Origin of the sequence: Pseudomonas sp. 21 (assembly GCF_000955805.1) — a bacterium.
Classification (GTDB): domain Bacteria; phylum Pseudomonadota; class Gammaproteobacteria; order Pseudomonadales; family Pseudomonadaceae; genus Pseudomonas.
In genome coordinates this window covers 412,301-468,591 of the sequence record NZ_JYOA01000001.1, presented here as the reverse complement: position 1 = coordinate 468,591, position 56,291 = coordinate 412,301, and the positions used below count along the sequence as shown (strand labels likewise).

General features: G+C 66.5%; 52 protein-coding genes (1 of these 52 cut by a window edge). 28 read left to right on the top strand and 24 right to left on the bottom strand.

Translation table 11 applies throughout. From position 1 onward, the window contains the following. The 4 genes from ssuD to ubiM all read left to right on the top strand — a co-directional run. Positions 1–473: the final stretch of an FMNH2-dependent alkanesulfonate monooxygenase gene (ssuD, locus tag UB43_RS02020; protein ID WP_045207887.1), read on the top strand. The gene continues 673 nt to the left of window position 1, outside the view; 473 of the gene's 1,146 nt are visible here — the last part of the coding sequence; its start codon lies off the left edge, out of view; its stop codon occupies positions 471–473. Positions 474–538: 65 nt separating this feature from the next. After that, positions 539–1,723: an acyl-CoA dehydrogenase family protein gene (locus UB43_RS02015; protein WP_045207885.1), complete on the top strand. Its 1,185-nt coding sequence runs from the start codon at positions 539–541 to the stop codon at positions 1,721–1,723. Next, positions 1,720–2,838 (top strand): sigma-54-dependent Fis family transcriptional regulator, encoded by a 1,119-nt coding sequence (locus UB43_RS02010; protein ID WP_045207883.1) that lies wholly within the window; start codon positions 1,720–1,722, stop codon positions 2,836–2,838. The genes UB43_RS02015 and UB43_RS02010 overlap by 4 nt, the downstream gene beginning before the upstream one ends. A 110-nt stretch (positions 2,839–2,948) precedes the next feature. Next, the gene (gene ubiM / locus UB43_RS02005; protein WP_045207880.1) at positions 2,949–4,121 is read left to right on the top strand and encodes a 5-demethoxyubiquinol-8 5-hydroxylase UbiM; all 1,173 of its coding nucleotides are present in this window, start codon (positions 2,949–2,951) and stop codon (positions 4,119–4,121) included. A 217-nt stretch (positions 4,122–4,338) separates the two neighbouring features. On the opposite strand, the gene sfnG is transcribed toward ubiM, so the two are convergent. Next, entirely contained in the window at positions 4,339–5,433 is a 1,095-nt protein-coding gene (gene sfnG / locus UB43_RS02000; RefSeq protein WP_045207878.1) for a dimethylsulfone monooxygenase SfnG, read from the bottom strand. Between the two features lie 296 nt (positions 5,434–5,729). On the opposite strand from sfnG, the gene UB43_RS01995 reads away from it, so the two are divergent. After that, positions 5,730–6,050 (top strand): DUF2025 family protein, encoded by a 321-nt coding sequence (locus UB43_RS01995; RefSeq protein WP_045207876.1) that lies wholly within the window; start codon positions 5,730–5,732, stop codon positions 6,048–6,050. Between the two features lie 185 nt (positions 6,051–6,235). Here UB43_RS01995 and UB43_RS01990 read toward each other — a convergent pair whose 3' ends face one another. Next, entirely contained in the window at positions 6,236–6,994 is a 759-nt protein-coding gene (locus UB43_RS01990; protein ID WP_045207875.1) for an SDR family NAD(P)-dependent oxidoreductase, read from the bottom strand. Positions 6,995–7,141: 147 nt separating this feature from the next. On the opposite strand from UB43_RS01990, the gene UB43_RS01985 reads away from it, so the two are divergent. Beyond that, positions 7,142–8,065 (top strand): LysR family transcriptional regulator, encoded by a 924-nt coding sequence (locus tag UB43_RS01985; protein ID WP_045207872.1) that lies wholly within the window; start codon positions 7,142–7,144, stop codon positions 8,063–8,065. 10 nt (positions 8,066–8,075) lie between these two features. Here UB43_RS01985 and UB43_RS01980 read toward each other — a convergent pair whose 3' ends face one another. Beyond that, positions 8,076–8,717 carry an HD domain-containing protein gene (locus UB43_RS01980; RefSeq protein ID WP_045207869.1) on the bottom strand — a complete coding sequence of 214 codons (642 nt, stop codon included), beginning with the start codon at positions 8,715–8,717 and terminating at the stop codon, positions 8,076–8,078. Between the two features lie 384 nt (positions 8,718–9,101). Then, on the bottom strand, positions 9,102–10,334 hold the full coding sequence (locus UB43_RS01975) for an NAD(P)/FAD-dependent oxidoreductase (protein ID WP_045207866.1): 1,233 nt from the start codon (positions 10,332–10,334) through the stop codon (positions 9,102–9,104). 173 nt (positions 10,335–10,507) lie between these two features. On the opposite strand from UB43_RS01975, the gene UB43_RS01970 reads away from it, so the two are divergent. The 10 genes from UB43_RS01970 (at position 10,508) to UB43_RS01925 (ending at position 25,126) form a co-directional block, all read left to right on the top strand. Next, positions 10,508–12,706 carry an OsmC domain/YcaO domain-containing protein gene (locus UB43_RS01970; RefSeq protein ID WP_045207864.1) on the top strand — a complete coding sequence of 733 codons (2,199 nt, stop codon included), beginning with the start codon at positions 10,508–10,510 and terminating at the stop codon, positions 12,704–12,706. Positions 12,707–13,191: 485 nt separating this feature from the next. Beyond that, positions 13,192–13,692, top strand: a complete 501-nt coding sequence (locus UB43_RS01965) for a VOC family protein (RefSeq protein ID WP_045207861.1) — start codon at positions 13,192–13,194, stop codon at positions 13,690–13,692. 24 nt (positions 13,693–13,716) lie between these two features. Continuing rightward, positions 13,717–14,106, top strand: coding sequence for a VOC family protein (locus tag UB43_RS01960; RefSeq protein WP_045207859.1), 390 nt, complete (start codon positions 13,717–13,719; stop codon positions 14,104–14,106). A gap of 56 nt (positions 14,107–14,162) precedes the next feature. Continuing rightward, entirely contained in the window at positions 14,163–14,798 is a 636-nt protein-coding gene (locus tag UB43_RS01955; RefSeq protein ID WP_045207856.1) for a LysE family transporter, read from the top strand. A gap of 147 nt (positions 14,799–14,945) precedes the next feature. Beyond that, entirely contained in the window at positions 14,946–15,266 is a 321-nt protein-coding gene (locus tag UB43_RS01950; protein ID WP_045207854.1) for a hypothetical protein, read from the top strand. Between the two features lie 144 nt (positions 15,267–15,410). After that, positions 15,411–15,911 (top strand): thiol peroxidase, encoded by a 501-nt coding sequence (gene tpx / locus UB43_RS01945; protein WP_024762304.1) that lies wholly within the window; start codon positions 15,411–15,413, stop codon positions 15,909–15,911. A 209-nt stretch (positions 15,912–16,120) separates the two neighbouring features. Next, positions 16,121–17,419: an MdtA/MuxA family multidrug efflux RND transporter periplasmic adaptor subunit gene (locus tag UB43_RS01940; RefSeq protein ID WP_045207853.1), complete on the top strand. Its 1,299-nt coding sequence runs from the start codon at positions 16,121–16,123 to the stop codon at positions 17,417–17,419. Beyond that, positions 17,416–20,538 carry an MdtB/MuxB family multidrug efflux RND transporter permease subunit gene (locus UB43_RS01935; RefSeq protein ID WP_045207852.1) on the top strand — a complete coding sequence of 1,041 codons (3,123 nt, stop codon included), beginning with the start codon at positions 17,416–17,418 and terminating at the stop codon, positions 20,536–20,538. Before UB43_RS01940 ends, UB43_RS01935 begins: the two co-directional genes overlap by 4 nt. Beyond that, a complete protein-coding gene (locus UB43_RS01930) occupies positions 20,538–23,654 on the top strand; it encodes a multidrug efflux RND transporter permease subunit (RefSeq protein WP_045207851.1) in 3,117 nt (1,038 codons plus the stop codon). The genes UB43_RS01935 and UB43_RS01930 overlap by 1 nt, the downstream gene beginning before the upstream one ends. Continuing rightward, positions 23,651–25,126, top strand: coding sequence for an efflux transporter outer membrane subunit (locus UB43_RS01925; protein ID WP_045207850.1), 1,476 nt, complete (start codon positions 23,651–23,653; stop codon positions 25,124–25,126). Before UB43_RS01930 ends, UB43_RS01925 begins: the two co-directional genes overlap by 4 nt. Before the next feature lie 7 nt (positions 25,127–25,133). Here the strand turns inward: UB43_RS01925 and UB43_RS01920 are convergent, their stop codons facing one another. From UB43_RS01920 to UB43_RS01890, 7 genes are all read right to left on the bottom strand, one after another. Continuing rightward, a complete protein-coding gene (locus tag UB43_RS01920) occupies positions 25,134–25,427 on the bottom strand; it encodes a hypothetical protein (RefSeq protein WP_156160317.1) in 294 nt (97 codons plus the stop codon). A 29-nt stretch (positions 25,428–25,456) separates the two neighbouring features. Next, positions 25,457–26,050 (bottom strand): C40 family peptidase, encoded by a 594-nt coding sequence (locus tag UB43_RS01915; protein ID WP_052969484.1) that lies wholly within the window; start codon positions 26,048–26,050, stop codon positions 25,457–25,459. 146 nt (positions 26,051–26,196) lie between these two features. Beyond that, positions 26,197–26,676: a C40 family peptidase gene (locus UB43_RS01910; RefSeq protein WP_082085773.1), complete on the bottom strand. Its 480-nt coding sequence runs from the start codon at positions 26,674–26,676 to the stop codon at positions 26,197–26,199. A 296-nt stretch (positions 26,677–26,972) separates the two neighbouring features. Continuing rightward, a complete protein-coding gene (locus UB43_RS01905) occupies positions 26,973–27,398 on the bottom strand; it encodes a VOC family protein (RefSeq protein WP_045207844.1) in 426 nt (141 codons plus the stop codon). A gap of 20 nt (positions 27,399–27,418) precedes the next feature. Continuing rightward, a complete protein-coding gene (locus tag UB43_RS01900; protein ID WP_045207841.1) occupies positions 27,419–27,880 on the bottom strand; it encodes a hypothetical protein in 462 nt (153 codons plus the stop codon). A gap of 93 nt (positions 27,881–27,973) precedes the next feature. Continuing rightward, positions 27,974–28,297, bottom strand: coding sequence for an antibiotic biosynthesis monooxygenase (locus tag UB43_RS01895; RefSeq protein ID WP_045207839.1), 324 nt, complete (start codon positions 28,295–28,297; stop codon positions 27,974–27,976). Beyond that, positions 28,294–29,028: a hypothetical protein gene (locus UB43_RS01890; protein ID WP_045207837.1), complete on the bottom strand. Its 735-nt coding sequence runs from the start codon at positions 29,026–29,028 to the stop codon at positions 28,294–28,296. The genes UB43_RS01895 and UB43_RS01890 overlap by 4 nt, the downstream gene beginning before the upstream one ends. A 108-nt stretch (positions 29,029–29,136) precedes the next feature. On the opposite strand from UB43_RS01890, the gene UB43_RS01885 reads away from it, so the two are divergent. Further along, positions 29,137–30,009, top strand: a complete 873-nt coding sequence (locus UB43_RS01885; RefSeq protein ID WP_045207834.1) for a LysR family transcriptional regulator — start codon at positions 29,137–29,139, stop codon at positions 30,007–30,009. A 46-nt stretch (positions 30,010–30,055) separates the two neighbouring features. On the opposite strand, the gene UB43_RS01880 is transcribed toward UB43_RS01885, so the two are convergent. Beyond that, on the bottom strand, positions 30,056–30,442 hold the full coding sequence (locus UB43_RS01880; protein ID WP_045207832.1) for a hypothetical protein: 387 nt from the start codon (positions 30,440–30,442) through the stop codon (positions 30,056–30,058). A 226-nt stretch (positions 30,443–30,668) separates the two neighbouring features. Between UB43_RS01880 and UB43_RS01875 the strand changes: the two genes are divergently transcribed. Continuing rightward, on the top strand, positions 30,669–30,995 hold the full coding sequence (locus UB43_RS01875; protein WP_045207831.1) for an I78 family peptidase inhibitor: 327 nt from the start codon (positions 30,669–30,671) through the stop codon (positions 30,993–30,995). 67 nt (positions 30,996–31,062) lie between these two features. On the opposite strand, the gene UB43_RS01870 is transcribed toward UB43_RS01875, so the two are convergent. Continuing rightward, positions 31,063–31,320 carry a hypothetical protein gene (locus tag UB43_RS01870; protein ID WP_045207829.1) on the bottom strand — a complete coding sequence of 86 codons (258 nt, stop codon included), beginning with the start codon at positions 31,318–31,320 and terminating at the stop codon, positions 31,063–31,065. A gap of 142 nt (positions 31,321–31,462) precedes the next feature. After that, complete coding sequence (locus UB43_RS01865) at positions 31,463–32,386, bottom strand: LysR family transcriptional regulator (RefSeq protein WP_045207828.1); 924 nt, start codon at positions 32,384–32,386, stop codon at positions 31,463–31,465. Positions 32,387–32,513: 127 nt separating this feature from the next. Between UB43_RS01865 and UB43_RS01860 the strand changes: the two genes are divergently transcribed. Next, on the top strand, positions 32,514–33,263 hold the full coding sequence (locus UB43_RS01860; RefSeq protein WP_045207826.1) for a 3-oxoacyl-ACP reductase family protein: 750 nt from the start codon (positions 32,514–32,516) through the stop codon (positions 33,261–33,263). Between the two features lie 31 nt (positions 33,264–33,294). Here UB43_RS01860 and UB43_RS01855 read toward each other — a convergent pair whose 3' ends face one another. Continuing rightward, a complete protein-coding gene (locus UB43_RS01855) occupies positions 33,295–34,383 on the bottom strand; it encodes an FUSC family protein (RefSeq protein WP_045207823.1) in 1,089 nt (362 codons plus the stop codon). A gap of 74 nt (positions 34,384–34,457) precedes the next feature. Beyond that, positions 34,458–35,900: a glycosyltransferase family 39 protein gene (locus tag UB43_RS01850; protein ID WP_045207818.1), complete on the bottom strand. Its 1,443-nt coding sequence runs from the start codon at positions 35,898–35,900 to the stop codon at positions 34,458–34,460. 116 nt (positions 35,901–36,016) lie between these two features. On the opposite strand from UB43_RS01850, the gene UB43_RS01845 reads away from it, so the two are divergent. Together UB43_RS01845 and UB43_RS01840 are read left to right on the top strand one after the other, a co-directional pair. Next, on the top strand, positions 36,017–37,081 hold the full coding sequence (locus tag UB43_RS01845) for a metallophosphoesterase (protein ID WP_045207816.1): 1,065 nt from the start codon (positions 36,017–36,019) through the stop codon (positions 37,079–37,081). A 91-nt stretch (positions 37,082–37,172) separates the two neighbouring features. Further along, a complete protein-coding gene (locus UB43_RS01840; RefSeq protein ID WP_045207814.1) occupies positions 37,173–39,236 on the top strand; it encodes a bifunctional diguanylate cyclase/phosphodiesterase in 2,064 nt (687 codons plus the stop codon). A gap of 5 nt (positions 39,237–39,241) precedes the next feature. On the opposite strand, the gene UB43_RS01835 is transcribed toward UB43_RS01840, so the two are convergent. Then, entirely contained in the window at positions 39,242–40,108 is an 867-nt protein-coding gene (locus tag UB43_RS01835) for a LysR substrate-binding domain-containing protein (protein ID WP_045208865.1), read from the bottom strand. Positions 40,109–40,231: 123 nt separating this feature from the next. Here UB43_RS01835 and UB43_RS01830 point away from each other — a divergent pair, with 123 nt between their 5' ends. From UB43_RS01830 to UB43_RS01820, 3 genes are read left to right on the top strand one after another with little or no spacing between them, the layout of a single operon-like run. Beyond that, on the top strand, positions 40,232–40,867 hold the full coding sequence (locus UB43_RS01830; protein WP_045207812.1) for an ankyrin repeat domain-containing protein: 636 nt from the start codon (positions 40,232–40,234) through the stop codon (positions 40,865–40,867). 25 nt (positions 40,868–40,892) lie between these two features. Next, on the top strand, positions 40,893–41,348 hold the full coding sequence (locus UB43_RS01825) for a nucleoside deaminase (RefSeq protein ID WP_045207811.1): 456 nt from the start codon (positions 40,893–40,895) through the stop codon (positions 41,346–41,348). Between the two features lie 8 nt (positions 41,349–41,356). Then, the gene (locus UB43_RS01820) at positions 41,357–42,565 is read left to right on the top strand and encodes a CynX/NimT family MFS transporter (protein WP_045208864.1); all 1,209 of its coding nucleotides are present in this window, start codon (positions 41,357–41,359) and stop codon (positions 42,563–42,565) included. 113 nt (positions 42,566–42,678) lie between these two features. Here the strand turns inward: UB43_RS01820 and UB43_RS01815 are convergent, their stop codons facing one another. The 6 genes from UB43_RS01815 to UB43_RS01790 all read right to left on the bottom strand — a co-directional run bounded on the left by UB43_RS01815 (position 42,679) and on the right by UB43_RS01790 (position 50,922). After that, positions 42,679–42,879 (bottom strand): hypothetical protein, encoded by a 201-nt coding sequence (locus UB43_RS01815; protein WP_045207810.1) that lies wholly within the window; start codon positions 42,877–42,879, stop codon positions 42,679–42,681. A gap of 117 nt (positions 42,880–42,996) precedes the next feature. Further along, on the bottom strand, positions 42,997–43,191 hold the full coding sequence (locus UB43_RS01810) for a hypothetical protein (protein ID WP_045207809.1): 195 nt from the start codon (positions 43,189–43,191) through the stop codon (positions 42,997–42,999). A 267-nt stretch (positions 43,192–43,458) separates the two neighbouring features. Next, entirely contained in the window at positions 43,459–44,886 is a 1,428-nt protein-coding gene (locus UB43_RS01805; protein ID WP_045208861.1) for an efflux transporter outer membrane subunit, read from the bottom strand. 5 nt (positions 44,887–44,891) lie between these two features. Further along, positions 44,892–48,095 carry an efflux RND transporter permease subunit gene (locus tag UB43_RS01800; RefSeq protein ID WP_045207808.1) on the bottom strand — a complete coding sequence of 1,068 codons (3,204 nt, stop codon included), beginning with the start codon at positions 48,093–48,095 and terminating at the stop codon, positions 44,892–44,894. A 110-nt stretch (positions 48,096–48,205) separates the two neighbouring features. Then, a complete protein-coding gene (gene mexE / locus UB43_RS01795) occupies positions 48,206–49,441 on the bottom strand; it encodes a multidrug efflux RND transporter periplasmic adaptor subunit MexE (RefSeq protein ID WP_045207807.1) in 1,236 nt (411 codons plus the stop codon). Positions 49,442–50,007: 566 nt separating this feature from the next. Then, the gene (locus UB43_RS01790) at positions 50,008–50,922 is read right to left on the bottom strand and encodes a LysR family transcriptional regulator (RefSeq protein WP_017517481.1); all 915 of its coding nucleotides are present in this window, start codon (positions 50,920–50,922) and stop codon (positions 50,008–50,010) included. 313 nt (positions 50,923–51,235) lie between these two features. Here UB43_RS01790 and UB43_RS01785 point away from each other — a divergent pair, with 313 nt between their 5' ends. The 3 genes from UB43_RS01785 (at position 51,236) to UB43_RS01775 (ending at position 55,385) form a co-directional block, all read left to right on the top strand. Next, positions 51,236–52,255, top strand: a complete 1,020-nt coding sequence (locus UB43_RS01785; protein WP_045207806.1) for a zinc-dependent alcohol dehydrogenase family protein — start codon at positions 51,236–51,238, stop codon at positions 52,253–52,255. Between the two features lie 416 nt (positions 52,256–52,671). Continuing rightward, positions 52,672–53,130 carry a (2Fe-2S)-binding protein gene (locus UB43_RS01780; RefSeq protein ID WP_045207805.1) on the top strand — a complete coding sequence of 153 codons (459 nt, stop codon included), beginning with the start codon at positions 52,672–52,674 and terminating at the stop codon, positions 53,128–53,130. Between the two features lie 11 nt (positions 53,131–53,141). Beyond that, positions 53,142–55,385 (top strand): xanthine dehydrogenase family protein molybdopterin-binding subunit, encoded by a 2,244-nt coding sequence (locus UB43_RS01775; RefSeq protein ID WP_045207803.1) that lies wholly within the window; start codon positions 53,142–53,144, stop codon positions 55,383–55,385. Positions 55,386–55,456: 71 nt separating this feature from the next. Here the strand turns inward: UB43_RS01775 and ptrC are convergent, their stop codons facing one another. Beyond that, the gene (gene ptrC, locus UB43_RS01770; protein WP_045207800.1) at positions 55,457–55,654 is read right to left on the bottom strand and encodes a type III secretion system co-regulatory protein PtrC; all 198 of its coding nucleotides are present in this window, start codon (positions 55,652–55,654) and stop codon (positions 55,457–55,459) included. Positions 55,655–55,860: 206 nt separating this feature from the next. Here ptrC and UB43_RS01765 point away from each other — a divergent pair, with 206 nt between their 5' ends. Continuing rightward, the gene (locus UB43_RS01765; RefSeq protein WP_024762270.1) at positions 55,861–56,196 is read left to right on the top strand and encodes a ribonuclease E inhibitor RraB; all 336 of its coding nucleotides are present in this window, start codon (positions 55,861–55,863) and stop codon (positions 56,194–56,196) included. Positions 56,197–56,291: the final 95 nt, after the last annotated feature.

Here is a 56,291-nt window from a genome sequence, read left to right as displayed (position 1 = left end):
GCCTGCACGTGATCGTCCGCGAGACGGCCGAGGAAGCCTGGCAGGCCGCCGACAAGCTGATCGCCAACATCTCCGACGAGACCATCGCCAACGCGCAGAAGTCCTTCGCCCGTTTCGACTCCGAAGGCCAGCGGCGCATGGCTGCGCTGCACGGCGGGCGCCGTGACCAGCTGGAAATCTACCCCAACCTCTGGGCCGGCGTCGGCCTGGTGCGCGGTGGCGCCGGTACCGCGCTGGTGGGCAACCCGCAGCAGGTCGCCGAGCGCATCAAGGAATACGCGGACCTGGGGATCGACAGCTTCATCTTCTCCGGCTACCCGCACCTGGAAGAGGCCTACCGCTTCGCCGAGCTGGTCTTCCCGTTGCTGCCCGAGCCCTATGCGAGCCTCGCCGGGCGCGGCGTGACCAATCTCACCGGGCCCTTCGGCGAAATGATCGCCAATGATGTGCTGCCCGGACGCAAGGCCGGCTGAGCTCCGCCCATGACGTGCCGGGCAGGAGCCCGGCACGCATTCAATCGAACAAAGAGGAAGCGAGCGTGAACGCCAATACGCGGCTCGACGCACAGACACCCGGGCAAATAGCCCAACGCCTGGCCGCCGGTTTCGCCGAAACCGCCGCCGAGCGCGACATCCGTGGCGGTACGCCGAAGGCCGAGCGCGATGCGCTGCGCCAGAGTGGCCTGCTGTCGCTGATCATCCCCAGCGAGTACGGCGGACTGGGCGCCGACTGGAGCACCACGCTGGACATCGTCCGGCAGTTCGCCGTGGTCGACAGTTCCATCGCCCACGTATTCGGTTTCCAGCACCTGATGCTGGCCACCGTGCGCCTGTTCTCGCGGCCCGAACAGTGGCAGCCGTGGTTCGAACTGACCGCGCGTAGTCAATGGTTCTGGGGCAACGCGCTGAACCCGCTGGACACCCGCACCGTGTCGCGCAGCTTCGCCGGCTGGCGCGAGTTTTCCGGGCGCAAGAGCTTCTGCTCCGGCGCGCTGGACTCGGAAATGCTCATTGCCTCGGCACTCGACGGCGAGGGTGGCAAGCTGCTGATCGCTGCCATCCCCACCGCGCGCAGCGGCATCAGCCTGGCCCACGACTGGGACAACATGGGCCAGCGCCAGACCGACAGCGGCAGCGCCACCTTCGAGCGTGTGCGGGTGGAGGAGAGCGAGCTGTTGCTCGATCCGGGCCCGCTGAGCACGCCCTTCGCCTGCCTGCGCCCGCTGATCGCCCAGCTGATCTTCACCCATGTCTTCCTTGGCATCGCCGAAGGCGCGTTCGAGGAAGCGCGGCAGTACACGCTCAAGGAAGCCCGCCCGTGGTTCCGCTCCACTGCCGCCACGGTCAGTGAAGACCCCTACGTGCTCGCACACTACGGTGAGTTCTGGGTCGGCCTGGAAAGTACCCGACTGCTGGTGCGCCGCGCTGCGCAACTGCTCGATGAAGCCTGGAACAAGGGCGCTGCGCTGGACGCCGAGGAGCGCGGGCGGCTGGCCGTGGCCATCGCCACCGCCAAGGTCGCGGCCACCCGCAACGGCCTGGAAATCTGCAATCGCCTGTTCGAAGTCACCGGCGCGCGCTCCACCCACGCCGCGCTGCGCATCGACCGCTACTGGCGCAACCTGCGCACCCAGACCCTGCACGACCCGGTGGACTACAAGGTCCGCGAGCTGGGCGACTGGGCGCTGAACCAGCAACTGCCGCAACCGACTTTCTACTCATGAACGCGACCACACCCGAGGGGCTGCTGACCCTGCCTAAATCCCCCGCGCTGGCGACTTCCATCCGCGCCACGGCGCAGGTGTTCGAGGACCCGAAATCCCAGGCGCTGCTCGACCACCTGCAACAGGTCGCGCCCAGCGAAGCCAGCGTGCTGATCATTGGCGAGACCGGAACCGGCAAGGAACTGGTGGCGCGGCACATCCACAACCTCAGCGCGCGACGTGGCGGGCCGTTCGTGGCAGTGAACTGCGGGGCCTTCTCCGAATCCCTGGTGGAGGCCGAGCTGTTCGGCCACGAGAAGGGCGCCTTCACCGGCGCGCTGGCGGCCAAGGCCGGCTGGTTCGAGGAGGCCAACGGCGGCACCCTGTTCCTCGACGAGATCGGCGATCTGCCGATGCCGATCCAGGTCAAGCTGCTGCGCGTGCTGCAGGAGCGCGAAGTGGTTCGCCTGGGCTCGCGCAAGAGCATCCCGATCAACGTGCGGGTGCTGGCAGCGACCAACGTGCAGTTGGAAAAGGCGATCAATGCCGGACATTTTCGCGAGGACCTGTACTACCGACTCAATGTCGTCAGCCTGGAGCTTTCACCGTTGCGCGAGCGCCCCGGCGACATCCTCCCTCTGACTCGCCACTTCATCGCCGAGTACAGCCGGCGCCTGGGCTATGGGCAGAGCCAGCTCAGCGCCGAGGCGGCGCAGAAACTGCGCAGCTATTCCTGGCCGGGGAACATTCGCGAGCTGGAAAACGTCATCCATCACACGCTGCTGATCTGTCGCGATGGCGTGGTGCGTGCGGAGGACCTGCACCTGTCCAACCTGCGTATCGAACGCAGTGAAGAACCGCGCCTGGAATCCCTGGGGGCCGAGCAGATTCTCCAGCAGGCCTTCCAGCGCCTGTTCGAAGAGCAGGGCGGCAACCTGCACGCGCGGGTGGAGGATGCGCTACTGCGCGCGGCTTATCGTTTCTGCCACTGCAACCAGGTACATACGGCGAATCTGCTGGGCCTGAGCCGCAACGTCACGCGCACCCGGCTGATCGAGATCGGCGAACTGGTGGTGAACAAGCGCCGGGGCGCGGCGGTGATCGACCCGCAGCGGGGCGTGCGGCTGTCGATCTAGGCCCGTCTATTTGGAGGTATTCGCCGCGGGCCACTGATCCACGGCAACGAAACCGGCCACTGGCCAGCCTAGACTCCGGGACCGCCCATCCCTCGCGAAAGGAGTCTCCCATGCACGTGGACATCGCCATCGTCGGTGCCGGCCCCGCCGGGCTTTGCCTGGCTCGCTCGCTGTCGGGCAGTGGCCTGTCGATCCTGCTGATCGACCGCCAGCCGCTGGCCGCCGTGGCCGAGCCCGCCGAGGACGGCCGCGAGATCGCCCTGACCCACGCCTCCCGCGCCGAACTGCAGCGCCTGGGGATGTGGTCGCGGATCGACCCGCAGGAAGTCTCGCCGCTGCGTGATGCCCAGGTGCTCAATGGCCCCTCGCTGTTCACCCTGCGCATCGAGGCCGAGCACGCCGGCGCCGAGCAGTTGGGCTACTTCGTGTCCAACCAGATGATTCGCCGTGCCGCCTTCGACGCAGTGCACGAGTGCGCCGACGTCTCGCTGGTCTGCGGCCGCGCGCTGCGCACGCTGCAGGTGCAGCAGGATGGGGTGTCGCTGACTCTGGACGATGACAGTCGCGTCCACGCGCGTCTGCTGGTGGCGGCCGACAGCCGCTTCTCCGAGACCCGCCGCATGCTCGGCATCGGCGCGCACATGGAGGACTTCGGCAAGACCATGATGGTCTGCCGCATGGCCCACGAAAAACCGCACCACAACGTCGCCTGGGAATGGTTCGGCTACGGCCAGACCCTGGCGCTGCTGCCGATCAATGGCGACCGCTCCTCGGTAGTGCTGACCCTGCCGCAGCGCGAGATGGCGCCGCTGCTGGAGCTGGACGAGAAAGCCTTTGCCCTCGAAATGGAGCGTCGCTTCGACCGTCGCCTGGGCGGGATGGAGCTGCTCGGCCCGCGCCACAGCTACCCGCTGGTGGGCGTCTACTCCGACCGCTTCGTCGGCCCGCGCAGCGCGCTGATCGGCGATGCCGCCGTCGGCATGCACCCGGTGACGGCGCACGGCTTCAACTTCGGCCTGCAGAGCCAGCGCCGGCTGGCCAATGAAATCCTCGCGACCCATCGCCGTGGCGGCGATATCGGCGGTACCTGGCCGCTGCGTCGCTACGCCATGGCCCACCGTCTGGCGACCTGGCCGCTTTACCAGGCGACCCGATTGATCGTCGGCATGTACACCGACCCGCGTCCGCCGGTACGCCTGCTGCGCAACGCCGGCCTGCGCCTGGCGCAGAACCTGCCGCCGTTGCGCACGGCCATCGCCAGGCACCTGACGCAGGGCGCGTAAAGCGTTCGCGAGCAAGCTCGCTCCTACGGTCATCGTGCCCCTGCGCGGCTCTTCGTAGGAGCGAGCTTGCTCGCGAACCCATGCCTGCTTGTGATGCGGGCTGGAAATGATCGCGGACGGAGTCCGCTCCCACGCGCGCCCTTGAACCGGGCTTACCGGTGAGGTGGGAGCGGACTCCGTCCGCGATTGCTTTCCCCCCACGCCAAACCGCCGAGGATCACGCCGCCTCGGTCTGCCGCGCCTGCTTCCGCTCTAGCTCCCGCACCAGCGGCAGCACCTTCTCGCCGAAGTAGCGCACTTCTTCCTGGAAATGCAGGAAGCCCGTCAGCACCAGGTCCACGCCCACCGCCTTGAGCGCGACGATGCGTTCGGCAATCTGCTGAGGCGTGCCGATCAGGTTGGTCTTGAAGCCGTCGTTGTATTGCACCAGGTCCTCGAAGCTGGACTTGGCCCAGTTGCCTTCGCCTTCCGGTGACGCCGCCCCGGCCTGCTTCGCCGCGTGGCCGAAGGCGTTCACCGCTTCCGGGTCGGCCTGGTCGATGATCTCGGCGAGCACTGCGCGGGCTTCCTCCTCGGTATCGCGGGCGATGACGAAGGCATTCACGCCGATCTTCACCGAGTGACCGTTGGCCGCGGCTTTTTCGCGGATGTCGTCCACCTGGGCCTTGATGCCTTCCACGCTGTTGCCGTTGGTGAAGTACCAGTCGGAGACGCGCGAGGCCATGTCGCGCGCGGCCCGCGAGCTGCCGCCCTGGAAGATTTCCGGGTGCGGGCGCTGGATCGGCTTGGGTTTCAGGTTGTAGTCGTGGAAGCGATAGAAATCGCCCTTGAAGGTGAAGTTGTCCTGGGTCCAGATGCCCTTCAGGGCGCGGATGAACTCCTCCGAGCGGCGGTAGCGCTCGTCGTGCTCCAGCCAGGGTTCGCCGATGGCCTGGAACTCGCCCTTGAACCAGCCGCTGACGATGTTCACCGCGATGCGCCCGCCGGTGAGCTGGTCGATGGTCGCCAGTTGCTTGGCCGCCAGCGCGGGCGTCCACGGGCCGGGGAGGATGGCGGCGATCACCTTGAGCTTGTCCGTGGCGCCCAGCAGGGCGTGGCTGAAGGCGACCGATTCGTGCTGGTACTCGGCGCCGTAGCCGGCGGTGAAGCGAATCTGCGTCAGCGCGTAGTCGAACCCCGCGTCCTCGGCGATGCGCGCCAGCTGGCGGTTGTAGTCGATGTCCCAGTGGGTGCGCTGCTCGATCTTGCTGACCACCAGGCCGCCACTGACGTTGGGGACCCAGTAGGCGAAGCGGATTGGTTGTTGGCTCATGGCTCGGGCTCCTCGGGGCTGCACAGCGGCGAAGGTGCCGCAGGGTGTGCAGAGCGAAAGCCGTGCCACGGGAGGAAATTCCCAGCGGATCAGACACTTGGTGATTGGCCGGGACAACGGCCGGTGTTCCGTCTGGCGCAACACTGCTGGCCAACTGTTGCCCAGGCAACAGCGAGGGTGCGACAACCGGCCCCTGAGCAGGCGCCGGCAAGGCTGTCAGAATTCGATGTCCACCCGCTCACAGAAGCGGGACCTCCTGCGTGCCAATCCATAACAGAAAAAATCCAGGGGGCAGCATGGCCATCACTTCCAGCGATATCTGCAACGCCGCCGACGGGCTGTCCGGCTTCGTCGGCTTCAACCTCAAGACCGGCAAGTACATCGTGCGTTTCAGCGAGGATTCCTTCGGCATGGACGTGGCCGAGGACAGCATCCGTCCCGCCAGCGAGTTCGTCTGGGCGCAGAAGAACGGCGTGGTGATGACCCTGAGCCGCGAGTGCCTGGAGATACTCGCCGAGCAGAACATCCATGACCGCCTGAACCTTAACGAGGCACTGCTCACCTACCTGCGTCGCACCGACCTGCCGGAGATCGCCGCCGAGCGTCATCTGAAGTAACTGCCACGCCCAGGCGCCGGGCGTTTGCAGGGGCGGGGCGCGCCGGGTTGCGCGAAGCCGGGGAGGGGTTCGCGGGCCCGCTCCTGCGGGGAGCGTCGGTGTCGGGATTCCTGTAGGAGCGAGCTTGCTCGCGAATCGCCCCGCTGCGAGGCGTGTTCGCGAGCAAGCCCGCTCCTGCAAAAAGCTCAGAGGAACATGCCGCCCGAGGCTTCTACGCGCTGGCCGTTGATCCAGCGGCCGCCGTCGGAGAGCAGGGTGGCGATCACCGCGCCAATGTCGTCCGGCAGGCCGACGCGACCCAGGGCGGTGTTGCTGGCGATCTGCTTGTTCAGCTCGGCGTTGTCGCGCACCTGGCCGCCGCCGAAGTCGGTCTCGATGGCGCCGGGGGCGAGGATGTTCACGGCGATGCCGCGCGCTCCCAGCTCCTTCGCCTGGTACTTGGTCAGGGTTTCCATCGCGCCCTTCATGGTTGCGTAGGCGGCGTAGCCGGGCAGCGAGAAGCGCGTCAGGCCGCTGGAGACGTTGAGGATGCGGCCGCCGTCGGCGATCAGCGGCAGCAGCTTCTGGGTCAGGAAGAACGGGCCCTTGAGCTGGATGTTCATCAACTGGTCGAACATCTCTTCGCTGGTCTCGGCGAAGCTGGCGTAGAGGCCGATGCCCGCGTTGTTCACCAGGAATTCGAAGTCCTGCCGGCCGAAGGTGTCGTTCAGGGTGGCGCGGATCTGCTCGGCGAAGGCGGCGAAGCGGGTGCTGTCCGCCACGTCCAGTTGCAGCATCACCGCGCGGCCGCCGTGTTGCTCGATCTCGGCGGCGACGGCGTGGGCCTCGTCAGCCTGGCTGCGGTAGGTGCCGATGATGTCGACTCCGGCAGCGGCGAGGTGCAGGGCGGCGTTGCGGCCAAGGCCACGGCTGGCGCCGGTGATGAGAGCGATCTTGCGGGTCATGGCGAAGTTCCTGTTTTTGAGGCGAGTGGGTGCGGTGGGGTTGAGGGAAAGCTTATTGTTCGATTGATGGGTGATAAACAGGATGAAATCGGAAATACTGGTCGGTATTCACGAACAATAAGCGACGCATCGTTCAGAGACCCGCCCATGATCCGCCCTGACCTCCTGCGCACCTTCGTCCGTGTCACTGAGCTGGCCAGCTTCACCCAGGCGGGCGAGCAGCTCGGCTTGCCGCGCTCCACCGTGTCCGAGCACATCCAGGCGCTGGAGGAACTGCTCGGCACGCGCCTGCTGCAACGCACGACAAGGCGCGTCACCGCAACCCAGGACGGCCTGGTGCTCTATGAGCGCAGCAAGGACATGCTGGCCCAGTTGGACGAGTTGCAGGGCCTGTTCCGACAGGACGATGAAGCCCTCGGCGGTCGCCTGCGGGTGGACATGCCGACGGTGATGGCGCGCAAGCTGGTGATGCCGCGCCTGGGCGAATTCCTCGTGCGACACCCGGCGCTGGAGCTGGAGGTGAGCTGCACGGACCGCCGCGTCGACCTGGTGCGCGAGGGTTTCGACTGCGTGGTGCGGGTTGGTTCGGTGAACGATCCGTCGGTGGTGGCGCGCAGCCTCGGGCAGTTCCCGCAGGTGACCTGTGCCAGCCCGTCCTATCTCGCCGAGCACGGCGTACCGCAGTCGCTGGACGACCTTGCCGGGCACCAGCTGATCCACTACGTGACGGTGCTGGGCGCGCGGCCGCCGGGCTTCGAGTACCTGCACCAGGGCGAGGTGCGTTACGTGCCGATGGGCGGGGCGCTGTCGGTGAACAACGCCGAGGCCTACGAAAGCGCGGCCATGGGCGGGCTGGGGATCATCCAGGTGCCAATCCATGGTGTGCTGGATGACCTGGAAGCCGGGCGGCTGGTGGCGGTGCTGGAGCACATCGCGCTGCCGCCCATGGAAATCTCCCTGCTCTACGCCCACCGCCGCCTGCCGCAGCGGGTGCGGGTGTTCATGCAATGGCTGACGCAGTTGCTGGGCGAGCCCGGTGTGCTGGGCACGCTCATGATTCCCAGGTCTTGATCGCCCGGCCCTAGCTGGCCCAGTCGGAATGCAGGATCACCTCGCAGAAGTTGCCGCGCACGAAGTCGGCATCCTTCATCGCCAGCACGTCGGCTTTCACATTGCCGAAGGTGGTTTCCGGCTTGCCTTTGATGCCGTCGTAGAAAGCTTGCAGGATGTCCTGCTTGAACTGCCCGCCGCGTGGATGGGCGGCGACCACGGCGTCACGCTGGGCGTCGGTGAACTGCGGGTAGGCGATGCCCAGCACATCCATTTCCACCCCGGCGGTGACCAGGGCGATTTCCGGCTTCATGTGCTGCGGGATGCCGGGCGTGGTGTGCAGCGCGATGGCCGTCCACACCGTGTCGATATCGCTCTCGGCGATGCCGTGGCTGCGCAGGAACTCCGCAGCACAGTCGGCGCCGTCCACTTCGAAACGCTCGCACTGACTGCAGTAGCGTGGCATAAGCCCCATGTCGTGGAACATCGCGCCGGCGTAGAGCAGCTCGGCGTCGAACTTCAGTTCCTTGCGCGCGCCGGTCAGTGCGCCCCAGTAGTAGACGCGTGAGGAATGGTGGAATAGCAGCGCGGTGGCATTGTCGCGGACCATCTCGGTGATGGCCTTGGCAAGGGCGCTGTCGGGGACTTTGACGCCGTTCAGGGCGAGGCTCATGGCGGGCTCCAGGGCTGGATTTCCAAGGCGCGACGCGGAGTGCGTCGCGCTCCATGTCATTGGAAATCCGCGGCCCCCGAGAGACAACGAGGGCGAGGGAGCGAATCCGGACAGCCGTGCATCCTTTGCTGCCAGCAGCCTGTAAACCTCTGAAATCGAGCTCACCTGTAGGTGCGCGCTGTGCGCGCGATCGCGGGCATGGCCCGCTCCTACAGGGGGCGCCGATGCAGGGCGAAGATCGTAGGGCGCATAGCGCGCCAGCGTTATCCGCCGCGAGGCCATCGGCGGATAACCCGTTCCGGGTTATGCGCCCTACGGTCCTGAATTGGGTGCTGGGCGGTTCGCGAGCGAGCTCGCTCCTGCAGGGGCGTTCCGGAGCTGGCCCTAGACGAACTGCGCCGCGGCGAAACCCGAGGCCCAGGCCCACTGGAAGTTGAAGCCGCCCAGGTGGCCGGTGACGTCCAGCACTTCGCCGACGAAGTACAGACCGGGGGACTTCAGCGACTCCAGGGTCTTGGACGACACCTCGTGGGTGTCGACGCCGCCCAGGGTGACTTCCGCCGTGCGGTAGCCCTCGGTGCCGGCGGGCACCAGTTGCCAGTCGCCCAGGCGCTCGGCGATCGCCTTCAGTTCGGCCGGCGTGTACTGCTTCATGGGCTTGGAGACGAACCACTGCTCGGCCAGCAGGCCGGCCATCTTCTTGGTGAACAGCTCGCCCAGCAGCGTTTTCAGTTCGCTGTTGGGGCGCTCGCGCTGCTGCTCGACGAGCCAGACGGGCAGGTCGATGCGCGGCAGCAGGTCGATGCTGATGGTGTCGCCAGGCTGCCAGTAGGAGGAAATCTGCAGGATCGCCGGGCCGCTGAGGCCGCGGTGGGTGAACAGGATGTTCTCGACGAAGCTCTGGCCGTTGCAGCTGACGCGGCAGTCCTCCACCGAGGTGCCGGACAGCTCGGTGCACAGCGCCTTGAGCTGCGGATCGGTAATAGTGAAAGGCACCAGGCCGGCGCGGGTCGGCAGCACGCTGTGGCCGAACTGGCGGGCGATCTGGTAGCCGAAGCCGGTGGCGCCGAGGGTCGGGATGGACAGGCCGCCGGTAGCGATCACCAGGGATTCGCAACGCACCAGGCCCAGGCTGGTCTGCAACTGGTAGCCGCCCTCGTCGAGACGGGCGATCTCGCTCACCGAGGTGTCCAGGCGCAGGTCGACGCCGGCCTGCTCGCATTCATCGAGCAGCAGGCCGAGGATGTCGCTGGACTTGTTATCGCAGAACAGCTGGCCGAGCTTCTTCTCGTGGTAGGGCACGCTGTGCTTGGCCACCAGGGCGATGAAGTCCCACTGGGTGAAACGTGCCAGTGCGGATTTGCAGAAGTGCGGGTTGTGCGAGAGGAAGTTGGCCGGCTCGCAGTACAGGTTGGTGAAGTTGCAGCGCCCGCCACCGGACATGAGGATCTTCTTGCCCGCCTTGTTGGCGTGGTCGATCAGCAATACCTGGCGACCGCGCGCGGCGGCGCTCATGGCGCACATCAGTCCCGCGGCGCCGGCGCCGATGATGATGACCTGGGATGTGAGCACGGTGGTTTCCTTCTGTACGGGTAGCGGGCGCTTGAGGCGGCGCATCTTACCCGAAGCACGGGCGTGCCGGCTGCCTGCAGTCGACCGGGCGTCGACTGCGCATCGGCTGCCGGAGCAGGCTTCCCGACCGGCGCCGGGCATGTCGGGATATCCCCGCGGCGCTTTTGTCCGGATAATGCCGGCCAGTTCGCTTTCTACTTTTTCGTGGTAATGCCCGCATGGAAATCAAGGTCAATTTTCTCGACAACCTCCGACTCGAAGCCAAGTTCGACGACTTCACGGTGATTGCCGACCAGCCCATCCGCTACAAGGGCGACGGTTCGGCCCCTGGTCCGTTCGACTACTTCCTGGCTTCCTCGGCGCTGTGCGCGGCTTACTTCGTCAAGCTCTACTGCCAGACCCGCGACATCCCCACCGACAATATCCGCCTCTCGCAGAACAACATCGTCGACCCGGAAAACCGCTACAAGCAGATCTTCAAGATCCAGGTGGAACTGCCGGCGGACATCTCCGAGAAGGACCGCCAGGGCATCCTGCGCTCCATCGATCGCTGCACGGTGAAGAAGGTGGTGCAGACCGGCCCGGACTTCGTCATCGAGGAAGTGGAGAACCTCGACGCCGACGCCCAGGCGCTGCTGATGCCGAGCACCGACGCCGGCGCCAGCACCTATATCCAGGGCAAGGACCTGCCGCTGGAGCAGACCATCGCCAACATGTCGGAAATCCTCGCCGGCCTGGGGATGAAGATCGAGATCGCCTCGTGGCGCAACATCGTGCCCAACGTCTGGTCGCTGCATATCCGCGATGCGCAGTCGCCGATGTGCTTCACCAACGGCAAGGGCGCCACCAAGGAGAGCGCGCTGGCTTCGGCGCTGGGTGAGTTCATCGAACGACTGAACTGCAACTTCTTCTACAACGACCAGTTCTGGGGCGAGGAGATCGCCAACGCGCCGTTCGTGCATTACCCCGACGAGCGCTGGTTCAAGCCCGGCCCCAAGGACGCGCTGCCGGAGGAAATCCTCGACGCGTACTGCCTGGAGGTCTACAACCCGGACGGCGAGCTGCGCGGCTCGCACCTGTATGACACCAACTCGGGCAACACCGAGCGCGGCATCTGCTCGCTGCCGTTCGTGCGCCAGTCCGATGGCGAGACGGTGTACTTCCCGTCCAACCTGATCGAGAACCTCTACCTCTCCAACGGCATGAGCGCCGGCAACACCCTGGCCGAAGCGCAGGTGCAGTGCCTGTCGGAAATCTTCGAGCGCGCGGTGAAGCGCGAAATCCTCGAAGGCGAGCTGGCGCTGCCGGACGTGCCGCAGGAAGTGCTGGCCAAGTACCCCGGCATCCTCGCCGGCATCCGCGGCCTGGAAGAGCAGGGCTTCCCGGTGCTGGTCAAGGATGCGTCCCTGGGCGGCGAGTTCCCGGTGATGTGCGTGACCCTGATGAACCCGCGCACCGGCGGCGTATTCGCCTCCTTCGGCGCCCACCCGAGCCTGGAAGTGGCGCTGGAGCGCAGCCTCACCGAGCTGCTCCAGGGCCGTAGCTTCGAAGGCCTGAACGACCTGCCGCGGCCGACCTTCGAAAGCCAGGCGGTGACCGAGCCGAACAACTTCGTCGAGCACTTCATCGACTCCAGCGGTGTGGTGTCGTGGCGCTTCTTCAGCGCCAAGGCCGATTACGACTTCGTCGAGTGGGACTTCTCCGGGCATGGCGATGACTCCAACGTCCAGGAGGCCCGGACCCTGTTCGGCATCCTCGAAGAGCAGGGCAAGGAGGTCTACATGGCCGTGTACCAGCACCTGGGCGCCACCGCCTGCCGCATCCTGGTGCCGGGCTACTCGGAAATCTACCCGGTGGAAGACCTCATCTGGGACAACACCAACAAGGCGCTGGCGTTCCGCGCGGACATCCTCAACCTGCACAGCCTGAACATCGTCCGCCTCAAGTCGCTGCTCAAGCGCCTGGAAGCCTGCGAGGTGGACGAGTACACCGACATCACCACGCTGATCGGCATCGAGTTCGACGACAACACGGTCTGGGGCCAGCTGACCATCCTGGAGCTCAAGCTGCTGATCAACCTCGCCGTGAAGCGCTTCGAAGTCGCCAAGGAACTGGTGGAGATGTTCCTCCAGTACAACGACAACACCGTCGAGCGCGGGCTGTTCTATCAGGCGCTCAGCGCGGCGCTGGAAGTGCAGCTGGACGAGGACCTGGAGATGGCCGACTTCGAGGCCAATTTCCGTCGCATGTTCGGTAACGAGCGCATGGACGCGGTGCTCGGCTCGCTGGACGGCAGCGTGCGTTTCTACGGCCTGACACCCACCAGCCTGAAGCTCGAAGGCCTCGACAAGCACCTGCGCCTGATCGAGAGCTACAAGAAGCTGCACCAGGCACGGGCCAGGGCCGTGGCGCGCTGATCCGGCGGGGTATTCAGCTGGCTCGCTGCCGGAGGGAAGATCGAGCGGTACTTGTAGGTTGCCGTGGAGCGCAGCGATAGCTATCGACTCCAGAGCACGCACAACGCACCAGGTTCTCTTCTGAACGTCGTGCAAGGGATTTCCCTCTCCCTAACCCTCTCCCTGAAGGCCGAGGGAACTGTCTGGCGCGCCCTGACAGCGCCGCACTCGCCGGCTGACCGTGGGTCCGCCTCTATGCGCAGAGCACTCCCTCTCCCTTCTGGGAGAGGGAGTGGGAGAGGGGCGCGAGCACAGCGCAGGACTTCACCGGGAGGTAAAGCGTCGAATTGCAGGCGGCAACTGATCTGATTCCGCGCCCCGCATGCCGCTCGACCGGTCGTCCGGTGAGGCGCGAAAGTCCGCCTAGACTTGTCGATTACGCTGTCGCCCAGGCGACCAAGCTGCATGCCGGTCAAGCCGACCGCGCGAGAATCAGGAGATTCACCATGTCCAGCCTGCAACGCGTCACCCCCTGCCTGTGGTTCGACGGCAAGGCCGAGGAAGCGGCCCAGTTCTATGTCGGCATCTTCCCCAACTCGCGGATCGTCCAGACCGCCTACTACCCCGAGGCCGAGAAGGACCGCCACGGCGGCGTGCCCGGCTCGGTGCTGACGGTGGAGTTCGTGCTGGACGGGCAGACCTTCATCGCCCTGAACGGCGGGCCGACCTTCAATTTCACCGAGGCGCTGTCGTTGCAGGTGATGTGCGACAGCCAGAAGGAGATCGACCACTTCTGGGACAAGCTTGGTGCCGGTGGCCCGGAGGAGGCGCAGGTCTGCGGGTGGCTGAAGGATCGCTACGGGGTGTCCTGGCAGATCTGCCCACGCCACGTCGGCGACATGGTCGCCGACCCGAACCCGGCGAAGGCCAGCCGCACGCTGCAGGCGGTGATGGGCATGAAGAAGCTGGACATGGCCGCCATCGAGCGTGCTCACGCCGGCAATTGAGGTCGGAAGAGGAGGGCGCGGGGCATGTTCAGCCACATCACCGTCGGTACCAACGACTTGCCGCGCGCCATCGAGTTCTACGGCAGGGTGCTGGGCGTGCTGGGGATCGCCCTCAAGGCGCATCGCCATCAGCCGGAGCGGGCGATCTTCGCCCACCCGGACAGCGACGTGGTGTTCTGTGTCTACCAGCCCATCGACGGCCAGCCGGCCAGTATCGGCAATGGCAGCCTGGTGGCCTTCGAGGCGCGCACGCGGCACCAGGTCGACAGCTTCCATGCCCGCGCCATGCAGCAGGGCGGCGTTGATGAAGGGCCGCCGGGCCTGCGTCTGCATTATTCGCCGACCTATTACGGCGCCTATGTTCGCGACCTGGATGGCAACAAGCTGTGCTGCGTCTGTCATCTGGAGGAGTGAAACCGGGGCGGGAACGCTAGAATGCGCATTCGCCCTCCTTTCGACGAAAACGCCCCATGACCGCTGCCAGCACCTTCGCACCGCTGCTATCCGTGGCCCTGCTGTGGACCGTGGCGGTGATTACGCCCGGCCCGAACTTCTTCACCACCGCGCGCATCGCCGCCGTGCATTCGCGCCGCCACGGCTTGGTTGCCGCGCTGGGTGTGGCCAGTGGCACGGTCATCTGGGGCCTGGCTGGCGGTCTCGGCATCAAGTCGCTCTTCACTGCTGCGCCCGCGCTGTACCTGCTGTTGAAGCTGGCCGGTGGCGCCTACCTGATCTACCTCGGCATCAAGCTGATCAAGCGCAAGGCTCCGGCGGACGGTGGCGAAAGCCTTGCCGAGGTGGCGCGACAGCGCAGCGCCTTTTCTGCCTTCCGTCTCGGCCTGCTGGGCAACCTGACCAATCCCAAGACTGCGCTCTTCGTTGCCACTCTGTTCGCCACCGCCATGCCGGCCACGCCCTCTACGCCATTGCTGGCCATGGCCATCACGCTGATGGTGACGCTTTCATTCAGCTGGTACTGCTGCGTGGTGCTGGTGTTCGCCAGCGAGCGCATGGCCGGCATCTACCGGCGCTTCCGCCGGGCGCTGGATCGCTTCGCCGGTTGCTGCTACCTGCTGTTCGGCGCACGAATGGTGGCGACCCACTGACGAGCACCTGCGTCAGAAAATTCGAACCCGCCAGCGCAGCGGCCCGTCCAACGCCCTGAGCGCCACAGTCAACCGGCACGCACCGATTGCCCGGCTGCGGCACCGCCAAGCGGCGAGGGTGCGCTCGCCGGACAGGGAGAATCTGCGATGGTCACTCACTACAAGGTCAAAGGGCACCTGGCCTGCGGTCATGCGGGCAAGCACCTGGAATCCACCAGCGAGCTGAACCGGGTGAAATGCCGCAGCTGCCGCAACACCGAGGTCTACAAGGAAGCGCGGCGTCTGGCCCGCAATGCGGCGCGTCGGGCCCAGCGCAAGGCCCGCGCCGAGGCCGTGCACAACGACTGGCGCAGCTTCTGGGAGAAACGCCTGGCCGCCATGCCCGGCACCCAGCGCCTGCCGCGCGGTTTCCAGGACCAGGCATTCGTCGGCGCTGCTGCCGGCGCGCCTGTAGCGGCTGCCGCTTGAGCCGGGCCTGAGGGGAGGGTTGGCCGGATGCATGTCCGAGCATTCCGCTCGGGCAAGTCGTGCTAGCATCTGCTCCGGCCCCGAATCCTCCTGCGGCGCTGGCAACCCGCCAGCGCCGCCATCCCTCACAGAAGGACCCAAGCAATGGCTCAAGTCACCCTCAAGGGCAACCCGGTTTCCGTCGACGGCAAGCTGCCGCAGAAAGGCGAGCAGGCTCCGGCCCTGTCGCTGGTCGCCGGCAACCTGTCCGACGTCACCCTGGAAACCTACGCTGGCAAGCGCAAGGTGCTGAACATCTTCCCCAGCGTCGACACCCCGACCTGCGCCACCTCCGTGCGCAAGTTCAACGCCGAGGCGAGCAAGCTGGCCAACACCGTGGTGCTGTGCATCTCCGCTGACCTGCCGTTCGCCCAGGCACGCTTCTGCGGCGCCGAAGGCCTGGAGAACGTGGTGAACCTGTCCACCCTGCGTGGTCGCGAGTTCCTCGCCAACTACGGCGTCGCCATCGCCGACGGCCCGCTGGCCGGCCTGGCCGCCCGCGCGGTCGTGGTGCTGGACGAGCAGAACAAGGTGCTGCACAGCGAGCTGGTCGGCGAGATCGCCGACGAGCCGAACTACGCCGCCGCCATCGCCGCCCTGGCCTGATGGAAGAGCCGGGCCGGTCCGTCAGGGCTGGCCCGAGTGGCGCGGGAACCTCCCGCGCCATTTCCGGGTCGCAATGCCCCGGTAATTCGTAACTCCCGGTAAATCAAAGGTAAATAGCGGGTAAAGAGACTTTGCCTGCGGCCTGGCTGTGCTTATCGTTCAGCCTCGCTATTCTCACTTCTTTTCGCCAAGACCAAAGACAGAGCCCCATGACTGCAAGCAACGGATCGCCTTCCACACTCCGCAAACTGCGCCCCTGGCTCATCACGGCATTGCTGTTCGCCGCCGTGGTCGGGCTGATCATGTGGCTGCATTCGACGTCTGCGGGGGCGCCGGCGGCCCAGGGTGGGCGTGGCGGGCGTCCGGGGCCGGGGCAGATGGCCGCGGGGCAGGGCGGCACGGCAGTGACCGTCAGCGTCGCGCCGGTGGTCAAGGGCGACCTGCCGGTGCACTACCACGCACTGGGCACGGTGACCGCCTACAACACCGTCAACGTCCGCGCGCGGGTCAGCGGCCAGCTCGTCAAGGTGCCGTTCCAGGAAGGCCAGGAAGTGAAGGCCGGCGATGTACTCGCGGTGATCGACCCGCGTCCGTTCCAGGCGGCGCTGGACCAGGCCCAGGGCACCTTGCTGCAGAACCAGGCGCAACTGAAGAACGCGCAGATCGACCTCGCCCGCTACAAGGGCCTGTACGCCGAGGACTCCATCGCCAAGCAGACCCTGGATACCCAGGAAGCCCAGGTTCGCCAGTACGAAGGCACCCTGAAGACCAACCAGGGCCAGGTCGCCGACGCCAAGCTCAACCTCGAATTCACCCAGGTGCGCGCGCCCATCTCCGGCCGCGTCGGCCTGCGCCAGGTGGACGTGGGCAACCTGGTCACTTCCGGCGACACCACGCCGCTGGTGGTCATCACCCAGGTCAAGCCGATCTCCGTGGTGTTCAGTCTGCCGCAGCAGCAACTGGGCACCATCGCCCGCGAGCTCTACAGCAACAAGCCGGTGCCGGTCGAGGCGCTGGACCGCAACCAGAACCAGACCCTGGCCACCGGCGTGCTGAAGACCCTGGACAACCAGATCGACACCACCACCGGCACCGTCAAACTCAAGGCCGGCTTCGAGAACGATGACCACAAGCTGTTCCCCAACCAGTTCGTCAACGTGCGCCTGCTCGCCGAGACCCTGCCGGGCGTGCTGACCATCCCGGCCAACGCGGTGCAGCGCGGCAACGACGGCACCTACGTCTACCTGGTCGGCGAGGAGACCAAGGCCAAGCGCCAGCTGGTGACCCTGGGCACCAGCGAGAGCGAGCGCGTGGTGGTCACCGAGGGCCTGAAGGAGGGCGACCGCGTCGTCGTCGAAGGCACCGATCGCCTGCGCGACGGCACCCGCATGAACATCGCCAGCTCCGACGAGAAGGCCCGCGCGGCCGCGACGGAGGAGGGCGACAAGTCCACCGCCAAGCCGTTCGGCTCGGACACTCCGGTCCAGGACAGCGGTAAGAGCGAATGAACCCGTCCCGCCTGTTCATCCTGCGGCCGGTCGCCACCACGCTCCTGATGGTGGCGATCCTGCTGTCGGGAATCATCGCGTACCGCTTCCTGCCGATCTCGGCGTTGCCGGAGGTGGATTACCCGACCATCCAGGTGGTGACCCTGTATCCCGGCGCCAGCCCGGACATCATGACCTCCTCGGTGACCGCGCCGCTGGAGAACCAGCTGGGGCAGATTCCCGGCCTCAACGAGATGTCCTCCACCAGCTCCGGCGGCGCCTCGGTGATCACCCTGCAGTTCAGCCTGCAGATCAACCTGGATGTGGCCGAGCAGGAAGTCCAGGCGGCGATCAACACCGCGCAGAGCCTGCTGCCCAAGGACCTGCCGAACCAGCCGGTGTACAGCAAGGTGAACCCGGCGGATGCGCCGATCCTGACGCTGGCGGTGATGTCCCCGGACATGCCGCTGCCGCAGATCCAGGACCTGGTGGACACGCGCCTCGCGCAGAAGATCTCGCAGATTTCCGGCGTCGGTTTGGTCAGCATCAGCGGCGGCCAGCGCCCCGCAGTGCGCATCCGCGCCAACCCCGGCGCGCTGGCGGCGGCCGGCCTGAGCCTGCAGGACCTGCAGACCACCGTCACCAACAACAACCTCAATGGCCCCAAGGGCAGCTTCGACGGCCCGACCCGCTCCTCGACCCTGGATGCCAACGACCAGCTCAAGTCCGCCGACGCCTACCGCGACCTGATCATCGCCTACAAGAACGGCTCGCCGTTGCGCGTGCGTGACGTCGCGAGCGTGGAGGACGATGCCGAGAACGTGCGCCTGGCCGCCTGGGCCAATACCTCGCCGGCCGTGGTGCTGAACATCCAGCGGCAGCCGGGCGCCAACGTCATCGAGGTGGTCGACAGCATCAAGAAGATGCTCCCGCAGTTGCAGGCGACCCTGCCGGGCAGCCTGGAAGTGACGGTGCTCACCGACCGCACCACGACCATCCGCGCCTCGGTGGCGGATGTGCAGTTCGAGCTGTTCCTCGCCGTCTGCCTGGTGGTGATGGTCACCTTCCTGTTCCTGCGCAATATCTCCGCGACGCTGATTCCCAGCTTCGCCGTGCCGCTGTCGCTGATCGGCACCTTCGGCGTGATGTACCTCGCCGGCTTCTCGATCAACAACCTGACGCTGATGGCGCTGACCATCGCCACCGGCTTCGTGGTGGACGACGCCATCGTCATGGTGGAGAACATCGCCCGTTACCTGGAGAAGGGCGACCCGCCGCTGGAGGCCGCGCTCAAGGGCTCGAAGCAGATCGGCTTCACCATCATCTCGCTGACCTTCTCGCTGATCGCCGTGCTGATCCCGCTGCTGTTCATGGGTGACGTGGCCGGCCGGCTGTTCCGCGAATTCGCCATCACCCTGGCGGTGGCGATCCTGATCTCCGGCTTCGTTTCCCTGACCCTGACGCCGATGCTCAGCGCCAAGCTGCTGCGCCACGTCGAGCCAGAGAAGGAAGGGCGCTTCGCCCGTGCCGCCGGGCGCTTTATCGACAACATGATCGAGCGCTACGCCGCCGCGCTGCGCGTGGTGCTGCGCCATCAGCCGCTGACCCTGCTGGTGGCCATCGCCACCGTGGTGCTCACCGCGCTGCTGTACATCTTCATGCCCAAGGGCTTCTTCCCGGTGCAGGACACCGGGGTGATCCAGGGCATCGCCGAGGCACCGCAGTCGATCTCCTTCCAGTCCATGGCCAGCCGCCAGCAGGACCTGGCGAAGATCGTGCTGAAGGACCCGGCGGTCGACAGCCTGTCCTCGTTCATCGGCGTCGACGGCACCAACGCCACCCTCAACACCGGGCGCCTGCTGATCAACCTCAAGCCCCACGCCGAGCGCGACGTCACCGCCAGCGAGGTGATCCACCGCCTGCAGCCGGAGCTGGACCAGATCGCCGGCATCAAGCTGTACATGCAGCCGGTGCAGGACCTGACCATCGAAGACCGCATCGCCCGCACCCAGTACCAGTTCACCCTGCAGGACGCCGACCCGGATGTTCTTGCCGACTGGGTGCCGCGCCTGGTGGATCGCCTGCAGCAACTGCCGGAGCTGGCCGACGTGGCCACCGACTGGCAGGACAAGGGCCTGCAGGCCTACATCAACATCGACCGCGACACCGCCTCGCGCCTGGGCGTGAGCCTGTCGAGCATCGACAGCGTGCTGTACAACGCCTTCGGCCAGCGGCTGATCTCCACCATTTTCACCCAGGCCACGCAGTACCGCGTGGTGCTGGAGGTGGCGCCGGAATTCCAGATCGGCCCGCAGTCGCTGGAGAACCTCTACGTGCCGTCCAGCGACGGCACCCAGGTGCGCCTGTCGAGCCTGGCCCGTGTGGAGGAGCGCCATACCCTGCTGGCGGTCAACCACATCGCCCAGTTCCCGGCCGCGACCATCTCCTTCAACCTGGCCAAGGGCGTCGCCCTGGGCGAGGCGGTGCAGGCGATTCGCGACGTCGAGGCGCAGATGGAAATGCCCGTCAGCCTGCAGGGCAGCTTCCGTGGTGCCGCCCAGGCGTTCGAGGCCTCGCTGTCCAACACCCTGCTGCTGGTGCTGGCGTCGATCGTCACCATGTACATCGTGCTGGGCATCCTCTACGAAAGCTTCATCCACCCGGTGACCATCCTTTCCACGCTGCCCTCGGCGGGCGTGGGCGCGCTGCTGGCGCTGATGCTCTCCGGGCAGGACATCGGCATCGTGGCGATCATCGGCATCATCCTGCTGATCGGCATCGTCAAGAAGAACGCGATCATGATGATCGACTTCGCCCTGGACGCCGAACGCAACGAGGGCAAGCCGCCCCATGAGGCGATCTACCAGGCGTGCCTGCTGCGCTTCCGGCCGATCCTGATGACCACCATGGCCGCACTGCTCGGCGCACTGCCGCTGATGCTCGCCGGCGGCGCCGGCGCCGAGTTGCGCCAGCCACTGGGTGTCACCATGGTCGGCGGCCTGCTGGTCAGCCAGCTGCTGACGCTGTTCACCACGCCGGTGATCTACCTCTACTTCGACCGCCTGGCCGCGCGCTGGGCCGCCTGGCGGGGCCGTCACGGCCTTGACGTGAACAGCATCGACCCGGCGGAGCGTGGCTGATGGGCGGCCTGTCTCGCCTGTTCATCCTGCGCCCGGTCGCCACCTGCCTGCTGACCCTGGCGCTGATGCTGGCCGGCGCGCTGTCGTTCAGCCTGCTGCCGGTGGCGCCGCTGCCCAACGTCGATTTCCCGACCATCCTGGTGCAGGCATCCTTGCCCGGCGCCAGCCCGGAAACCATGGCCTCCACGGTGGCGACGCCGCTGGAGCGCTCGCTGGGACGCATCGCCGGGGTCACCGACATGACCTCCAGCAGCTCCCTGGGCAACACCACCATCATCATCCAGTTCGATCTGTCCAAGGACATCGACGGCGCCGCGCGCGAGGTGCAGTCGGCGATCAACGCGGCCATGAGCCTGCTGCCCTCGGGCATGCCGAACAACCCGACGTACCGCAAGGCGAATCCGTCGGACATGCCGATCATGATCCTCACGCTGACCTCGGATACCTACACCCGCGGGGAGATGTACGACCTGGCCTCGACCATCGTCTCGCCCAAGCTGGCTCAGGTGAAGGGTGTGGGGCAGGTGAGCATCGGTGGCTCGTCGCTGCCGGCAGTGCGCGTCGATGTGAATCCGGACCAGCTCAGCCACTACGGTATATCCCTGGACACGGTGCGCACCGCCATCAACAACACCAACGCCGACGGGCCCAAGGGCTCGCTGGAATTTGGTGAGCGCCACTGGCAGGTGGACTCCAACGACCAACTGCGCAAGGCCAGCGAGTACGCGCCGCTGATCGTCCACTACAACGCCGAGACCGGCGCAGCGGTGCGCCTGAAGGATGTCGCCACGGTCACCGACTCGGTGGAAGACGTGCGCAACGCCGGCTTCTCCGACGACCTCCCGGCGGTGCTGCTGATCATCACCCGCCAGCCCGGCGCGAACATCATCGAGGCCACCGACGCGATCCACGAGCAGTTGCCGGTCATCCAGGACGTGCTCGGCCCGCAGGTGAAACTGTCGGTGATGGACGACCGCAGCCCGTCGATCCGCTCCTCCCTGGAAGAGGCCGAGCTGACCCTGATCATCTCCGTGGTGCTGGTGATCCTGGTGGTCTACCTGTTCCTGCGCAATGGCCGCGCCACGCTGATCCCCAGCCTGGCGGTGCCGGTATCGCTGGTGGGCACCTTCGCGGTCATGTACCTGTGCGGTTTCTCGCTGAACAACCTGTCGCTGATGGCGCTGATCATCGCCACCGGCTTCGTGGTGGACGACGCCATCGTCGTGGTGGAGAACATCGCGAGGCGCATCGAAGAGGGCGATCCGCCGATCCAGGCGGCGATCCGTGGCGCACGGGAAGTGAGTTTCACCGTGCTGTCGATGACCCTGTCGCTGGTGGCGGTGTTCATCCCGCTGCTGCTCATGGGCGGTATCACCGGGCGGTTGTTCCGCGAGTTCTCGGTGACCCTGGCGGCGGCCATCCTGGTGTCGCTGGTGGTTTCCCTGACGCTCACGCCGATGCTCTGCGCGCGGCTGCTCAAGCCCGTCGAGCGCGGGCCGAAGAAGGCCTCGGTGGAGCGCCAGAGCAACCGCTATTTCGTCGCCTTCATGCAGCGTTACCGCACCAGCCTGAGCTGGGCGCTGGAGCATTCGCGGCTGATGGTGATGATCATGCTCGGCTGCATCGCGCTGAACCTGTACCTGTTCGTGGTGGTGCCCAAGGGCTTCCTGCCGCAGCAGGACTCCGGACGCCTGCGCGGTTTCGCGGTGGCCGACCAGAGCATCTCGTTCCAGGCGCTGGACAGGAAGATGGCGCAGTTCCGCAAGATCCTCTCCGAGGACCCCGGCGTGGAGAACGTGGTGGGCTTCGTCGGCGGCGGCAAGTGGCAGTCGAGCAACACCGGCTCCTTCTTCGTCACCCTCAAGGACATCACCGAGCGCGACTCCGCCGAAACCATTGTCAACCGCCTGCGCAAGAAGCTGGCGCAGGTGCCCGGCGCCAACCTGTTCCTGGTCGCCGGCCAGGACGTGCGCATCGGCGGCCGCCAGGGCAACGCGCAGTACGACTTCACCCTGCGCAGTGATGACCTGAACCTGCTGCGCGAATGGGCGCCCAAGGTCGAGGCGGCGATGAACAAGGTGCCGCAGATAGTCGACGTGAACAGTGATGCCCAGGACAAGGGCGTGCAGAGTCGCCTGGTGATCGACCGTGACCGCGCGGCGAGCCTGGGCGTGAACGTCGCCGAGGTGGACGCGGTGCTGAACAACTCCTACGGCCAGCGCCAGGTCTCGACCATCTTCAACCCGCTGAACCAGTACCACGTGGTGATGGAAGTCGCCCAGCCGTACCAGGAAACCCCCGAGGAGCTGCGCCAGGTCTACGTGATCAACAGCGAAGGCGAGCGCATTCCGCTCTCGGCCTTCACCCATATCGAGCCGAGCCGTGCGCCACTGGAGGTCAACCACCAGGGCCAGTTCGCCGCCACCACTTTCTCCTTCAACCTGGCCCAGGGCGCGCAGATCGGACCGGCGCGCGATGCAATCCTGGCGGCGGTGGAACCCATCCACCTGCCAATGGAAATCCAGGCCACCTTCGAAGGTAACGCCGGTGCGGTGCAGGACACGCAGAACGACATGCCCTGGCTGATCCTGCTGGCGCTGGTGTCGGTCTACATCGTGCTGGGCATCCTCTACGAGAGCTACGTGCACCCGCTGACCATCCTTTCGACATTGCCTTCGGCGGGCGTCGGTGCGCTTCTCACGCTGATGCTGTTCCGTACCGAGCTGTCGCTGATCGCGCTGATCGGGGTGATCCTGCTGATCGGCATCGTGAAGAAGAACGCCATCATGATGATCGACTTCGCCCTGGACGCAGAGCGCAACCTCGGCCTGTCGCCGCGGGACGCGATCCTGGAAGCGGCGATGAAGCGTTTCCGGCCGATCATGATGACCACCCTGGCCGCCATCCTCGGCGCGCTGCCGCTGATCTTCGGCATCGGTGGCGACGCCGCGCTGCGCCGCCCATTGGGCATGACCATCGTCGGCGGCCTGATCGGCAGCCAGTTGCTGACCCTGTACACCACCCCCGTCGTCTACCTCTACCTCGACCGCCTGCGCCATTGGGTCAACAAGAAGCGCGGCGTGCGCACCGACGGCGCCCTGGAGACACCCGTATGATCCGTTCCCGTTCCCTTCTTCCCCTGGCGCTGGCCGTGGCCCTGGCCGGTTGCGCCATCGGCCCGGACTACCAGCGCCCCGAGCTGACGGTCCCCGCCAGCTTCAAGGAGGGCGAGGGCTGGCAACTGGCCAAGCCGCAGGACGGCTTCAACCATGGCGCCTGGTGGGAGCTGTACGGCGATGCCACGCTGAACGACCTGCAGACCCGCCTGGTCGCCGCCAACCAGACCCTGGCGCAGTCCGTCGCTTCCTACCGCCAGGCCCAGGCACTGGCCAAGGGCGCGCGCTCCTCGTTCTTCCCGACCATCAGTGCCGACGTCGGCAAGACCCGTTCTGGCCAGGGCACTGGCAGTGGCGGCAGCGTGCGCCTGCCGGACGGCTCCACGGTCGCCAGCGGCGGTGGCAGCAGTTCGATCAGCAACAGCTATTCGGCGAGCCTCGGCGTGAGCTGGGAACTGGACCTGTGGGGCAAGCTGCGTCGCCAGCTGGAAGCCGATACCGCGAGCATGGACGCCAGCGCTGCGGACCTGGCCAATTCGCGCCTTTCGCTGCAATCCCAGCTGACGCAGAACTACCTGCAGCTACGGGTGATGGACCAACAGATCAAGCTGCTCAACGACACGGTCACCGCCTACCAGCGCTCGCTCAAGCTCACCGAGAACCAGTACAACGCCGGCATCGTCACCAAGGCCGACGTCGCCCAGGCGCGCACTCAGCTGAAAAGCACCGAGGCCCAGGCCATCGACCTGAAGTACCAGCGTGCGCAGCTGGAACATGCCATTGCCGTGCTGGTCGGCGTGCCGCCAGCGCAGTTCTCCCTGGCCGTCGTGGACGGCGTGCCGAGCCTGCCGGCGGTGCCGGCGCTGCTGCCGTCGGAGATGTTGCAGCGTCGTCCGGACGTGGCCTCGGCCGAGCGCCAGGTGATCTCCGCCAACGCCAAGATCGGCGTGGCCAAGGCCGCCTGGTTCCCCGACCTGACCCTCACCGCCGCCGGCGGCTACCGCAGCGGCAGCTTCCAGAACTGGATCGAGACGCCCAACCGCTACTGGTCCATCGGCCCGCAGTTCGCCATGACGCTGTTCGATGGCGGGCTGATCGCCTCCCAGGTCGAGCAGGCCGAGGCGAGCTACGACCAGACGGTGGCCAGCTACCGGCAGACCGTGCTGGACAGCTTCCGCGAGGTCGAGGACTACATGGTCCAGCTCAAGGTGCTGGAAGAGGAGAGCGGCGTGCAGCAGGAGGCGCTGGACTCCGCCCGCGAGGCGCTGCGCCTGACCACCAACCAGTACAAGGCCGGCACCATCGACTACAGCGACGTGGTCACCACCCAGACCAGCGCCCTGTCCAACGAGCGGACGTTGCTGACGCTGACTGGCAGCCGACTGACCGCCAGCGTGCAGCTGATAGCTGCGCTGGGCGGCGGCTGGGATGCGGCGAAGATTGCCGAGGAAGGCCAGGCGACCCGGGACTGACGGCGGGTCAGTCCTCGCTCAGTGCGCTCAGAGGGATGCGGAAGCGGCTCTCGCCGTCCAGCGAGGTGATGCCGCGCGGTCGCGCGGTGCTCACCAGCGCCGTGCCATCACCTCGTTCCAGGACTTCGCAGTCGATATGGCCGACCGCCGGAAGGCTGTCGTCATCCAGCTCGGTACGCAGCCGCGCGCGCGGCTTGAGAAAACGCCAGGCATGGCCCGCTGCATCGATCAGGCGGCACTCAGCCCAGCCGGCGAAGCACTCGTCGGTATAACGCACGATCTCGACCCGAACGCTGGACATGCGCATGGCATCCCTTAATGAGGTGTGGCTCAGCCGTTGAAACGGCGGGCGGTGGTGAAGCTGCGCTGCCAGTAGCTTTGCGCCAGCGAGTCCATGCGAACGCTTTCGCCGGTACTGGGCGCATGGATGAACTGGTTGTTGCCGATGTACAGCCCGACGTGGCTGACACTGCCGCGACCGTTGCGATTGAAGAACACTGCATCGCCGGGGCGCAGGTCGTGACGATCGACGCGCCTGCCGCCGTTCTCGATCATTTCGCCGGTGGTGCGCGGCACCTTCATTCCCGCTTCCGTGCGGAACAGATAAACCAGCAGGCCGCTGCAGTCGAAACCGCTGGCCACCGTGGTACCGCCGAAGCGGTAGGGGACGCCGACCAACTGACGGGCGCGGGCGACCACTCGCGAACTGCTGCTCAACCGGCTCTTGTGCACGCCGGACTGCAACGGACGCTTCGCTGCCGTGTGCAGGTGGACGATGTTGCGGTTGAGCGGTTTGCCCTGTGCGGCGCGCGCGAGTGTCGCGGTGGTCTTGTGCGGCGGCATGCTTTTGCTCTCGCGGGCGGCGGCCTGCGGAACGGAAAGAATGAGCAGCAACGCTGTACTCAGGAGAATCAGGGGGCGCATGTGGGCTACATCGTGTGACTAACGACTAAAACGGGGCGCCATCTTAGAAATCTCCGGGGAAGAGTTAACGTGGGAATACTGTAAATGCGGGTAAGGCTTTTCTGATTGATGGCGCCGAGGTGACCTGCGCTCGGTGGCCTGTCGTATCAGCCACTGAAACGGCGAGCCGTGGTGTAGCTACGGTTCCAGTAGCTGTTGTCCAGCGAGTCGATGCGGATGGTCTCGCCGGTTCGCGGCGCGTGGATGAAGCGGTCGTCGCCGATGTACAGGCCCACGTGGCTGGCGCTGCCGCCGCCGTTGTGGTTGAAGAACACTGCGTCGCCGGGTTGCAGTTCGTCGCGGCTGACTTCGTTCTGGCGCTGGGCAATCATCGAATGGGTGGTGCGCGGCAGCTTGCGGTTGGCGATGCTGCGGTAGAGATAGACGAGCAGGCCGCTGCAGTCGAAGCCGTGTTCCTCGCTTTCTCCGCCCCAGCGGTAGGGCGTGCCGATCAGCTCGTGGGCGCGCTCGACGATGCGCGAGGTGTCCACCGGGCTGAATTGCCGGCTGCCGTTGTCGTACGAACGGGAGGTCAGGACCGCGGCGCTTCGTGGGTGTAGCGGCGAGAATGCCCCGCTGTGCTGCATGCGATGGGCCACGCCGCGCTGCTCGTCGCCGCGCGAGGCGTGGCCAGCGGGCGAGAAGCTCCGGTCGATCGCGGCGCTGTCGTAGCGCCGCCAGTCCGGTGCGTCGTACTCATCTGCCAGGGCGATGGACGCACCCAGGGTGCAGAACAGGTAAAACGGAAGCCAGCGGGTGGAGCGCACGTCGAGTCACCTCAGGGTGGGCGTTGGAGACGGGCGCTATCCTAGGAACTGGCTATCAGGTGTTATGTAGGAAATTTCCATGTGGCATGAAGGCGATTTCCATGCCTGACCGGCGGTCAAGAGGCGAACAGCTGTCCGATATCCTTGAACGACTTGAACTCCAGGGCATTGCCGCAAGGGTCGAAGAAGAAGAACGTCGCCTGCTCGCCCACCTGCCCCTGGAAGCGCACGTGGGGTTCGATGACGAACTGCGTGCCGTGCTCGCGCAGGCGTTGCGCCAGGCGTTCCCAGTCCCCCCAGTCCAGCACTACGCCGAAGTGCGGCACCGGCACATCGTGGCCGTCCACGGCATTGGTGTGCGCGGCTGCCTGGCTGGCTGTCCGCGGGTGCAGGTGGATCACCAGTTGGTGACCGAAGAAGTCGAAATCCACCCACTGCGCGCTGCTGCGGCCTTCGCCGAGGCCCAGCACCTCGCCATAGAAGCGCCGCGCCAGCGCCAGGTCGTAGACGGGGATGGCCAGGTGGAAGGGCGATAGGGCCATGGACATGCTCCTTGTCGGGCTCAGGCCGGCACGGCCAGCAGGCGGGTGATGGTGGCCTTGGCCGCGCTTATCTGGCCCTCGCGGGCGAGGCGGGTGAACTCCAGCAGGGCATGTTCGTGCTGGGCGAGCTCATCGAGGATATCGCGGTCATCGTCGTCGCCCTCGATGGCCAGGCTGTCGTAGCGCTGGACGTAGGGTTCCACCAGCACTTCGAGTTTTTCCAGGGTCTGCGACCAGTCGAGCCCGAGCCAGTCGGCGGCGCGTTGCCGGCCCTGGGCGGCGGCGTGCGCGGTATCGCCCAGCGGCAGGCCGTGGCGCTGCAGCAGGCGCGCCATGCGCAGGCCGGTCTGGCGCTCCAGTCGCGCCAGCAGGAGCATCGAGGACGCCCCCTCCGGCAGTTGCTCGGCCAGGCCGAGAAAGAAGTTCTCGCCGCGGACTTCGCCCAGGTAGGCGGCCTGCAGTTCACTGGCTTGTCGGTGCATGCGTCGGTCCCCCTTTGCTCAATGGGGACCAGCCTAGACGATGTGTGCCGGGCATCGAACCCGGCATGTCGTGTCTGGGCCAGAACGGGTCGCTCAGCGTTCGAAACCGTACTCTCGCTCGACCCGGCTGATGCGCACGCGGAAGGCGCTGTACCAGTCGTGGCGGCCGGCCTGCTGGGCCATGCGGTGCTCACTCTGCTGCTTCCAGGTGCGGATGGCGGCCTCGTCGCGCCAGTAGGACACGGTGATGCCCAGGCCATCGGCACCCCGGGCAGACTCGACGCCCAGGAAGCCATCCTGCTGCGCCGCCAGTTCGAGCATGCGCTCGGCGGTGGCGCCGTAGCCTTCGTCCAGCTCGGTACGGTAGGAGGTGAAGGTCACGGCGTAGTACGGCGGTTGCGGTGTGCTGGCGATCATGCGGGACTCCCGACTCGGCTGGATTGATGGCGGAACGCGGCGGACAGGAGCGCCTCGGCCAGCGGTACGGCGATGCCGGCCAGGGCCTTGCGCTCGGGTTGGAACAGGGTGGCGACGAAGAACGGATGGTCGGCGGCTTCCAGCGCGCGGATGCTGTCGTCCTCGCCGTGGGCGCAGGCGCGCAGCGAGCCGCCGAACAGGGCGTCCTGGAACTCGGGGTTCACGCCGTAGCTGCAGCGGTAACCTTCACGAATCTCTGGCAGCCCATAGAGGGCTGCCAGGTGCGAACCGGGTGTGAGGCGAATGGTCTCGCTGACTTCCAGCAGGGAGCAGGGCAACGCATGGACCACCTGTTGCGTCGCCTCCGGTTCCAGTTCCCCATGGGCCGCGTCGCTCCAGCCCAGTACGTTGCGGGCACGCTCCAGCAGGGCGTGCTGGAAGCCGCCGCAGGTGCCGAGGAAGGGCACCTCGCGTTCGCGGGCAAAGCGGATCGCGCGCAAGGCACCTTCGGTGTTCAGGTAGGGACTGCCGGGGATGCACCAGAAGCCCGAGTACGCTTCCAGTTCCAGGCCGTTGGCGAGGCGTGGGGTATCCAGCCAGTCCACGCGCAGGGTGCCCGAATGCGGCAGCAGCGATTGCTGCAGCGCCAGGGGTATCGCCCAGTGGGCGGTGACGCGGCTGTCGCGGTCGCCGATCAGGCCGATGCGCAGCGTTTTACGACGTTTTCCCATCCGTTGTTCCCCCTGGCGTCGTGGCCCATTGGCGGGCCCATGGGAGGCAATTTATAGTTGCGCAGGCGCAATCGAAAATGGGCGGTTGCGCAACCTTGGAGTGCGTCGATGCAATACCGTCTGGAATACGCCGATCTCGCCCTGGTCCTGGCGCTGGTGCGCGGGGGCAGCCTTGCCCGTGCCTCGGAATTGCTCGAGGTAGACGTTTCCACTGTGTTCCGTGCCGTGCGGCGGCTGGAAAAGGCGCTGGGCACCGCGCTGTTCGAGAAGGGCCGCAACGGCTACCTGGCCACGGCCACCGCACAGCAACTGGCGACCCAGGCGGAACTGGCCGAGCAGGCGCTGGAAGCGGCGCGCCTGGGGCTGGAGCAGGGGCACGACGTGCTCAGCGGCACCGTGCGCCTGACCTGTTCCGATACCGTGTTGCAGGGGCTGCTCCTGCCGGCCCTGGCGCGCTTCATGAAGCGCTACCCGGCGCTTAACCTGGAACTGACCACTTCCAACGCCTTCGCCAACCTCAGTCGTCGCGATGCCGACATCGCCCTGCGCCTGACCAATGCGCCGCCGGAGCATCTGGTGGGACGCAAGCTGGGCGAGGTGCACTACGTCCTCTGTGCCCATCGCGATTATCTGGCCGAGCAGGGCGAACGCCCCTGGCAGGACATGAGCTGGATCGCCCCGGATGACTTTCTACCCGATCACTCCAGCGTCGCCTGGCGTCGCCAGGCTTACCCCTCGGTGCTGCCGGCCTACCGTTGCAACAGCATGCTGTCGGTGCTGGACCTGTGCCGCGCGGGCCTGGGGTTGGCGGCGCTGCCGGCGTTCCTGCTGCGCCCGGACGACGGCTTGCAGGTGCTGGAGCCCGAGCTGCCTGGCTGCAGTATCCATCTCTGGCTGCTGACCCGGCCGGACTGCCGGGCCTTGCGGGCGGTAGTGACGTTGTTCGAGGAACTGGCCGGCAGCATTCGCCTGCCGACCTGAATGAAAGACCCCGCCAGGAGGCGGGGTCTTTTGTCTGCAATAGCGACTACCAGTGGCGGTAGTGCCCCGGCGGGCCGTAGTAGCCTGGCCCGTAATAGCGCGGCGGACCGTAGTAGCGGGGCGGGCCGTAGTAACGCGGGCCCGGCACCACCACCACCGGGCGGTAGACCGGCTGGTACACCGGTTGATACACGGGCTGGTAGACCGGCGCCGGCTGGTAGTACACCGGTTGCGGCGGGTAATAGGCGACCGGGGGCGGCGGAGCGTAATAGGGCGCTGGCGCGGGTTGCGAGCCGGCAACCACTGCACCCCCGACAACGGCACCGACCACGGCGCCGATGGCGGCGGCATCAGTGTTGCTGTTGGCCGCAGCCTGACCAGCGAGGGCGAGGCCAGCGCAGAGCAGGGCGATCTGGGGGAGACGGTGAAGCATGATGCACCTCCTGAGGAACCCGGCGAGGATCCCGGTATCTATGAGACATCGGCCTCGAAAGAATCGTAACGCCGCCGGTGTAAAGGTTGTGTAAATGGCGCCGTACGGCTCTGCGACGGGCATTGCATGTATCAGCCTGCAATACATCCAGCGCGCTGCCGCAGCCCTCGGGCTGGTAAGGTGGCGCCTTTCGCGTTTTTTCCATGAAGAACCAGGGAGACCTTCCATGCCCTTCAACCGAGTGACGCTCATGTCGCTTCTCGCTGTCGCCGCGCTTGCCGGTTGCAGCTCCAGGGATTCCTCGTCCGATGCCGCCCAGCCGGCTGCGGGCGACGCGCCGGCCATGACCGGCACCTGCAACGCCAAGGCGGTGCAGTCGATCGTCGGCAAGGTCGTCACCCCGACCCTGACCGAGGAAGCCCGCCGTGACGCCGGCGCCAGCGTCGCCCGCGTGCTCACCCCGCACCAGCCGGTGACCATGGAGTACAACTCGCAGCGCCTGAACATCGATGTCGATGACAACCAGGTGGTGAAGCAGGTCTCCTGCGGCTGAGTCCTTCACCAGCCTGCGCCCATGAAAAAGCCCCGCTCAGGCGGGGCTTTTTCGTTTCCAGTACGGATCACCGGTTGGCGGGCTTCTTGATCACGCGAAGCGCCTGGCTCGACTGGTTGACGCACTCCTCGTAGTTGCCGGCCTTCTTCGCCGCCTCGGCCTTGGCGACGTACTCGTGGACCGCATTGACCTTCACGCCGGTCGCGTTCTTGCTGGCGGTCTTGAGGAAGTCGTTGATCTGCTGCAGGTTGCCGTCGCACAGCGCGCTGTCAGCGAAAGCCGGTACGGAAAACACCATGGCCAGAAGCAGAGCGTACTTTTTCATGCAGGTTCTCCTTGCATCTCGAATGCCGAATCGAAGTAATTCGAAATTACGTTAGCTTGCTAACAATCGACAAGCGTTTACCCCGCGAATTCATTTCATTTCTGACGCTAGTCAGGAAAAGCCCGATTCGCCGTGTCGCTGGTCAGGTCGCACTGAACCTGCGCTCCAGGCCCTGGCTGCGAAAGTGCTCGATGACGTAATCGACGAATACCCGCGTCTTGGCCGGCAGCAATTTCTGCGCGGTGTAGTAGAGCGCGGTATTGCCGGCGTCCACGTACCACTCCGGCAACACGCGCACCAGCCGCCCGCTGTCGAGGTAGGGCACGGCGTGCTGCATGCTCACCAGGGTCACGCCCAGGCCCATCAGTGCGGCGACGCAGGCGGCTTCCGGGTCGCTGAAGGTCATTCGTTCCTTCAGTGCGATCGGCGCCTGGGCCTGCTGGCGGTTGGTCAGTGGCCAGGGCCGCACACGGCCGGTCTGCGGCGAACGGATGCGGATGCCGTCGTGGCTGGGCAGGTCCGACGGATAGCGGATCGCCGGACGGCCGTCGAGGTAGGCCGGCGACGCCAGCAGTACCAGGTGCGCCGGGCTCAGCTTGCGCGCCACCACGCCGGGCGGCAGCTCGAAGCCGCCGCCGATGGCCGCGTCGAAGCCTTCGGCGATGAGGTCGACCTGGCGGTTGTCGAAGTGCCAGTCCGGGCGGATCGCCGGGTAGCGCCCGAGGAATTCTCCCAGCAGCGGCAGGATGTAGTCGCGGCCGAACACCAGCCCCATGCTCACCTTCAACATGCCGCTGGGCTGGCCGTCGGCGCTGGCCAGGTTGGCGATGGCGCTCTGCAGGCTGGCCAGGCCACCGCCGGCTTCGTCGAGAAATCGCTCGCCGGATTCGGTCAGGGCCAGGCTGCGGGTACTACGCTGGAACAGCCGCACGCCCAGGTTGTTCTCCAGCCGCGCCACGTTCTTGCTCACCGCCGCCGGGGTCAGGCCCAGGCGGCGCGCGGCGGCGGCGAAGCTGCCGGCCTCGGCGCTGCGGACGAAGCATTCGATACTGATCAGGCTTTCCATGGGTGGTATTCCGGACGTTTGGTATCGACTGAATATAGCGATTACTGGCTACCGGGTCAGGAGTGCGAGCGCGAAACTGGCCCCGTCGAACTTACTTACTCCCCCACTAGATTCCTGGAGACACGAAATGACCACCACTCTAACCCTCGCCGGCAAAGTCGCTTTCGTACAGGGCGGCTCCCGCGGCATCGGCGCCGCCATCGTGCAGCGCCTGGCCCGTGAAGGCGCCGCCGTGGCCTTCACCTACGTCAGCTCGGCACAGAAGGCCGAAGACCTCGCCGCCAGCATCGAAGCCGCCGGCGGCCGCGCCCTGGCACTGAAAGCCGACAGCGGCGATGCAGCTTCCGTGCAACAGGCCATCGATACCGCGGCCCAGCGCCTGGGCGGCATCGACATCCTGGTGAACAACGCCGGCGTGCTGGCCATCGCCCCGGTCGAAGCGTTCAGCCTGGAAGACCTCGACCGCACCCTGGCGGTGAACGTGCGCAGCGTCTTCGTCGCCACCCAGGCCGCCGCGCGGCACATGGGGCAGGGCGGGCGCATCATCACCATCGGCAGCACCAACGCCGACCGCATGCCCTTTGGCGGCGGCGCCGTCTATGCCATGAGCAAGTCGGCCATCGTCGGCCTGACCAAGGGCCTGGCCCGTGACCTCGGCCCGCGTGGCATTACCGTGAACAATGTGCAGCCCGGCCCGGTGGACACCGACATGAACCCGGCCGACAGCGACTTCGCCGCGTCCCTGATGGACCTGATGGCGGTCGGCCGTTATGGCCGTGCAGAAGAAATCGCGGCCTTCGTTGCCTACCTGGCGGGTCCGGAAGCGGGCTACATCACCGGCGCCAGCCTGACCATCGACGGCGGCTTCGGCGCCTGATGGGCTCCTGAGCACCGCAGCGCGGCCGGGTTCAGGCCCGGTCGCGGCTCTGGATGTTCCAGTGTCCGGAGGTGCTGGCGAGTTTTTCCGAGAGCATCTCTACCTGTTCATAAAGGCGCAGGGTCAGCCAGTAGAAGCCTTGCTTCTCGAACGAGTCGGTCAGGTTGTGCGGTCGCGCCGGCAGATTCTCCAGGCCCTGGCAGGCCTGCACCAGCTTGCTGGTGCGGCTGAACTTCAGGGCGTGTGCCGACTGCAGCAACAGGCGCCCGATGATCTGCCGGTGCGTGTCGAGGCTGGCCGGCACCGGCTCTATCTCCCCGGCCTGGGCCGCGAATTGCCGCGAGGCGATCAGCGATTCCAGGGTGCCCATGATGGCGCGGTGAATGCGCTGGAGGATTTCCAGCTCGCGCAAGGGCATCGCCGTTTCCCTCGATACCGGCCCCAGATGCGCACGGGACGCTACCAGGCGATGGTCGAGTTCTTCCAGCTGGCGGGCGAAGTGTTCCGGGGTGAAGTCATGGTTGGACGACAGCTGCCCATACATCCGCGCGCAGGCCCGCAGGTTGTCCGAGAGCAGGTAGCGCCAGACGTAGACCGCCCGCAGCGGGTAGATCTGCGAGAACAGCAGGGCCACCGCGACGCCGATCAGCACGTTGGCCGACCGCCACAGCCCTTCGGTAAAGCCCGTCTCGCCGGGGCCGGCGACGATGCACATCGTGATCCCCGCCAGCAGCGCGACGTAGCCCGGGCGGCGAATCGCAAAGAAGGCCGAGGCCGCGCCCAGCACCGACATGGCCAGGTAGGTGAGGGTGAGCGAGCGCGTCTGGTCGTAGATCGCGATCACCCCCAGGCCCAGCACTGCGCCGACCAGGGTGCCCATCACCCGCTCGTAGGACTTGCCGCGAATCGTCCCCTGGTGCACCAGCCCGCCCATCACCACCAGTACCGTCACCGAGGCCCAGAGACCGTGGGGCAGTTTCAGCGCGCTGGTCAGCAACATCGAGGCGAGCAGCGCGAGGCCGACGCGCACGCAGTGAATCCAGGCGGCGTAGCGGTAGCGGGTGTAGGGGTTGGCCAGGCGGCGGAACGGCAGGGTGAGGATCGAGGGTTGCTTCGCCAAGGGAAGCGGCTCCTGTGCGGGCGGTGGCGATGCAGCAAGGTTAGCCGCTCCCGGCCGGCGCGTGCGGCCCTGGGTCAATCTCCCGGATATTGCTGGCCGACGAAGTAGTAGTCGCGCTCGCCCACACGGAAATGCTGCAGCACGCTCAGCGGCGCCTGCGGCACCGTCTCGCTTTCCAGCAGGGCAATGTGCTCGTCCGGCTGGCCGAGGAAGTTCGCCAGCTCCTCGCGGGTCTGCAACGCCGGCAGCAGGCTGCGGCTGTAGAACACACTGGCGCCGGCGAGGCGCTCGCTGGGCTGGAACAGCGCCACCTGGCGCCCGGCCATCTGGTGCTGGCGGATCCGCTCGGTCAGCGGCAGGAAGGATTCCTGCCGGTCGGCGCGGGGCTCGACCCAGATCGCGTAACCCAGGTAGCAGGCGGGCACCAGCAATGCCAGGGACAGCGCGGCGCGGCGCATCCCTTGCGGGGCCCGGGCATGCCAGCGCGACAGCAGGACGTGCGCGTATTCGGCGGCGATCACCGCGGCTGCCGGGGCCAGCGCCATCAGGTAGACCATGCGCTTGCTGGAGGCGAGGGTGAGCAGGGCGAACTGCGCCGCCAGCCACAGGACGAAGAACAGCAGGTAGCGGTCTTGCGCCAGGCGTTTACGCCAGTGCCAGAGGCCGAGGTAAAGCAGGATGTTCCAGGGCAGGAAGGCCTGGGGCAGGCGCAGCAGGTAGTAGTAGAAGGGCTCGAAGTGTCCGGCATCGCTGAATGAGCCGCTGAAGCGCCCGACGCTGTTGGTCCAGAGGATTTCCTGCAGGGCCGGGCTGCCGCCATCGCGGTAGAGACACAGCAGCCAGATCAGCAACGGCACCAGGCCCGGCAGCGTCCACAGCAGCGGTCGCAGCCAGGCGGAGACTTCCAGCCGGCGCCGCGCCAGGCTGTCCCACAGCAGGCAGGCGCCGATCACTACTCCCGGCAGCGCCAGCCCCAGCACGCCCTTGCTCAGGGTGGAAATGGCGATCCCCACGGCGAACGCCAGCCAATCCTGCGTGCGTCCCGGCGGCTTGATCCAGGCCTGCAGGAAGGACAGCAGTGCCAGGCTTACGCCCAGGGTCAGCAGGGCGTCTTCGCCCACCTGGCGGGCATTGGCCCAGAAGCTTGCCAGGGTCATCAGCATGAGGGCGGCGAGCAGCGCCAGCGTCGCCGGCCGGCTGATGCGCCGGAGCGCGCCGTAGAGCAGCAGCACGCTGAACAACCCGGCGAACGCCGAGGCCAGCCTGACGGCAAAGGTGGTGGGGCCGAACAGGCGGAGGGCGACGACGTCCAGCCACAGGCTCAGTGGCGGTTTCTCCAGGAATGGCACGCCGTTCAGGCGCGGCGTCACCCAGTCGCCATCCAGGTGCATTTCCATCGCTATGCCCGCCACCCTGGGCTCGGTGGAACCCTGCAACTGGTGATTGCCCAGCGCGCAGAAGAACAGCAGGCCGCCCAGCACGAGCAGGAGGAGATAGTGGCGGCGTGGCTGGGGCATGGCGGATCCGGGGCGGGGCTTGTTGCCTGCATGTATAGGCGACATTTCGTTAACGCGGAATTAACCTTTGCGATGCTTCACTGCATCCCTCGCCCGGTATTCCCCTGAGGGTTGCCATGTCCGCCCGCCTGCCTGCGTCTCGTCCTGCCTTCCCGCGCCGCCGCTACCTGCTGCTGGCGCTGCTCGTGCTGATCCTGGTGGCCGGCTGCCTGGCTGGTTTCATGGTGCTGGTTCCGCCGCCGCCCTACACGCCCTTGCCGGGCCAGGACCCCGCGCAGGTCACCCTGCTGGCGCTGGGCGACCAGGGCAGCGGCGACCTGCAGCAATGGCGCGTGGCCGAGGGCATGGAGCGTGTCGCCGAGAACGAAGGCGGGGTGAACATGGTCCTGCTGCTGGGCGACAACTTCTACGGCAAGACCCTGAGCGGCATCGACGACCCGGCCTGGCAGCTCAAGTTCGAACGCGTCTACCACGGGCGCTGGCTCAGCCGCGTGCCGTTCTATGCGGTGCTGGGCAATCACGACTACCCGGATTCCGCCGCCGTCGAGCTGGACTACGCCCGCCAGCGCGCAGGCTCCGGTCGTTGGCAGATGCCGGCGCCTTTCTATACCCGCGACTTCGGTGAGCTGGACGGGCGCCCGCTGTTGCGCGTGGCCTTCCTGGACACCAATGAAGATGCCGGCGGCCGCCAGCGCCAGGCTGACTTCCTGCAGCGAGCGTTCTCCCGGCCGGGCCCTGCGCCGTTGTGGAAGATGGTGGTGGCGCACCATGCGATGCGCAGCAGCGGTGGCAAGCACGGCGATGACGATGCATTGCTGCAGCAACTGCTGCCGGCGATGCAGCGCAGTGGCGTGGACCTCTACCTGTCCGGCCACGAGCACAACCAGGAGGTGCTGGTTCGCCCCGGCGAGCCGGCCTGGCTGGTGTCCGGTGGCGGCGGCCAGACCCTCGACGGGCTCCGGCCGGCCGAGCCGGCCGATGGCACGCTGTTCGCCGTCGAGCAGCACGGCTTCGCGCGCCTGGCCTTCTCCGCGCAAGGCCTGCAACTGGCCTATTACGACCCGCAGGGCAAGCGCGAGCGGGATTTCCGCTGGGCGCGGGGCTGTGCGGGGATGGCCCGGGACTGCCTGAAACAGGACGATGGTGCGCAGTTGGCGACGAACAGGGCCACTGGCCAGTAGTTGCGGGGCAGGGGATTTCGATAGAATCCCGGACTTTTGCGCGCAGGGATCGCGCGAGCCCTTCAGCGCCTGAGCGCATCAGAGAGCCCCCATGCTTGCCGGTAGTTACGATCCCGCCCTCGTCCTGATTTCGCTGTGCGTCGCCATGCTGGCGTCCTACACGGCACTGGATCTTGCCGGGCGCATCGCGACCACCCGCGGCTGGCCGGTGCTGCTGTGGATCGGCGGTGGCGGGGTGGCCATGGGCATCGGCGTGTGGTCGATGCACTTCATCGGCATGCTCGCCTTCAGCCTGCCCATCCCGCTGGGCTACGACCTCACCCTGACGCTGCTGTCGCTCGCCCTCGCCGTGCTCAGCTCGGGCTTCGCCCTGGCGCTGGTCAGCCAGGACCGGCTGCCGCTCTGGCAACTGATCTGCGGCGCGCTGGCCATGGGCGCCGGGATCAGTTGCATGCACTACCTGGGCATGTACGCGATGCTGATGCAGCCGGGTATCGACTACGACCCGACGCTGTTCGGCCTGTCCCTGCTGATCGCCGTAGCGGCTTCCGGCGCGGCCCTGTGGATCGCCTTCAAGTTGCGGCAGAACACGCCCTACGTACGCCTGGCCCGTGCTGGCGCGGCGCTGGTCATGGGCGTGGCCATAGTCGGCATGCACTACACGGGCATGGCGGCCGCGCGCTTCCCCGAGGGCAGCTTCTGCGGCGCGTCCCCCAGCGGGCTGGACAGCGACTGGCTGGCGCTGCTGATCATCATCGTCACCCTGGCGGTGATCGGCATCGCGCTGCTCACCTCGGTGCTGGATGCACGCCTGGAGTCGCGCACGGCGCAGCTCACCTCGTCGCTGGCCCAGGCCAACCAGGAACTGACCCAGCTCGCCCTGCACGACAACCTCACGCGCCTGCCCAACCGCATCCTGCTGGAAGACCGCATCGAGCAGATGATCGGCAAGGTGCAGCGTGGCGGCGGGCATTTCGCGCTGATGTTCCTCGACCTCGATGGCTTCAAACCGGTCAACGACGCCTTCGGCCACCATGTCGGCGACCTGCTGCTCATGGCCGTCGCCCAGCGCCTGCGCGACAGCCTGCGCAGCGAAGACACCGTGGCGCGCATTGGCGGCGACGAGTTCGTGGTGCTCGCCGAACTGGCCGAAGCCGAGGACGCGGTGACCGTCGCCGGGCAGCAGATCAGCCTGCTGGCCCAGCCGTTCCAGGTCGCCGGGCAGGAGCTGCGCATCGCCGCCAGCATCGGCATCGTGGTCTATCCCGGCGACGGCGCCAGCCAGCACGAATTGCTGCGCAACGCTGACGCGGCGATGTACCACGCCAAGGGCAACGGCAAGAACGGCTACAGCTTCTTCGAGCAGTCGATGAACACCAACGCGCGCAACCACCTGCAGCTGCTGCACGATCTGCGCGCGGCCCTGGATCGACACGAATTCACCCTGCATTACCAGCCCAAGTTCGCCGCCAGCGGCGAGCCCATCGGCGCCGAGGCGCTGCTGCGCTGGCAGCATCCGCAGCGCGGCCTGCTGATGCCCGATACCTTCATCGCCCTGGCCGAGCGCACCGGGCTGATCATCCCCATCGGCGACTGGGTGCTCGACGAGGCCTGCCGGCAGATGCGCGAGTGGTACCTGCAGGGCCATGAAAGCTGGCGGGTGGCAGTGAACCTGTCGGCGCTGCAGTTCTGCCATGCCGCCCTGGTGCAGTCGGTGGCCGACGCGCTGCAGCGCCACCAGTTGCCGGCGCGCTGCCTGACCCTGGAAATCACCGAGACCACGGCCATGCGCGATGCCGACTCCAGCCTGGAAATCCTTGGCAAGCTGTCGGACATGGGCGTGGACCTGTCCATCGACGACTTCGGCACCGGCTACTCCAGCCTGCTGTACCTCAAGCGCCTGCCGGCCAATGAACTGAAGATCGACCGTGGCTTCGTCCGCGACCTGGAGCAGGACAGCGACGACGCCGCCATCGTCTCGGCCATCGTCGCCCTGGGCCAGGCGCTGGATCTGCGCATCGTCGCCGAAGGGGTGGAAACCTCCGGCCAGCAGAACTTTCTCACCCGGCTGGGCTGCGATTCGCTGCAGGGCTTCCTGCTCGGCAAGCCGGTGCCGGCCGAGCAGTTCCTCGAGCGTCTCGGTACACCGGCCTGAGCCCTTCAGTCTTCCGGCGCAATCGCTGCGAGCTGCGCGCACAGTTCGCGCAGTTGCTCGCACAGGCTGCGCCCGGCGCTGCCCAGTTCCGGGCGCGCATATAGCGCCAGTTCCAGTCCCTCGATGGGGGCGAAACCTTCCTCGGCGCTCAGCACGCGGTGGCCTTCGTGGCGGCCGCGCAGGGGGAGCAGGCTGACGCCCATGCCGGCTGCCACCGCCGCTGAAAGACTCGCCAGGCTCGCGCTGCTGTAGCTGATGCGCCAGCGCCGACCGCTGGCTTCCAGGGCGTGGATCATCTCCTGGCGATACAGCGCACCCAGCGGAAACACCACCAATGGCAGCGGATCACGGGCGGCGGCGGGGGTGGCGGCGCTGTCCTGCCAGGCCAGGGGTTCGGGCCAGTGGGCGAGGCAATCGCTGTCCGCGCCCCATTGCTTGACCAGCGCCAGGTCCAGTTCGCCGCTGCGGTACTGGCGCAGCAGTTCCTGGCTGAGGCCGCTGGAGACTTCCAGGCGCAGCCTCGGGCGTTCCGTGCTGAAGGCTGCCAGCAGCGGCATCATCCGTTCGCCGGCGAAGTCCTCCGGCATCCCCAGGCGCAGCACGCCCTCGCTGTGCTCGCTGCTCAGCGCCTCGCGCGCTTGCGAGCCCAGTTCAAGGATGCGCCGCGCGTAGCCCAGCAGCCGTTCGCCCTGTTCGGTGGGCAGCACCTGGCGCTGGCTGCGGTCCAGCAGCCGGCAGTCCAGGCTCTGTTCCAGCCGCAGGATCTGCTGGCTGACGGTGGACTGGGTGAGGTGCAGCAGTTCGGCGGCGCGGGTGAAGTTGCCGGCGTCCACCACCATCACGAAGCTGCGCAGCAGGTTGGGGTCAAGCATCATGATTACCACTGAAAGTCATGTTTCTATTTAATTTCAGCATAGAACATCGCTCCGTCATACTGCATCGGCTCATTGATAGAGAGTGATTCGAGGCACGACAGCCATCACGGAGGAGCGCCCATGGATATGCCGACTGTCCAGACCGAAGACGTGCACAGCCGTGCCGCCGCGCAAGCCCTGCTGGGTGCCGCCAGCGCAGGTGACGAAGCCGAGGTCGCGGCGCTGCTCAAGCGCGGCGTGCCGGTGGATGTGGCCGACGGGCAGGGCAACACGCCGCTGCTGCTGGCCACCGCCCGCAACCATGTGGAAGTCGCGCGGCGGCTGATTGCCGCTGGCGCCGACGTCAACCGGCAGAACCGCATCCACGACAGCGCCTACCTGCTGGCTGGTGCGGCGGGGCGCCTGGATATCCTCCAGCTGACCCTGGCCCACGGCGCCGACCTGCGCAGCACCAACCGCTATGGCGGCACGGCGCTGATCCCGGCCTGCGAGCGCGGCCATGTGGAAGTGGTAGCGACCCTGCTCAAGGCCGGCGTCGATCCCGACCACGTCAACAAGCTGGGCTGGACCGGGTTGCTCGAAGCCATCCTGCTCAGCGACGGCGGCCCGCGTCACCAGGCCATCGTGAAACAACTCATAGAAGCCGGGGCGAATCTGAACCTGGCCGACAACGACGGCGTCACGCCGCTGCAACACGCCCGCCAGCGCAACCAGACCACCATCGCCAGGATGCTGGAAGTTGCCGGCGCGCATTGATCGAACCGATTCGCTGGAAACTGCCATGTCACACGAAGTCTTCATGCGCGAGGCCCTGCAACTGGCCCGCGACAACATCGAGGCCGGCGGCCGCCCGTTCGGCGCCGTGCTGGTCAAGGACGGCCGGGTGATCGCCCGAGCCGCCAACGCCATCCACGTGGATTTCGACCCCACCGCCCACGCCGAGCTGCTGGCGATCCGCCGTGCCTCGGCGGTACTGGGCATGTCGCGGTTGGACGGCTGCGTGATCTACGCCAGCGGACACCCATGCCCCATGTGCCTGGCTGCCATGCACCTGTGCGGCGTGGAGGGCGCGTACTTCGCCTATTCCAACGACGAGGGCGAGCCGTTCGGGCTGTCGACTGCCGCCGTGTACCAGCAGATGACCCAGCCGCCGCAGTGGCAGTCGGTTCCGCTGCGTGTCCTGCGTCCCAGCGGTGAAGAGGGTCTTTACAACCATTGGCAGGAGCAGCGCTCGTGAGCCGCGGCATGACCCTGCCGGCGCCGGGCGAAGCGGCGGAGCAGAGCAGCCACGCCGGCTGGATCGGCCTGCTGGTGATAGTCGCGCTGGGCATCAACCTGCGACCGATCCTCACCTCCATCGGCCCGCTGCTGGCCGATATCCACGATGCCACCGGCCTGGGCTTCCAGGGCCTGTCGATGCTGACCGTGCTGCCCGTGCTGTGCATGGGCCTGTTCGCCCTGGGCCTGCCGTGGGTCGGCCCGCGCCTGGGTGAAAGCCGGGGCATGGTGCTCGGCCTGCTGGCCATCGGCGCGGCCTGCTTCTGGCGGCTGCTGCTGGACAGCGGCTTCGCCCTGATCGCCAGCGCGGTGCTGGCGGGCTGCGGCGTGGCGGTGATCCAGGCGTTCGTGCCGGGCGTGATCAAGCGCTGGTTCCCGCACAAGGTGCCTTCCGCCATGGGCCTGTACTCGGCATCGCTGATGGCCGGCGGCGGTAGCGCGGCCGTGCTGGCGCCGGTGGTGTCGGAGCACTTCCACCGCTGGCAGGACGGCCTTGGCGCCTGGCTGCTGCTGGCCGTCGTCGGACTGCTGCTGTGGTCCGTCGCCCGCCCGCGCGAGACGCCCGTGGCCGTGCCGCCCAGGCAGAAGGTGCAGCACTATTTCGGCAGCCGCCGCGCCTGGCTGCTGGCCCTGTACTTCGGCCTGATCAATGGCGGCTACACCAGCATGGTGGCGTGGCTGCCGGTGTATTACCGTCAGCTCGGCTGGACGGCCCAGGCCAGCGGCCAGCTGATCGGCCTGATGACCATCTTCCAGGTGATCGCCGCGCTGACCATCCCGCTGCTGATCCGCCGTTCGCTGGATCGCCGTGGCTGGCTGTGCCTGTGCCTGCTGATCCAGCTCGCCGGCTTTGTCGGGCTGATCTGCGCGCCGCTGCACCTGCCGGGCATCTGGGTGGCGATGATCGGCTACGGTCTGGGCGCCTGCTTCGCCCTGAGCCTGACGCTGACCCTGGACCACCTCGCCGACGCCGGCGCAGCCGGGCGCCTGGCGGCCTTCGTGCAGGGAATCGGCTTCATCGTCACCGGCATCGTGCCCTACGTCACCGGCGCCCTGCGCGACAGCACCGGCAGCTTCCAGGCTTCCTGGGTCCTGCTGGCGGTGTCGGTGGTGCTGATGCTGGGCGTGACGTTGCGTTTCTCGCCCAGGGGGTATGCGCGGGCAATGGAGAAATAGGCGAAATTCAGCGTTGTCGGAGGCCAATCGCGGACGGATTCCGCTCCCACCGGTGTTTCAGGCCTGCGTGGGAGCGGACTCCGTCCGCGATCGCTTCCAGGCGAGGGAGACGGTTAGACCGACGTCGCGATATAGATGCGGTAGGCGATGATCGACAGCATGCTCAGCGTGCCGACCCACATCAGGAACACCCCCACCGGACGCTGGCGGATGGTGAAGCCGATGCCCAGCATGAACATGCCGAAGACGATGATGCCGAGGGTGATGAAGAGGGACGTGGGGTCCAGCGGGATGAAGTGGGCAGTGGCGTCCACGGCGTGTCCTTGTCTGAAAGATCCGATATAGAGAGTCTAGGCCAGAGTAGGACCGAACTCCTTTGATCCCTGGCAAGCCGGTCCGGATCATAGCGGCCCGGGGCGCTCAGCCCAAGCTCAGGTCTCCAGCAGGAGCCGGCCCTTGCCCGTGAGGGCAATCTGCAGGCCGCGCAGTTCGGCGAATCCGAGGTGCACCAGCAGCCGCTTCAATTGAGGGTGGATGACATCGCCGCGCCTGATGCCGAGGAGGAGCTGGCACAGCTCGGAGTCGCTGGAGGGGGGTGGACATCTCTCAACCTCGTTGTTGGGCACGGAGCGGACTTCCCTGATTCCTGATGTCAGTGGATTCTGAATTCGAATCAGCTTCAGCTTATTTTCGTTTGCTATCGGAAAATACTGATCGATATCTAGGTTTCTGACAGATTCTCCAACTTGCGCCCTTTGGGCTTGCCTTCCTGCGGCACAAAGTGACGGGCTGCGCGGGAACTGCCTGGCGGCGGGCATAAAAAAGCCCCGCGGTCCGGAGCGTCAGACCGCAGGGCCAGAACGGTCGGGAGATTCCCGACCGGGGAGGATCGATCAGGCCGCCGGCGTCGGCTGCCAGCCGCCGCCGAGGGCCTTGTAGATCGCCACGATGCCGCGGTACACGTCGACTTCCGCCAGGGCCTGGGCGTCCTCGGCGGCGAGTTGTTCGCGCTCGGCGTCCAGCAGGTTGAGGAAGTCCACGGTGCCTTCGCGGTACTGCAGGCCGGCTTGCTGTGCGGCGTTGCGGCTGGCTTCGGACTGGCGCACCAGCGAGACCAGGCGCTGCTGGCGCTTGCCGTAGTCGCTGAAGGCGTTCGACGACTCTTCCAGGGCCAGCAGGACCTGCTGCTCGTAGGTCGCCAGGGCGCCGTCGGCGTCCGCCTTGGAAGCGCGCAGGCGGGCCCGCACGCTGCCCAGGTCGAAGGCCGCCCAGGTGATGCTCGGGGCGACGCCCCAGGCGCTGGCGGCGGACGAGCCGATCTGCGAACCACGGCCGGCGGTGTAGCCGAGGAAGCCGCCGAGGCTGACTTTCGGGAACAGGTCGGCGGTGGCCACACCCACGTCCGCGGTCGCGGCAGCCAGGCGGCGTTCGGCGGAGGCGACGTCCGGCCGGCGGCGTAGCAGCTCGCTCGGATCGCCGATCGGCAACGCCTTGGCGATGGCCGGGAGTTTCTTCGGCGACAGGTCCACGCTCAGCGCGTCCGGGCGCTGGCCGAGGAGGGTGGCGATGCGGTTGCGCTGGCGCACTTCCTCGGCCTGCAGTTGCGGCACGCTGGCTTCGGTGGACGCCAGGCGCGCTTCGGCGCGTTGCACGTCCAGCTCGCTGCCGACACCGGCGTCGCGCAGCTGGATGGTCAGGTCGCGGGACTCGCGCTGGTTGTCCAGGTTGCTCTTGGCGATGCTCTCGCGCAGTTGTGCACCGCGCAGTTGCCCGTAGGCATCGGCCAGCTCGGCGATCAGGCTGACCTGCAACTGCTGCAGGTCGGCCACGGTCGCTTCACTCAGCGCGTCGCTGGACTCCAGCTGGCGGCGCACGCGGCCGAACAGGTCGACTTCCCAGATCATGTCCAGGCCTAGGTCATAACGCTCCTGGTTGACCCGGTCCTCGGTCTGGCCGGGCACCTGGCCCTTGCCGACCTGGCCTTCGGCGCGGCTGGTGACCGTGGGGAAACGGTCATTGGCCACATCGTCGCGGATCGCCCGCGAAGCCAGTACGCGGGCATAGGCCACGCGCAGCTCGCGGTTTTCCTTGAGCGACTGCTCGACCAGCTGGGTCAGCACCGGGTCGTCGAACTGTTTCCACCAGGCGTCTTCGTAACGGCTGCGGTCGTAGTTCTTCGCCTGGGCATTGCTGTCCAGTTGGGCCGGCGCAGTGTCCGGCTTCTGGTAGTCGGGGCCGACCATGCACGCGCTGAGGGCCAGCGCGAGCAGGGAGGGGACGAACAGTTTCACGGCACTCTTGCTCACAGCATTGATGGTCATGACGCTCATGCCTGATGGGCCTCGTTATGGTTCGTGTGGCTCAGGGCAGCACGCGCCTGCTTCTTCGCTTCACGGGCTTCCATGAAGCGGCGGATCAGCACATAGAAGACCGGGGTCAGCAGCAGGCCGAAGAAGGTCACGCCGAGCATCCCGGAGAACACTGCGACACCCATGGCATGGCGCATTTCGGCGCCGGCACCGGACGACAGCACCAGGGGCACCACGCCCATGATGAAGGCGATGGAGGTCATCAGGATCGGCCGCAGGCGCAGGCGGCAGGCTTCCAGCACCGCGCTCAGGCGGTCCATGCCTTCGTCCTGTTTATCCTTGGCGAACTCGACGATCAGGATCGCGTTCTTGCACGCCAGGCCCACCAGCACGATCAGGCCGATCTGGGTGAAGATGTTGTTGTCGCCACCGGACAGGATCACACCCGCGATGGCCGACAGCAGGGTCATCGGCACGATCAGGATCACCGCCAGCGGCAGGCCCCAGCTTTCATACAGCGCGGCCAGCACCAGGAAGGCGAGCAGCACGCAGAGCGGGAACACATAGATCGCGGAGTTGCCGGCGAGGATCTGCTGGTAGGTCAGCTCGGTCCATTCGTAGGTCATGCCATTGGGCAGCTCCTGCTTGAGCAGGCGCTCGATGGCGGCCTCGGCCTGGCCGGAGCTGTAGCCCGGTGCGGCGGCGCCGTTGATCTCGGCGGTGATGAAGCCGTTGTAGTGCATCACGCGGTCGGGGCCGGCGGTGTCGCTGATCTTGATGAAGGTGGCCAGCGGGACCATTTCACCCAGGTTGTTGCGCACCTTCAGCTGGCCGATCTGCTCGGGTTCGAGACGGAACTGCTGCTCGCCCTGGACGTTCACCTGGTAGGTGCGGCCGAAGCGGTTGAAGTCGTTCGCGTACAGCGAGCCCAGGTAGACCTGCAGGGTGTCGAAGATGTCGCTGATCGCCACGCCGTGGGTCTTGGCCTTCTCGCGGTCGATGGCAGCGTCCACCTGCGGCACGTTCACCTGGTAGCTGGTGAACACCGACATGGGGTTCAGCTCCGGCAGCGCGCGGGCCTTGTTGAGGATGTTCTGGGTCTGTGCGTAGAGCTCCTCGTAACCGGCGTTGCCACGGTCCTCGATCTGCAGGCGGAAGCCACCGATGGTCCCCAGCCCCTGTACCGGCGGCGGCGGGAAGATCGCGATGTAGGCGTCCTGGATATCGGCGAACTGCTTGTTCAGTTCGGCGGCGATCTCGTTGGCCGACATGCCCGGCCCCTTGCGCTCGCTGAAGTCCTTCAGCGGGGTGAAGACGATGCCGCTGTTGGGGCTGTTGGTGAAGCCGTTGATCGACAGGCCGGGGAAGGACACGGTGTGCTCGATGCCCGGGTGCTTGCCGGCGATTTCCGACATGCGCTTGATCACCGCTTCGGTGCGGTCCAGCGTGGCGGCGTCGGGCAGTTGCGCGAAGGCCACCAGGTACTGCTTGTCCTGTTGCGGCACGAAGCCGGTCGGGGTGCTGGAGAAGCCCAGGTAGGTCAGGCCGATCAGGCCCGCATACAGCAGCAGCGCGATGGAGCTGCCGCGCAGCACGCGGGTGACGGTGCCGACGTAGCCATGGCTGGCGCGGTCGAAGAAGCGGTTGAACGGACGGAACAGCCAGCCGCCGAGCAGCTTGTCCAGCAGCACCGAGAAGCGGTCCTTCGGCTCGTGGTGCCCCTTGAGCAGCACGGCGGACAGCGCCGGCGACAGGGTCAGCGAGTTGAACGCGGAGATCACCGTCGATATCGCGATGGTCAAGGCGAACTGCCGGTAGAACTGCCCGGTGAGGCCGGAGATGAACGCGGTGGGGATGAACACGGCGCACAGCACCAGTGCGGTGGCGATGATCGGCCCGGTCACTTCCTTCATGGCGCGCTTGGTCGCCTCGATGGGCGTGAGGCCCAGCCCGATGTTCCGCTCGACGTTCTCCACCACCACGATGGCGTCGTCCACCACGATGCCGATGGCCAGTACCAGGCCGAACAACGACAGCGCGTTGAGCGAGAAGCCGAAGGCGTGCATCACCGCGAAGGTGCCGATCAGCGACACCGGCACGGCGGCCAGCGGGATGATCGAGGCGCGCCAGGTCTGCAGGAACAGCACGACCACCAGCACCACCAGGATCAGGGCTTCGAACAGGGTGTGCACCACCGCTTCGATGGAGCCGCGAACGAAGATGGTCGGGTCATAGACGATGGAGTAGTCCACGCCCTGGGGGAAGTCCTTCTTCAGCTCGGCCATCTTCTCGCGCACCAGGTTGGAGATGGCGATGGCGTTGGAGCCGGGACGCTGGAAGATCGGGATGGCGACCGCCGGCTGGTTGTCCAGCAGCGAACGCAGGGCGTACTGGCTGGAGCCGAGTTCGACGCGGGCGATGTCCTTCAGGCGGGTGATCTCGCCGTCCGGGCCGCTGCGGATGATGATGTTCTCGAACTCTTCCTCGGTGACCAGGCGACCCTGGGTGTTGATCGACAGCTGGAAGCTGGTGTCGCTCGGCGAGGGCGGGGCGCCGAGGGAGCCGGCGGCCACCTGGCGGTTCTGTTCGCGGATCGCGGCGACCACGTCGGTGGCGGTCAGGTTGCGCGAGGCGACCTTGTTCGGGTCCAGCCAGACGCGCAGGGAATAGTCGCCCATGCCGAACAGCTGCACGTCGCCCACACCGTCCAGGCGCGCCAGCTCATCCTTGATGTTGAGGATGGCGTAGTTGGACAGGTAGAGCATGTCGTAGCGGTTATCCGGCGAGGTCAGGTGCACGACCATGGTCAGGTCGGGCGAAGCCTTGTCGACGGTGATGCCGATGCGGGTGACTTCCTCGGGCAGCTTGGGCTGCGTGCGGGTCACGCGGTTCTGCACCTGCACCTGCGCGTTGTCCAGGTCGGTGCCCAGGGCGAAGGTGATGGTCAGGGTCATCTTGCCGTCGGCGGTGGACTGCGAGGACATGTAGAGCATGTTCTCGACGCCGGTGATGGCCTGTTCCAGCGGCGCGGCGACGGTCTCGCCGATCACCTTGGGGTTGGCGCCGGGGAAGTTGGCGCGCACCACCACGGTGGGCGGCACCACTTCGGGGTATTCGCTGATCGGTAGCTGGAACAGCGAGATGGCCCCGCCGATCAGGATGATCAGCGAAAGCACGGCGGCGAAGATCGGCCGCTGGATGAAGAATTGCGAAAAGTTCATGGCTGGTTCCTGTCGCGAACGCTGCGGTTCGCCAAACCCGGGACAAAGGTCACCCAAGGCCCTGGTGGGACAGGGCCTGGTAGAGCGGTTCAGGGATTACGGGTTACGGGTCAGCCGCGCGGCGCGCCCGGCTTGGCGGATTTCTCGGCCACCTTCGGCGCCTCGAAGCTCTCCAGCGCACGACGCTGGTTTTCGAGGTTGGCGAGGGTTTCCTTGCTGGCCATCTCGACACCCTGGGCATCGACCTGGGCGCCCGGGCGAACCCGTTGCAGGCCGTTGACCACGATGCGGTCACCCTTCACCAGACCGTTGCGAACGATGCGCAGGCCTTCGAGTTTCGGGCCCAGCTCGATGCCGCGGTATTGCACCTTGCTGTCCTTGTCGAGTACCAGCACGAACTTCTTGCCCAGGTCGGTGCCGACCGCTTCGTCCTTGATCAGCGCGGCGGGGTAGGTGCCGCTGCCGACCAGCTTGATGCGGGCGTACAGGCCGGGGGTGAACTGGTTGGCGTCGTTGTCGAACACGGCGCGGCCACGGATGGTGCCGGTCTTCGGGTTGACCTGGTTGTCCAGGAAGTCCAGGCGACCCTGGTGAGGGAAGCCGTCTTCGCCGGTCAGGCCCAGGTACACCGGGCTGGTGCCGCGGGCGTCCGGGCCGCCCTTGCGGGCGAGGTCGACGTACTTCAGGTAGACGCGCTCGTCGGCGTCGAAGTAGGCGTAGACCTTGTCGGTGGAGACCAGGGTGGTCAGCACGCTCTGGCCGCTGTTCACCAGGTTGCCGGCGGTGACTTCGGCGCGCGAGACGCGGCCGTCGATGGGCGCGGTGACCTGGGTGAACGACAGGTTCAGGCGGGCGTTGTCCAGCTCCGCCTGGGTCGCGGCGACCACGGCTTTCGCCTCGGTGGCGGCGGCGGTGCGGGCGTCGGCGAGTTCCGCGGAAATCGCGTTGGTGGCGCGCAGGCGATCACCGCGCGACGCCTCGTTGACGGTACGGGTCTGGTTGGCGCGGGCCTGTTGCAGCTGGGCTTCCAGGCGATGGACCTCGGCCTGGAACGGCCGCGGGTCGATCTGGAACAGCAGGTCGCCTTTCTTCACCAGCGCGCCTTCGCGGAAGGCGACGCGGTCGATGTAGCCGGAGACGCGCGGACGCAGTTCGACGGACTCCGGAGCCTCCAGGCGGCCGGTGAACTCGTCCCATTCGTTGATCGGTTGTTCGATGACGTCCGCCACGCTGACCTTGGGGGCGGCCATGTTCTGTGCCGCCTCCTGGCCCTTGCCGCAGGCGCTGAGAACCAGCACGGCGGCCAACGCCAACGGAATACGCAAGGTGTTCAGATTTCGCTCCATGGAAAAGACTCCGGCGATCTAATTGGTTTTGGGATTTCTGATGGAGCGGAGTCTGCGCAAGGGGGCGCTCGGGCACTAATCGAACGAGCAGATTTTGATTATCACGCGCAGTGATAAATGCTTTTGCACTATGCGCAGGAATAGATAGAAGGAGTGGGCACGGGGATTGCCGTGAGCGCGCTGTACCCCATGTCCATGCGGACTTTTCCGCGATGATATTGCTTGTGGTCGTGTATTTCTGCGCCGCCTCGGCGTGCGCGCGGGCTTCCTGTTTCGCCCCCTCGGGCGACCTACTTTGGCAAACGACGGATGGCCGCCCCACCCAAAGTAGGCAAAGGTCTTGCCCCGGACATCTGGTTTTTCGCTTAGGCGAAAAATTCCCTCGTTGAACGGGGCCGTTCGGAGCGCGCGGATATTTCTCTGGAAGTCTTCAAAAGCCGGAGCGGCTTTTCGTAGGAGCGAGCTTGCTCGCGAACCGCCTGACGTCAATGTCCACCTGTAGGAACGGGCCATACCCGCGATTGCGCGCATGGCGCGCTCCTACAGGTTGAATCCGGCGTCGACCGTCACAGGCTGTCGGGGTCACCCACGAACATGGTGATCCGCGAGCGCAGCCAGCGCTCGGCCGGGTCCTGGTCCTGGGCGCCGCGCCAGACCATGGACAACTCGGCCAGACGGGTGGGGAAGGGCGGCTCCTCGGCGCGCAGGCCGCCGGCGGCGGTGAGTGCCAGGGCCACGTACTCGGGCACGGTGGCGATGATGTCGGTGCCGGCCAGCAACTGGGCGAGGCCGACGAACTGCGGCACGGCCAGCACCACCTGGCGCTTGCGGTCCATCTCGGCGAGGGTCTGGTCGACGAAACCGTCCAGGTCGCCGGCGTAGGACACCAGCGCGTGCGGGCGCGCGCAGTAGTCATCGAGGGTCAGTGCGCCGGGAATCGAGTCGGCGCGCAGGATTTTCCAGGTGCTGCGGCGCAGGGTCTTGCGCTTGGCGTTGGCCGGCAGCTCGTCGGTGTAGCTCACGCCCACGGAGATTTCCCCGGAGGACAGCAGCTGTGGCATCAGCAGGTAGTTGGCGCGGCGCACCACCAGGGTGATGCCCGGCGCCTCGGAGCGCAGGCGGCGCAGCAGCGGCGGCAGCAGGCCGAACTCCACGTCATCGGACAGGCCGATGCGGAACACCGCCTTGCTGGTGGCCGGGTCGAAGTCGGCGGCGCGGCTCAGGGCGGTGGAGATGGAGTCCAGCGCCGGCGAGAGGTGGCCGAAGATTTCCTGCGCCCGCGCGGTGGGTTCCATGCTGCGCCCGGTGCGGACGAACAGCGGATCGTCGAACAGACCGCGCAGTCGCGCCAGGGCCGCACTGATCGCCGGCTGGCCGAGGAACAGCTTCTCGGCGGCGCGGGTCACGCTGCGCTCATGCATCAGCGTCTCAAAAACGATCAACAGGTTGAGATCAACCTTGCGTAGGTCGTTGCGGTTCATAGGGACTCCCTGGCGATGGGGGAAAAGTGGGGCCGAGCGTGTCCTGAGTCAAGTCTGTCAGATAAGTCCTTGATCAATTTCCACTTTTTTAATGAGAATCTCGCCCCGGCAGTGTGGTCAGACTCTGTATGAACAGAGCCGCCGCGGCCCCTCCCGCAGCCCCGTCGCAGAGCCTTGCAGCCGCGCCGGACAAGGCTTTCAACGCGGGCCGAATCATCGGCGTTTATGTCAATTATCAATGGTGAACGGTGGCGTCACCCCTAAAGCCCGGATAGAGTCCGTGGCTATGAGCACTACTAAGGCGAGGTATGTGATGTCCCGCATGATCCGTTTCCACCAGTTCGGTGACGCCTCGGTCCTGAAGATCGAGGAAATGCCGACCCCGCAGCCGGGGCCGGGTGAAGTGCTGGTCCGTACCCAGGCACTGGGCGTCAGTTGGCGCGATGTGCTCTGGCGGCAGAACCTCGCCCCGGATCAGGCCAAGCTGCCGGCGGGCATCGGTTACGAACTCTCCGGCATCGTCGAAGCCGTGGGCGAGGGGGTTGAAGACCTCGAGCCCGGCGTGGCGGTGGCCAGTTTTCCGGCGAACTCGCCGAACCTGTACCCGGCCTGGGGCGACCACGTCATCGTGCCGCGCACCTCGCTGACCCGTTATCCCGAGGTGCTGACCCCGGTCGAAGCCGCCGTGCACTACACCGGCCTGCTGTATTCCTACTTCGCCCTGGTGGAGTTGGCGCAGATCAAGCCCGGCCAGCGCGTGCTGATCACCGAGGCCGGTCATTGCCTCGCCCCGCAGGCGGTGCAACTGGCCAAGGCGCTGGGCGCCCAGGTGATCGCTACCACCAGCCACGAGGAAACCCGTGAGTTCCTCAAGGGCCTGGGGGCGGACAAGATCATCTACACCGAGGAGCAGGACCTGGTGCTGGAAGTCGAGCGCTTCACCAAGGGTGAAGGCGTGGAGATCGTCCTCGACCAGTGCGCCGGCCCGCAGATGAAACTGCTGGGCGACGTGGCGGCTCCGCGCGGCAAGCTGATCCTCTACGGCATCAACGGCGGCAACGACGCAGCCTTCCCGGCCTGCGCCGCGTTCAAGAAGCACCTGCAGTTCTACCGTCACTGCGTGCTGGACTTCACCGGGCAACCGGAGATCGGCCTGACCCGCAACGACGAAGCCGTGCAACGGGCGCTGACCGCGATCAACCAGATGACCGCCGACCAGTTGCTCAAGCCGAGCATCGACCGGGTGTTCGACTTCGCCCAGTACCACGACGCCAACTACTACATGGAAACCTGCCCGGGCGGCGGCCGCGTAGTGATGAAGATGCCGGAGTGATCCGCCATCCGTGAGGCGAGAAAGCCACTCTTCGGAGTGGCTTTTTTGTGCGCGGGAATCCCGGTATCCCTGTAGGAGCGAGCTTGCTCGCGAACCTTCGTTTTTGTGCGGTGTGGCCTGAAGCCGATCGCGGACTCCGTCCGCGATAGCTCACCGCCAGCGCTAGGCCATCCCAGAGCTGTACCTGTCGGTTGCAGTACCACGGAATAGAGCCGCCTATACGCCGCTACACCCTTTGCAGTATCAGGCAAGCCTACGGAGAACCAGGCAAACCGCTCGGCGCCTTCCTCGCGTATCGTCGCGGCACCGGCCGGCCCCTGCGCCTAGGCTGAATCCATTGCGTGTCGGAGCCATTGCGCTTCGCTCCATTTCAAGACCCTGCTTTTTATCACCCAGTGAAAGAGGTGAATTTCCTGATGATTACCGTGAACCTGAACGGCAAGGACCACCAGCTCGACGCCCCCGGTGAGATGCCGCTGCTCTGGGCCATTCGTGACGTCGCCGGGCTGACCGGCACCAAGTACGGCTGCGGCATGGCGCTGTGCGGCGCCTGCACCGTGCACATCGACGGCCAGCCCACGCGCTCCTGCGTCACCCCGCTGGCGGCGGTGGCCGGCAAGAAGATCACCACCATCGAAGCGGTGGCCGAGCAGGCTGCGGGCAAGGCCGTGCAGGACGCCTGGCGCAAGCTCGACGTGGTGCAGTGCGGCTACTGCCAGTCCGGGCAGATCATGTCGGCCACCGCGCTGCTGGCCTCGAACAAGAAGCCCAGCGACGCCGACATCGACGCTGCCATGAGCGGCAACATCTGCCGCTGCGCCACCTATGCGCGGATCCGCGCGGCCATCCACGACGCCGCCCAGACCCTGGCCTGAGGACCGACACCATGCTCGAACCCCGTATCGACCAACTGCCGGCCGAGGCCGGCAGCATCCTCAATGTCAGTCGCCGCAGCTTCCTGCGCGGCGCCGGCGGCTTGGCCCTGGGCATCTACTTCGCACCGCTGCTGGGCAAGCTGGGCGATGTCCAGGCGGCCAGTGATTTCGAAGCGAATGCCTTCGTTCGTATCGCCCCGGACGGCACCGTCACCGTGATCGCCAAGCATGTGGAAATGGGCCAGGGCAGCTACACCGGCCTGGCCACGCTGGTGGCCGAGGAGCTGGACGCCGACTGGAGCCATGTGCAGGTCGAAGGCGCACCGGCTGACGCCAAGCGCTACGCCAACTTGGCCTTCGGCAACCTGCAGGGCACCGGTGGCAGCAACGCCATGGCCAACTCCTTCGAGCAGATGCGCAAGGCCGGCGCCAGCGCCCGCGCCATGCTGGTCGGCGCGGCGGCGGAGCAGTGGAAGGTGCCCGCCGAGCAGATCCAGGTGCAGAACGGTGTGGTCAGCCATGGTCCGTCCGGGCGCAAGGCAAGCTTCGGCGAATTGGCCGAGGCGGCGGCGAAGCAGCCGGTGCCGGCGGATGTGAAACTCAAGGAGCCGAAGGACTTCAAGCTGATCGGCCAGGTGTCGCTGCCGCGCAAGGACAGCCCGTCCAAGACCGACGGCACCGCGCAGTTCACCCAGGACGTGCACCTGCCGGACATGCTGGTGGCGGTAGTCGCCCACCCGCCGCGCTTCGGCGGCGTGCCGGCCAAGGTCGATGCCAGCAAGGCCAAGGCCGTGCCCGGCGTAGTCGACGTGGTGCAGTTTCCGGGGAGCGAGCGCCGTTTCGCCGGTGTTGCCGTGCTGGCGAAGAACACCTGGGCGGCGCGCCAGGGCCGCGATGCATTGCAAGTCGAATGGGACGAGAGCAAGGCGTTCAAGATGGGCAGCAAGGAAATCTTCGCCCAGTACCGTGACATGGCCAGCAAGCCGGGCCTGGTGGCGCGCAACGACGGCGATGTCGCCAAGGCGCTGGAGAAACCGGCGCACCTGATCGAGGCGGAATACCAGTTCCCCTACCTCGCCCATGCCGCCATGGAGCCGCTGAACTGCGTGGTCTTCCTCAAGGAAGACGGCTGCCAGATCTGGAACGGCGAGCAGTGGCAGACCGGCGACCAGATGTCGGTGGCGCAATTGCTGGGCCTGCAGCCCGAGCAGGTGAGCATCACCCAGCTGTACGCCGGCGGCAGCTTCGGCCGCCGCGCCAATCCGCATTCGGACTACGTGCTGGAAGCGGTCGCCATCGCCAAGGCCGCCCGCGAGCAGGGCGTGAAGGTGCCGATCAAGATGGTCTGGACCCGCGAGGACGACACTCGCGCCGGCTACTACCGTCCGGCCTTCCTGCACCGCGCGCGGTTGGCGGTGGACGCCCAGGGCAACCTGGTGGGCTGGGAGCAGCGGCTGGTGGGGCAATCCTTCATCGTCGGCACGCCGTTCGAGAAGTTCATGGTCAAGGACGGCGTCGACAAGATTGCCGTCGAGGGCGCCGCCGACCTGCCTTACGCCGTGCCCAACCTGCGCGTCGAACAGGCGCTGACGGAGAACGTTACCGTGCCGACCCAGTGGTGGCGCTCGGTGGGCCATACCCACACCGCGTTCTCCACCGAAACGCTGATCGACGAAGCGGCCATCGCTGCCAAGCAGGACCCGTACGAGTTCCGCCGCAAGCTGCTGGAGAAACACCCGCGTCACCGTGGTGCGCTGGAGCTGGTGGCGCAGCGCGCCAACTGGCTGGCGCCGCTGGAGAAGGGCAAGGACGGCGAGCAGCGTGGCCGTGGTATCGCCGTGCACGAGTCGTTCGGCAGCTTCGTCGCCCAGGTGGTGGAAGTGACCTACAAGGCCGACAAGAGCTTCAAGGTGGACCGCGTGGTCTGCGCGGTGGATTGCGGCCTGGCGATCAACCCGGACGTGATCAAGGCGCAGATGGAAGGCGGTATCGGCTTTGCCCTGTCCGCGGCGCTGCACAGCGCCATCACGCTGACCGACGGCAAGGTCGACCAGTCCAACTTCCACGACTTCCAGGTGCTGCGCATCAACGAGATGCCGGTGGTCGAGGTGCACATCGTGCCATCGGCCGAGCCGCCGACCGGTGTCGGTGAGCCCGGCGTGCCGCCGCTGGCGCCGGCGCTGGCCAACGCGCTGTTCGCGGCGACCGGCAAGCGCGTCCGCACCTTGCCGATCGGCAATCAGCTACAGGCGTGATGCCCGGCTGGTAACACAAATGCCCCGCACGAGCGGGGCATTTGCTTGGCAGGGTCTAAACTTTCCCGAGATCAGGCGACCAGGGCCTGCTGTTCGTGCCCTTCGCAGATTAGCTCGCGCAGCACCCGGCGTTCTTCGGGCAGGGTGGCGGCGCTGTGCAGGGCCAGGCCGCCTTCCTCGTCGGGTACGGCGATCTGGGTCTCGAAGTGCAACTGCACCTCGTCCAGGGTGATGTAGGTGATGCGGTATGCCGCCTCGGTGCTGTGCATGGTCGCAGGCTCGATGTGGGAGGGCGCAGGCCCGATGGAGGCATCGTCGCGCCGGGCGGGCGAGGGCGGAAGTGAAACACCGTGATGGTGAACATCACCAAAGGCGATGCTGCCGGCGAGATTTTCCGGCATCTGTCATGCAGGACGGGTATCCTGCGCGGGCGTGCCCAAAACGGGCATTTTGTAAATCGAACTGGAGCAGTGACATGAGCCGCGACAAGCAGCTTTTCCCGGAAGACGAAATCGGCGATGCCCTGTGGGCCCTGCAGGAAGACGGCGAAGACCTCTCCCTCGAGCATGAGGTGGAGTTCGCGGTGATCTTCCCGGACGAGCAGTCCGCCCTGGACTTCGCCATCATGCTGCTGCAGAACGGGCAGAAGGTGGCGTACTCCGAGTACGACGGCAACGACAAGCTGCCCTGGCAGGTCCTGGCCTACCCGGTGATGGAGCTCTCCCACGAGCACATCAGCGGCTACGCGGCGCTGCTGTCCGAGCACTCCGCCGACCTGGGCGGTCAGATGGACGGCTGGTCGGCGCTCTGATCGGCTGATGCCTCATGAAAAACGGCGCCTTCGGGCGCCGTTTTTCTTGTGGGGCTGGCAATGTGTTCGGTGCCCATCGGTAGGAGCGGGCCATG

Coding starts and splice junctions, on each gene's coding strand:
- UB43_RS02010 (WP_045207883.1), top strand. CDS start 1,720: ATGAACGCGACCACACCCGAGGGGCTGCTGACCCTGCCTAAATCCCCC.
- ubiM (WP_045207880.1), top strand. CDS start 2,949: ATGCACGTGGACATCGCCATCGTCGGTGCCGGCCCCGCCGGGCTTTGC.
- sfnG (WP_045207878.1), bottom strand. CDS start 5,433: ATGAGCCAACAACCAATCCGCTTCGCCTACTGGGTCCCCAACGTCAGT.
- UB43_RS01995 (WP_045207876.1), top strand. CDS start 5,730: ATGGCCATCACTTCCAGCGATATCTGCAACGCCGCCGACGGGCTGTCC.
- UB43_RS01990 (WP_045207875.1), bottom strand. CDS start 6,994: ATGACCCGCAAGATCGCTCTCATCACCGGCGCCAGCCGTGGCCTTGGC.
- UB43_RS01985 (WP_045207872.1), top strand. CDS start 7,142: ATGATCCGCCCTGACCTCCTGCGCACCTTCGTCCGTGTCACTGAGCTG.
- UB43_RS01980 (WP_045207869.1), bottom strand. CDS start 8,717: ATGAGCCTCGCCCTGAACGGCGTCAAAGTCCCCGACAGCGCCCTTGCC.
- UB43_RS01975 (WP_045207866.1), bottom strand. CDS start 10,334: ATGCGCCGCCTCAAGCGCCCGCTACCCGTACAGAAGGAAACCACCGTG.
- UB43_RS01970 (WP_045207864.1), top strand. CDS start 10,508: ATGGAAATCAAGGTCAATTTTCTCGACAACCTCCGACTCGAAGCCAAG.
- UB43_RS01965 (WP_045207861.1), top strand. CDS start 13,192: ATGTCCAGCCTGCAACGCGTCACCCCCTGCCTGTGGTTCGACGGCAAG.
- UB43_RS01960 (WP_045207859.1), top strand. CDS start 13,717: ATGTTCAGCCACATCACCGTCGGTACCAACGACTTGCCGCGCGCCATC.
- UB43_RS01955 (WP_045207856.1), top strand. CDS start 14,163: ATGACCGCTGCCAGCACCTTCGCACCGCTGCTATCCGTGGCCCTGCTG.
- UB43_RS01950 (WP_045207854.1), top strand. CDS start 14,946: ATGGTCACTCACTACAAGGTCAAAGGGCACCTGGCCTGCGGTCATGCG.
- tpx (WP_024762304.1), top strand. CDS start 15,411: ATGGCTCAAGTCACCCTCAAGGGCAACCCGGTTTCCGTCGACGGCAAG.
- UB43_RS01940 (WP_045207853.1), top strand. CDS start 16,121: ATGACTGCAAGCAACGGATCGCCTTCCACACTCCGCAAACTGCGCCCC.
- UB43_RS01935 (WP_045207852.1), top strand. CDS start 17,416: ATGAACCCGTCCCGCCTGTTCATCCTGCGGCCGGTCGCCACCACGCTC.
- UB43_RS01930 (WP_045207851.1), top strand. CDS start 20,538: ATGGGCGGCCTGTCTCGCCTGTTCATCCTGCGCCCGGTCGCCACCTGC.
- UB43_RS01925 (WP_045207850.1), top strand. CDS start 23,651: ATGATCCGTTCCCGTTCCCTTCTTCCCCTGGCGCTGGCCGTGGCCCTG.
- UB43_RS01920 (WP_156160317.1), bottom strand. CDS start 25,427: ATGTCCAGCGTTCGGGTCGAGATCGTGCGTTATACCGACGAGTGCTTC.
- UB43_RS01915 (WP_052969484.1), bottom strand. CDS start 26,050: ATGCGCCCCCTGATTCTCCTGAGTACAGCGTTGCTGCTCATTCTTTCC.
- UB43_RS01910 (WP_082085773.1), bottom strand. CDS start 26,676: ATGCAGCACAGCGGGGCATTCTCGCCGCTACACCCACGAAGCGCCGCG.
- UB43_RS01905 (WP_045207844.1), bottom strand. CDS start 27,398: ATGGCCCTATCGCCCTTCCACCTGGCCATCCCCGTCTACGACCTGGCG.
- UB43_RS01900 (WP_045207841.1), bottom strand. CDS start 27,880: ATGCACCGACAAGCCAGTGAACTGCAGGCCGCCTACCTGGGCGAAGTC.
- UB43_RS01895 (WP_045207839.1), bottom strand. CDS start 28,297: ATGATCGCCAGCACACCGCAACCGCCGTACTACGCCGTGACCTTCACC.
- UB43_RS01890 (WP_045207837.1), bottom strand. CDS start 29,028: ATGGGAAAACGTCGTAAAACGCTGCGCATCGGCCTGATCGGCGACCGC.
- UB43_RS01885 (WP_045207834.1), top strand. CDS start 29,137: ATGCAATACCGTCTGGAATACGCCGATCTCGCCCTGGTCCTGGCGCTG.
- UB43_RS01880 (WP_045207832.1), bottom strand. CDS start 30,442: ATGCTTCACCGTCTCCCCCAGATCGCCCTGCTCTGCGCTGGCCTCGCC.
- UB43_RS01875 (WP_045207831.1), top strand. CDS start 30,669: ATGCCCTTCAACCGAGTGACGCTCATGTCGCTTCTCGCTGTCGCCGCG.
- UB43_RS01870 (WP_045207829.1), bottom strand. CDS start 31,320: ATGAAAAAGTACGCTCTGCTTCTGGCCATGGTGTTTTCCGTACCGGCT.
- UB43_RS01865 (WP_045207828.1), bottom strand. CDS start 32,386: ATGGAAAGCCTGATCAGTATCGAATGCTTCGTCCGCAGCGCCGAGGCC.
- UB43_RS01860 (WP_045207826.1), top strand. CDS start 32,514: ATGACCACCACTCTAACCCTCGCCGGCAAAGTCGCTTTCGTACAGGGC.
- UB43_RS01850 (WP_045207818.1), bottom strand. CDS start 35,900: ATGCCCCAGCCACGCCGCCACTATCTCCTCCTGCTCGTGCTGGGCGGC.
- UB43_RS01845 (WP_045207816.1), top strand. CDS start 36,017: ATGTCCGCCCGCCTGCCTGCGTCTCGTCCTGCCTTCCCGCGCCGCCGC.
- UB43_RS01840 (WP_045207814.1), top strand. CDS start 37,173: ATGCTTGCCGGTAGTTACGATCCCGCCCTCGTCCTGATTTCGCTGTGC.
- UB43_RS01835 (WP_045208865.1), bottom strand. CDS start 40,108: ATGCTTGACCCCAACCTGCTGCGCAGCTTCGTGATGGTGGTGGACGCC.
- UB43_RS01830 (WP_045207812.1), top strand. CDS start 40,232: ATGGATATGCCGACTGTCCAGACCGAAGACGTGCACAGCCGTGCCGCC.
- UB43_RS01825 (WP_045207811.1), top strand. CDS start 40,893: ATGTCACACGAAGTCTTCATGCGCGAGGCCCTGCAACTGGCCCGCGAC.
- UB43_RS01820 (WP_045208864.1), top strand. CDS start 41,357: ATGACCCTGCCGGCGCCGGGCGAAGCGGCGGAGCAGAGCAGCCACGCC.
- UB43_RS01805 (WP_045208861.1), bottom strand. CDS start 44,886: ATGACCATCAATGCTGTGAGCAAGAGTGCCGTGAAACTGTTCGTCCCC.
- UB43_RS01800 (WP_045207808.1), bottom strand. CDS start 48,095: ATGAACTTTTCGCAATTCTTCATCCAGCGGCCGATCTTCGCCGCCGTG.
- mexE (WP_045207807.1), bottom strand. CDS start 49,441: ATGGAGCGAAATCTGAACACCTTGCGTATTCCGTTGGCGTTGGCCGCC.
- UB43_RS01790 (WP_017517481.1), bottom strand. CDS start 50,922: ATGAACCGCAACGACCTACGCAAGGTTGATCTCAACCTGTTGATCGTT.
- UB43_RS01785 (WP_045207806.1), top strand. CDS start 51,236: ATGTCCCGCATGATCCGTTTCCACCAGTTCGGTGACGCCTCGGTCCTG.
- UB43_RS01780 (WP_045207805.1), top strand. CDS start 52,672: ATGATTACCGTGAACCTGAACGGCAAGGACCACCAGCTCGACGCCCCC.
- UB43_RS01775 (WP_045207803.1), top strand. CDS start 53,142: ATGCTCGAACCCCGTATCGACCAACTGCCGGCCGAGGCCGGCAGCATC.
- ptrC (WP_045207800.1), bottom strand. CDS start 55,654: ATGCACAGCACCGAGGCGGCATACCGCATCACCTACATCACCCTGGAC.
- UB43_RS01765 (WP_024762270.1), top strand. CDS start 55,861: ATGAGCCGCGACAAGCAGCTTTTCCCGGAAGACGAAATCGGCGATGCC.